At 70.0% G+C, this 57,671-nt stretch carries 54 protein-coding genes (2 of these 54 running past the window's edge); 20 read left to right on the plus strand and 34 right to left on the minus strand.

What is annotated here, in order from left to right:
• The 5 genes from HUN08_RS09430 to secA2 all read right to left on the minus strand — a co-directional run.
• On the minus strand, positions 1-380 hold the 5' portion of the coding sequence (locus tag HUN08_RS09430) for a MerR family transcriptional regulator (protein ID WP_124246467.1). 289 nt of this gene lie to the left of the window's left edge; only the first 380 of its 669 coding nucleotides appear in the window; it begins with the start codon at positions 378-380; its stop codon lies off the left edge, out of view.
• 38 nt (positions 381-418) lie between these two features.
• Positions 419-871 (minus strand): glycogen accumulation regulator GarA, encoded by a 453-nt coding sequence (gene garA / locus HUN08_RS09435; protein ID WP_124246635.1) that lies wholly within the window; start codon positions 869-871, stop codon positions 419-421.
• Positions 872-1,092: 221 nt separating this feature from the next.
• Positions 1,093-1,494, minus strand: coding sequence for a glycine cleavage system protein GcvH (gene gcvH, locus HUN08_RS09440; protein WP_124246468.1), 402 nt, complete (start codon positions 1,492-1,494; stop codon positions 1,093-1,095).
• Positions 1,487-2,143 carry a CDP-alcohol phosphatidyltransferase family protein gene (locus HUN08_RS09445; protein WP_124246636.1) on the minus strand — a complete coding sequence of 219 codons (657 nt, stop codon included), beginning with the start codon at positions 2,141-2,143 and terminating at the stop codon, positions 1,487-1,489. Before HUN08_RS09445 ends, gcvH begins: the two co-directional genes overlap by 8 nt.
• Positions 2,144-2,180: 37 nt before the next feature.
• Positions 2,181-4,553, minus strand: coding sequence for an accessory Sec system translocase SecA2 (gene secA2 / locus HUN08_RS09450; RefSeq protein WP_124246469.1), 2,373 nt, complete (start codon positions 4,551-4,553; stop codon positions 2,181-2,183).
• Between the two features lie 128 nt (positions 4,554-4,681).
• On the opposite strand from secA2, the gene HUN08_RS09455 reads away from it, so the two are divergent.
• Positions 4,682-5,110: an META domain-containing protein gene (locus HUN08_RS09455; RefSeq protein ID WP_124246470.1), complete on the plus strand. Its 429-nt coding sequence runs from the start codon at positions 4,682-4,684 to the stop codon at positions 5,108-5,110.
• A gap of 54 nt (positions 5,111-5,164) precedes the next feature.
• A complete protein-coding gene (locus tag HUN08_RS09460; protein ID WP_124246471.1) occupies positions 5,165-6,451 on the plus strand; it encodes a polysaccharide pyruvyl transferase family protein in 1,287 nt (428 codons plus the stop codon).
• Between the two features lie 172 nt (positions 6,452-6,623).
• Here the strand turns inward: HUN08_RS09460 and HUN08_RS09465 are convergent, their stop codons facing one another.
• The 9 genes from HUN08_RS09465 to HUN08_RS09505 are packed head-to-tail and all read right to left on the minus strand — an operon-like array spanning position 6,624 to position 14,199.
• Positions 6,624-7,421, minus strand: coding sequence for an ABC transporter ATP-binding protein (locus tag HUN08_RS09465; protein ID WP_124246472.1), 798 nt, complete (start codon positions 7,419-7,421; stop codon positions 6,624-6,626).
• Positions 7,412-7,861 carry a lipoprotein LpqH gene (locus tag HUN08_RS09470; RefSeq protein ID WP_301546655.1) on the minus strand — a complete coding sequence of 150 codons (450 nt, stop codon included), beginning with the start codon at positions 7,859-7,861 and terminating at the stop codon, positions 7,412-7,414. Before HUN08_RS09470 ends, HUN08_RS09465 begins: the two co-directional genes overlap by 10 nt.
• Before the next feature lie 9 nt (positions 7,862-7,870).
• Entirely contained in the window at positions 7,871-8,224 is a 354-nt protein-coding gene (locus HUN08_RS09475; RefSeq protein WP_124246473.1) for a metal-sulfur cluster assembly factor, read from the minus strand.
• Positions 8,221-8,700 (minus strand): Fe-S cluster assembly sulfur transfer protein SufU, encoded by a 480-nt coding sequence (gene sufU / locus HUN08_RS09480; protein ID WP_124246474.1) that lies wholly within the window; start codon positions 8,698-8,700, stop codon positions 8,221-8,223. The genes HUN08_RS09475 and sufU overlap by 4 nt, the downstream gene beginning before the upstream one ends.
• A 3-nt stretch (positions 8,701-8,703) precedes the next feature.
• Positions 8,704-9,987, minus strand: a complete 1,284-nt coding sequence (locus HUN08_RS09485) for a cysteine desulfurase (RefSeq protein WP_124246475.1) — start codon at positions 9,985-9,987, stop codon at positions 8,704-8,706.
• Between the two features lie 13 nt (positions 9,988-10,000).
• Positions 10,001-10,771 (minus strand): Fe-S cluster assembly ATPase SufC, encoded by a 771-nt coding sequence (sufC, locus tag HUN08_RS09490; protein ID WP_124246476.1) that lies wholly within the window; start codon positions 10,769-10,771, stop codon positions 10,001-10,003.
• A 55-nt stretch (positions 10,772-10,826) separates the two neighbouring features.
• Complete coding sequence (gene sufD, locus HUN08_RS09495; RefSeq protein WP_124246477.1) at positions 10,827-12,014, minus strand: Fe-S cluster assembly protein SufD; 1,188 nt, start codon at positions 12,012-12,014, stop codon at positions 10,827-10,829.
• Positions 12,014-13,456: a Fe-S cluster assembly protein SufB gene (gene sufB, locus HUN08_RS09500; protein ID WP_124246478.1), complete on the minus strand. Its 1,443-nt coding sequence runs from the start codon at positions 13,454-13,456 to the stop codon at positions 12,014-12,016. The genes sufD and sufB overlap by 1 nt, the downstream gene beginning before the upstream one ends.
• Complete coding sequence (locus tag HUN08_RS09505; protein ID WP_124246638.1) at positions 13,453-14,199, minus strand: metalloregulator ArsR/SmtB family transcription factor; 747 nt, start codon at positions 14,197-14,199, stop codon at positions 13,453-13,455. Before HUN08_RS09505 ends, sufB begins: the two co-directional genes overlap by 4 nt.
• Before the next feature lie 111 nt (positions 14,200-14,310).
• Between HUN08_RS09505 and mptB the strand changes: the two genes are divergently transcribed.
• The 3 genes from mptB to HUN08_RS09520 are packed head-to-tail and all read left to right on the plus strand — an operon-like array spanning position 14,311 to position 17,847.
• Entirely contained in the window at positions 14,311-16,095 is a 1,785-nt protein-coding gene (gene mptB, locus HUN08_RS09510) for a polyprenol phosphomannose-dependent alpha 1,6 mannosyltransferase MptB (protein ID WP_124246479.1), read from the plus strand.
• 1 nt (position 16,096) lies between these two features.
• A complete protein-coding gene (locus HUN08_RS09515) occupies positions 16,097-17,059 on the plus strand; it encodes an ABC transporter ATP-binding protein (RefSeq protein ID WP_124246480.1) in 963 nt (320 codons plus the stop codon).
• The gene (locus HUN08_RS09520) at positions 17,056-17,847 is read left to right on the plus strand and encodes an ABC transporter permease (RefSeq protein ID WP_124246481.1); all 792 of its coding nucleotides are present in this window, start codon (positions 17,056-17,058) and stop codon (positions 17,845-17,847) included. The genes HUN08_RS09515 and HUN08_RS09520 overlap by 4 nt, the downstream gene beginning before the upstream one ends.
• A gap of 33 nt (positions 17,848-17,880) precedes the next feature.
• Here the strand turns inward: HUN08_RS09520 and HUN08_RS09525 are convergent, their stop codons facing one another.
• Both HUN08_RS09525 and HUN08_RS09530 read right to left on the minus strand, forming a co-directional pair.
• The gene (locus tag HUN08_RS09525; RefSeq protein WP_124246482.1) at positions 17,881-18,876 is read right to left on the minus strand and encodes a heme A synthase; all 996 of its coding nucleotides are present in this window, start codon (positions 18,874-18,876) and stop codon (positions 17,881-17,883) included.
• Between the two features lie 39 nt (positions 18,877-18,915).
• On the minus strand, positions 18,916-19,290 hold the full coding sequence (locus HUN08_RS09530; RefSeq protein WP_124246483.1) for a hypothetical protein: 375 nt from the start codon (positions 19,288-19,290) through the stop codon (positions 18,916-18,918).
• A 44-nt stretch (positions 19,291-19,334) separates the two neighbouring features.
• Between HUN08_RS09530 and HUN08_RS09535 the strand changes: the two genes are divergently transcribed.
• Positions 19,335-20,300, plus strand: a complete 966-nt coding sequence (locus HUN08_RS09535) for a quinone oxidoreductase (RefSeq protein WP_124246484.1) — start codon at positions 19,335-19,337, stop codon at positions 20,298-20,300.
• Between the two features lie 82 nt (positions 20,301-20,382).
• On the opposite strand, the gene HUN08_RS09540 is transcribed toward HUN08_RS09535, so the two are convergent.
• Positions 20,383-21,315 carry a heme o synthase gene (locus tag HUN08_RS09540; protein ID WP_301546984.1) on the minus strand — a complete coding sequence of 311 codons (933 nt, stop codon included), beginning with the start codon at positions 21,313-21,315 and terminating at the stop codon, positions 20,383-20,385.
• A 985-nt stretch (positions 21,316-22,300) separates the two neighbouring features.
• Between HUN08_RS09540 and tkt the strand changes: the two genes are divergently transcribed.
• From tkt to HUN08_RS09585, 9 genes are all read left to right on the plus strand, one after another.
• A complete protein-coding gene (gene tkt / locus HUN08_RS09545; RefSeq protein ID WP_124246485.1) occupies positions 22,301-24,388 on the plus strand; it encodes a transketolase in 2,088 nt (695 codons plus the stop codon).
• A gap of 34 nt (positions 24,389-24,422) precedes the next feature.
• Positions 24,423-25,538: a transaldolase gene (gene tal / locus HUN08_RS09550; protein ID WP_124246486.1), complete on the plus strand. Its 1,116-nt coding sequence runs from the start codon at positions 24,423-24,425 to the stop codon at positions 25,536-25,538.
• A 3-nt stretch (positions 25,539-25,541) separates the two neighbouring features.
• Positions 25,542-27,086, plus strand: a complete 1,545-nt coding sequence (gene zwf / locus HUN08_RS09555) for a glucose-6-phosphate dehydrogenase (RefSeq protein ID WP_124246487.1) — start codon at positions 25,542-25,544, stop codon at positions 27,084-27,086.
• Positions 27,087-27,129: 43 nt separating this feature from the next.
• Positions 27,130-28,038 (plus strand): glucose-6-phosphate dehydrogenase assembly protein OpcA, encoded by a 909-nt coding sequence (locus HUN08_RS09560; protein ID WP_124246488.1) that lies wholly within the window; start codon positions 27,130-27,132, stop codon positions 28,036-28,038.
• 4 nt (positions 28,039-28,042) lie between these two features.
• Positions 28,043-28,798 carry a 6-phosphogluconolactonase gene (pgl, locus tag HUN08_RS09565; protein ID WP_124246489.1) on the plus strand — a complete coding sequence of 252 codons (756 nt, stop codon included), beginning with the start codon at positions 28,043-28,045 and terminating at the stop codon, positions 28,796-28,798.
• Positions 28,799-28,880: 82 nt separating this feature from the next.
• The gene (locus HUN08_RS09570; RefSeq protein ID WP_124246490.1) at positions 28,881-30,524 is read left to right on the plus strand and encodes a long-chain fatty acid--CoA ligase; all 1,644 of its coding nucleotides are present in this window, start codon (positions 28,881-28,883) and stop codon (positions 30,522-30,524) included.
• A 122-nt stretch (positions 30,525-30,646) separates the two neighbouring features.
• A complete protein-coding gene (locus HUN08_RS09575; RefSeq protein ID WP_124246491.1) occupies positions 30,647-30,859 on the plus strand; it encodes a heavy-metal-associated domain-containing protein in 213 nt (70 codons plus the stop codon).
• Between the two features lie 11 nt (positions 30,860-30,870).
• The gene (locus tag HUN08_RS09580) at positions 30,871-31,818 is read left to right on the plus strand and encodes a heavy-metal-associated domain-containing protein (RefSeq protein WP_124246492.1); all 948 of its coding nucleotides are present in this window, start codon (positions 30,871-30,873) and stop codon (positions 31,816-31,818) included.
• Between the two features lie 24 nt (positions 31,819-31,842).
• On the plus strand, positions 31,843-34,101 hold the full coding sequence (locus HUN08_RS09585) for a cation-translocating P-type ATPase (protein ID WP_124246493.1): 2,259 nt from the start codon (positions 31,843-31,845) through the stop codon (positions 34,099-34,101).
• A 21-nt stretch (positions 34,102-34,122) separates the two neighbouring features.
• Here HUN08_RS09585 and HUN08_RS09590 read toward each other — a convergent pair whose 3' ends face one another.
• From HUN08_RS09590 to HUN08_RS09600, 3 genes are read right to left on the minus strand one after another with little or no spacing between them, the layout of a single operon-like run.
• A complete protein-coding gene (locus HUN08_RS09590; protein WP_124246494.1) occupies positions 34,123-35,199 on the minus strand; it encodes an LLM class flavin-dependent oxidoreductase in 1,077 nt (358 codons plus the stop codon).
• Between the two features lie 11 nt (positions 35,200-35,210).
• Entirely contained in the window at positions 35,211-35,990 is a 780-nt protein-coding gene (locus HUN08_RS09595) for a hypothetical protein (RefSeq protein ID WP_124246495.1), read from the minus strand.
• Entirely contained in the window at positions 35,987-36,643 is a 657-nt protein-coding gene (locus HUN08_RS09600; RefSeq protein ID WP_124246496.1) for a PaaI family thioesterase, read from the minus strand. The genes HUN08_RS09595 and HUN08_RS09600 overlap by 4 nt, the downstream gene beginning before the upstream one ends.
• Positions 36,644-36,757: 114 nt before the next feature.
• On the opposite strand from HUN08_RS09600, the gene HUN08_RS09605 reads away from it, so the two are divergent.
• The gene (locus HUN08_RS09605) at positions 36,758-37,588 is read left to right on the plus strand and encodes a crotonase/enoyl-CoA hydratase family protein (RefSeq protein WP_124246497.1); all 831 of its coding nucleotides are present in this window, start codon (positions 36,758-36,760) and stop codon (positions 37,586-37,588) included.
• A gap of 2 nt (positions 37,589-37,590) precedes the next feature.
• Positions 37,591-38,535, plus strand: coding sequence for an N-acetylglucosamine kinase (locus tag HUN08_RS09610; protein ID WP_124246498.1), 945 nt, complete (start codon positions 37,591-37,593; stop codon positions 38,533-38,535).
• Between the two features lie 3 nt (positions 38,536-38,538).
• Here the strand turns inward: HUN08_RS09610 and htpG are convergent, their stop codons facing one another.
• Complete coding sequence (gene htpG, locus HUN08_RS09615) at positions 38,539-40,530, minus strand: molecular chaperone HtpG (protein ID WP_124246499.1); 1,992 nt, start codon at positions 40,528-40,530, stop codon at positions 38,539-38,541.
• Positions 40,531-40,635: 105 nt separating this feature from the next.
• Between htpG and HUN08_RS09620 the strand changes: the two genes are divergently transcribed.
• Entirely contained in the window at positions 40,636-41,418 is a 783-nt protein-coding gene (locus HUN08_RS09620) for a PIG-L family deacetylase (protein ID WP_124246500.1), read from the plus strand.
• Here HUN08_RS09620 and HUN08_RS09625 read toward each other — a convergent pair.
• Positions 41,353-42,651 carry an MFS transporter gene (locus HUN08_RS09625; protein ID WP_301546656.1) on the minus strand — a complete coding sequence of 433 codons (1,299 nt, stop codon included), beginning with the start codon at positions 42,649-42,651 and terminating at the stop codon, positions 41,353-41,355. The genes HUN08_RS09620 and HUN08_RS09625 overlap by 66 nt on opposite strands.
• A gap of 64 nt (positions 42,652-42,715) precedes the next feature.
• Here HUN08_RS09625 and HUN08_RS09630 point away from each other — a divergent pair, with 64 nt between their 5' ends.
• Positions 42,716-43,645, plus strand: a complete 930-nt coding sequence (locus HUN08_RS09630; protein ID WP_124246641.1) for a 5'-3' exonuclease — start codon at positions 42,716-42,718, stop codon at positions 43,643-43,645.
• A gap of 37 nt (positions 43,646-43,682) precedes the next feature.
• Here HUN08_RS09630 and HUN08_RS09635 read toward each other — a convergent pair whose 3' ends face one another.
• The 4 genes from HUN08_RS09635 to tatA all read right to left on the minus strand — a co-directional run bounded on the left by HUN08_RS09635 (position 43,683) and on the right by tatA (position 48,522).
• Positions 43,683-44,381, minus strand: a complete 699-nt coding sequence (locus tag HUN08_RS09635; RefSeq protein WP_124246501.1) for a DUF4333 domain-containing protein — start codon at positions 44,379-44,381, stop codon at positions 43,683-43,685.
• Between the two features lie 73 nt (positions 44,382-44,454).
• The gene (locus HUN08_RS09640) at positions 44,455-47,289 is read right to left on the minus strand and encodes an RNA helicase (protein WP_124246502.1); all 2,835 of its coding nucleotides are present in this window, start codon (positions 47,287-47,289) and stop codon (positions 44,455-44,457) included.
• 3 nt (positions 47,290-47,292) lie between these two features.
• On the minus strand, positions 47,293-48,264 hold the full coding sequence (tatC, locus tag HUN08_RS09645) for a twin-arginine translocase subunit TatC (protein WP_124246503.1): 972 nt from the start codon (positions 48,262-48,264) through the stop codon (positions 47,293-47,295).
• A 9-nt stretch (positions 48,265-48,273) separates the two neighbouring features.
• Positions 48,274-48,522 (minus strand): Sec-independent protein translocase subunit TatA, encoded by a 249-nt coding sequence (gene tatA, locus HUN08_RS09650; protein WP_124246504.1) that lies wholly within the window; start codon positions 48,520-48,522, stop codon positions 48,274-48,276.
• Between the two features lie 97 nt (positions 48,523-48,619).
• On the opposite strand from tatA, the gene HUN08_RS09655 reads away from it, so the two are divergent.
• A complete protein-coding gene (locus HUN08_RS09655) occupies positions 48,620-49,420 on the plus strand; it encodes a polysaccharide deacetylase family protein (protein WP_124246505.1) in 801 nt (266 codons plus the stop codon).
• An 8-nt stretch (positions 49,421-49,428) separates the two neighbouring features.
• Here HUN08_RS09655 and HUN08_RS09660 read toward each other — a convergent pair whose 3' ends face one another.
• The 8 genes from HUN08_RS09660 to arc form a co-directional block, all read right to left on the minus strand.
• The gene (locus HUN08_RS09660; protein WP_124246506.1) at positions 49,429-50,466 is read right to left on the minus strand and encodes a YafY family protein; all 1,038 of its coding nucleotides are present in this window, start codon (positions 50,464-50,466) and stop codon (positions 49,429-49,431) included.
• Complete coding sequence (locus HUN08_RS09665; RefSeq protein WP_124246507.1) at positions 50,466-51,482, minus strand: YafY family protein; 1,017 nt, start codon at positions 51,480-51,482, stop codon at positions 50,466-50,468. The genes HUN08_RS09660 and HUN08_RS09665 overlap by 1 nt, the downstream gene beginning before the upstream one ends.
• Before the next feature lie 16 nt (positions 51,483-51,498).
• A complete protein-coding gene (gene pafA / locus HUN08_RS09670) occupies positions 51,499-52,857 on the minus strand; it encodes a Pup--protein ligase (RefSeq protein WP_124246508.1) in 1,359 nt (452 codons plus the stop codon).
• A 3-nt stretch (positions 52,858-52,860) separates the two neighbouring features.
• Complete coding sequence (gene prcA / locus HUN08_RS09675) at positions 52,861-53,682, minus strand: proteasome subunit alpha (RefSeq protein ID WP_124246509.1); 822 nt, start codon at positions 53,680-53,682, stop codon at positions 52,861-52,863.
• On the minus strand, positions 53,679-54,530 hold the full coding sequence (gene prcB / locus HUN08_RS09680; protein WP_124246510.1) for a proteasome subunit beta: 852 nt from the start codon (positions 54,528-54,530) through the stop codon (positions 53,679-53,681). The genes prcA and prcB overlap by 4 nt, the downstream gene beginning before the upstream one ends.
• A complete protein-coding gene (locus HUN08_RS09685) occupies positions 54,527-54,718 on the minus strand; it encodes a ubiquitin-like protein Pup (protein ID WP_124246511.1) in 192 nt (63 codons plus the stop codon). Before HUN08_RS09685 ends, prcB begins: the two co-directional genes overlap by 4 nt.
• A gap of 99 nt (positions 54,719-54,817) precedes the next feature.
• Entirely contained in the window at positions 54,818-56,320 is a 1,503-nt protein-coding gene (gene dop, locus HUN08_RS09690) for a depupylase/deamidase Dop (protein WP_124246512.1), read from the minus strand.
• A gap of 44 nt (positions 56,321-56,364) precedes the next feature.
• On the minus strand, positions 56,365-57,671 hold the 3' portion of the coding sequence (gene arc / locus HUN08_RS09695; protein WP_301546985.1) for a proteasome ATPase. Its footprint extends 379 nt past the window's final position; the window shows 1,307 of its 1,686 coding nt (coding positions 380-1,686); its start codon lies beyond the right edge, outside the window; it ends in the stop codon at positions 56,365-56,367.

The raw sequence follows: 57,671 nt of genomic DNA on the forward strand, positions 1-57,671 counted from the left end.
CCGTTGCGCATGAGCTCGGTGATGAACCCGCTGTCGGCACCGGTACGCTCGATCAGCTCCTCGCGCGGGATCCGGCCCCCGCGCGCCCCGAAATCGGTGGCCGGAGCCACGCTCCCGCGGGCCGCCGACAACATGGTCACGCCGGATTCGCCGTCCATCGAGTCGATCTGCTCGCGGATGACCTTGAGCGGCAGATAGCGGTCGCGCTGAGCCGTCAGTACGAATCGCAGGCGCTGATAGTCCGCCTCGCTGAAACGCCGATACCCCGACGGTGCCCGTTCCGGTGTGACGAGCCCCTCGGATTCGAGGAATCGAATCTTCGAGATGGTGACGTCGGGAAAGTCGTCGCGCAGCCGTGCCAGAACCGCACCGATCGACATGGTGGGTTCATCGCGCTCCCGCGGCTCGGGCGCCCCGGTCACGAGCTAGCGGCGTCCCGCGGACCGGACAGGAACACCAGTCGGAATTTACCGATCTGGACCTCGTCGCCGTTGCCCAGAGTCGCCACGTCGACCGGCTCGCGGTTGACGTAGGTGCCGTTCAAACTGCCGACGTCGACCACCTGGAAATCGCCGTCCCCGGTGCGGAACTCGGCGTGCCGACGGCTGACGGTCACGTCGTCGAGGAAGATGTCGCTGTCGGGATGGCGCCCCGCGGACGTGGTGGCCTGGTCGAGGAGGAAGCGTGAGCCGGCGTTGGGGCCGCGCTTGACCACGAGCAGCGCCGTACCAGGAGCCAGCCGCTCGACGCCGAGGTCGGCCGGCTCCGCGCCGGACGCGCCCGATGCGTCGAGTTCCTTGATGATCTCCTCGCGAAACACCGAGGTCGTCTCCACCGGTGCCTCAAAGCCGTTGTCGTTGTCGCTCACCACTTCTCCTGTCGTCTTCCCCATCGTCGGCACACGAGGACACCATCGTCACCCATGCGCCGCGAATCAATTGCTCGCAGAAAATATCCGTTACCGATCCGGTGCCCCAAACCACCGCGACAAGCTAGTCCAAGCATAGCGGTGCGGCGCCGATCGCACGCCGTTCGTCGGCCCCCGGAGACGGGCCTTGCCCAAGTCGTTATCAACCGCCGGGGGGCGGATGCCTATCCGGCGATCTGGCTCCCGTAGGCCGCCGCGTCGAGCAGTCCGGCCAACAGGTCGTCCGCGGTGCCCGAGGCCACCCGCAGCTCCGCCAGCCATCCCGCGCCGTACGCGTCGGAGTTCACCAGGTCCGGCGAGGCCTCCAGCGCGTCGTTCACCGCGACGACCTCGCCGTCGAGGGGGCTGTAGATGTCCGAGACGCTCTTGGTGGACTCGACCTCGGCGAACGAGTCGCCACTGGTCACCGAGTCGCCGGCGCCGGGCAGCTGCACGAACACCACGTCGCCGAGCTGATCCTGCGCGTAGTCGGTGATCCCGACCCGCACGGTCGTCTCGTCGACCTTGCGCACCCACTCGTGATCCGCGGTGTAGCGCAGGTCGTCGGGAACAGTCGTTTCAGCCACTTGCCATCCCTTCGTCGGCGATAACGGTATCCGGTGCGCCGCGATTGTGCGCGCCCGGGGTCTTTCCCGCCCGCATCAGCAGCACCATCTGGTACCAGTACAGCGCCAATGTCCACAGGTAGAGCGCGACGCCCCAGATGAGCAGCGCCCACCCGAACGGCAGCGCGGCCCGGCCGAGCCAGGAATCGAGCTGGCCGATCAGGATCCACGGGAAGGCGCTCATCAACGCGAAGGTGGCCGCCTTCCCGACGTAGAGCGTCGGGAGCGCGACGACCCCGCGCTTGCGCAACAGCGGGACCTGCAGCGCCAGCAGCAGGTCGCGCGCGACGATGACCGCGATGATCCACCACGGGATGAAACCGCGGACGCCGAACGCCAGCGGGATCACCACGATGTAGATCCGGTCGGCGAGGGGGTCGAGCAGCGCGCCGAGCGAGGACGACTGGTCGAGCAGCCGCGCCAACTTGCCGTCGAGCCAGTCGGAGAAGCCCGAGGCCAGCAAGATGACGATGGCCCACCCGTCGGCCTTCGCCACGAGCAGGACGTAGAGGAATACCGGGACCAGCGCCAGCCGCAGCACGCTCAGCGCGTTGGGCACCGTGACGACCCGCTCGCCGGCGCGGTCCCCCGCCGATTCTTCCCCCGACACCTGGTCGCCCACCGTCTCGTCCCCGGACATCGGCGGCCTAGCGGAAGACGCCGATGATGCCCTGCAGCATCTTCGCGCCGCCCGAGGAGAAGAGGTTGTCGTGGACCATGTAGGTCCAGGTCGACGTGGAGCGGTGCCGGCCGGCCGAATCCAGGTCCACGCCGGCGTTGGTGATCGTGGCCTCGCGGAAGGTCTTGCGCGCCGCCTCGACCGCCTCGTTGGGGAGTTTGGTGAACTCGGCGAGGATCAGCCGGTGGAACTCGTCGAGCGGCGACTCGCGGCCGATCGCCCGCAGGTGGATGCTCGAGCGGACGTCGGAGACGAAGGCGAGGTGGTCGCTCCACGCCCGGTCGAGGTGGTAGAGCATGATCTCGCGCGCGGCCTGCTCCAGCACCTCCTTGTCGACCTTCTCGGTGACCGGGCCGAAGTCGGCGGTGTCGGGCGCGTCGTCGGCGTCCTCGTCATCCGCGGGTGCCGGCAGACGGCCGGCGAGCAGGCTCTCGTACCGCACCGGCTCGAGTTCGGCCAGGCTGGTGAGGGCCTCGTCCGTGCTCAGCAACTCCATCCGGCGCCCGACGATGATGTCGCGCTGCTGGTTGACCAGCTTGTTGTAGCGCCAAGTGTTCGAGTGCAGCTCCAACATGACGCCCTCGGCGACGCGCTGGGCCTGCTCGATGAGTTCGTTGCCGCGCGCGCCCATCGAACCGTCCGGCTCCGAGGACTCCGGGTCCCGTTTGAAGGAGAGGTTGCGCGTGACCAGCGGGTCTTCCAGTGACGAGAAGAAGACCGAGGTGCCGGGATCGCCCTGGCGCCCGGCACGGCCGCGCAGCTGGTTGTCGAGGCGCTCGGTGTCGTAGCGCCCGGTGCCCACGACGCACAGGCCACCGAGCTCGGCGATCTCGTCGTGTTCCTCGGTGGTCGCATCCGGCCCGCCGAGGCGGATGTCGGTGCCGCGGCCGGCCATCTGGGTGGACACGGTCACCGCGTCGCGCTTGCCGGCGTCGGCGATGATCGCCGCCTCCTGCGCGTCGTTCTTGGCGTTGAGGACCACGCAGCCGACGCCCGCCTTCTCCAGGAAGTACGCGAGCTCCTCGGACTCGGCGACGTCGTGGGTGCCGATCAGGATCGGCTGGCCGGTCTCGTGGACCTCCTTGAGGTATTCCACGAGTGCCTCTACCTTGTTGGCCTTGCTGTCGAAGACCCGGTCGGGCATGTCGACGCGGATGTTCTCGGTATTCGGCGGGATCTGCGAGACGAAGAGGTCGTAGAACTGGCGGAACTGCTCGCCCGCGGCGAGCGCCGTTCCGGTCATGCCGCAGACCTTGGGATAGCGCCCGATGAGTGCCTGGACGGTGATCGTGTCGATCACCTCGCCGGAGTCGGTCTGGTCCAGCTTCTCCTTCAACTCGACGGCGGCCTGGACGCCGTCCGGCCAGCGCTGCAACTGTGCGACGCGACCGCGCGAGGAGTTGATCAACTTCACCTCGCCGTCGCGCACGATGTAGTGCACGTCGCGTTCGAGCAGGTAGTAGGCGTACAGCGCGATGTTCGTGTGGACCAGCGTGGTGCCGACGTGGGCCTCGCTGTAGAGGTCGACGCCCAACTCGTCCTCGACGAAGGAGGCGCCCTCGTCGGTGAGGCTGATGTTGCGCCCCTCGGTGTCGATCTCGTAGTGCTTGTTCTTCATCCGCGACACGACGTCGGCGATCGCGGCGTCGGCGACCTCGCCGGTGGCCGACCCGGCGAGGATCAGCGGCACGAGCGCCTCGTCGACGAGGACGGAGTCCGCCTCGTCGATGATCGCGACATCCGGCTTGGGCGCGATGAGGTCGGCCTCCCGGACGGCCAACTGGTCGCGCAGCACGTCGAATCCGATCTCGTTGACCGAGCCGTAGACGACGTCGGAGTCGTAGGCGGCGCGACGGTCGGCGGCCGTCGACGACTCGGCGATCGCCCCGACGCTCACGCCGAACATGTCGAACAGCGGCTTCATCCACTCCGCATCGCGGTTGGCCAGGTAGTCGTTGACGGAGATGACGTGCACCTTGTGGCCGATGAGTACGTGGCCGATGGCCGCGATCGCCCCGGACAGCGTCTTGCCCTCGCCGGTGGCCATCTCGACGACGTCCCCCTCGAGCATGCGCAGCGAGCCCTGCAGCTGGACGTCGTAGGGCCGCAGCTGCAGCGAGCGGTCGGCCGCCTCCCGCACCAGGGCGAGGAACTTGGCGCGATCGACCAGGTCGGTGGCGATCTCCAGTTCCCGGGCGGCACCCGCGAACTCGTCGTCGTCGAGTCCGGCGGCCCAGTCGTCGTGCGCGGCCGCCTTCTCGATCAGCGCGACCGACTTCGACTGGTTGCGTCCGCTCTGGGCGCCGAGGATTCGCCACATCGTGTTGGAAAGCTTGCCCACCGGGTAATCCGTCTCCTGTGTAGATGGCGTTCACGCCGATCGCGTCAGCGCGATCGCGTCACGCCCAACGGTAGCGCACCACCGTGATCGGGTGACCGATTGCGGGCGCCGACGGTAGCGTTGACGACATGAACGCTCACTCGTCGACCGGCGCCGCCGCTCTGCTCGCCGCCGCCGCTCTGGGAAGTCTGCTCGTCACGGCCCCAGCCCAAGCCGTTCCGGGACTGAGCGGCCGCGCCTTCACCTCCACCTCGGTGAGCCCGGGCGCGATTCCCGGCGGCGGCCCGCTGAAGATCCGGTTCCTCGACAAGGACCGGGTCGGGCTCACCGCCGGCTGCAACCAGATGACCGGGATCGCCACCGCGCAGGGCGGTCGGCTGCACTTCACGCGTCTGGCCTCGACGATGATGATGTGCCCGCCGCCGCGCGACAAAGCAGATGCCTGGGTGCAGGCCTTCACCGCGAAGGCGCCGAACTACCAGCTGACCGGCAAGACCCTCACCTTGCGCACACCGACCACGACGGTCGTCCTCACCGAGGTCCAGGCGGCGCGCTGAGCCGACCGTCGCGCTGACCGCCGTCGAGCCGCGGCGTCGGTAGCATTGCCCGCTATGACCTCCCCGCGCGTCACCACCCGCATCGCCCGTGCCGCCCGCCGCGAGGAGATCGTGTACCTCGTCGCCCCCTCGGGCTACCCGAACTACGGCGACGAGCTCATCGCCTACATCTGGCTCGCCCACCTGCGGCGCACCCGGCCGCGGGCCACCGTCGTGCTCGACTGCCACACCCCCGGCCAGGCTTCGCTGCTGCTGCGCCACGCGAATCCGCGCGCGGTGTTCACCGACACGCTGTGGCGCCTGGCCGATCACGCGCGTGCCGTCGTCGACGGCGAGGTGGACGACGAGGCCGTCGACGCCTCCCGCCCCTGGGAGTGGGTGGCGCAGGCCGCCAGCCGGCTCGGGGTATCGCCCGGCCTCGGTGAGGGCGTCGACACGCTGCTGCACGCCTCCTCGCTGCACCTGCTCGGCGGCGGGTACGTCAACCAGCAGTGGCCGCACCATCTCGGGTTGCTCGCGGCGATGTCGGCCGTCGGCGCGCAGACCGGTGCCGACGTCGTCGCCACCGGCCAGGGCCTGCTGCCGCTGATGACCGACCCGGAGTGGTCGGCGCTGCTCGACGCGATCAAGGGCTTCGACGTGTTCGACGTCCGCGACGCCGCCTCGCGCACCGCCCTCGCCGACCACGTCGACGCCGGCTCGCTGGTGCACAGCGGCGACGACGTGTGGCTCGACCCGCCGCGCCGCGACTGGGGCGATCGCCTCGTCGACCAGGTGCGCAAACGACGCGGCGGCGCGGCGCTGCCCGACGACGGGGTGGTCCTCTGCGTCCAGTCCGACCTCGTGGACGATTTCTCCTACGACGGCGACGCCGGGATCGACGCATTGGCCGAGTTCGCCGCCGCCACCCTGGAACACTGGGCGGTGCCCGCCGAGCACGTGACGGTGGTCGAGGCGATGCCGGGGCGCGACTACACGGTCGTCAAGCACCTTGGCGACCGGCTCGCCGCCGCCCGGGTGATCCCCTTCCTCTCGGTGTGGCACGACGGCCTGCCCATCGGTCGCGGGCAGACGTGGCTGACCACCCGGTTCCACCCGCATCTGATCGCCGCCGCCGCCGGCGACAGCGGGGTCGCGATCATCACCAAGCCGGACTACTACGCGACCAAACACCAATCGCTGGTCGATTGCGGATCACGCTGGACCATCGCCGACGGGAGTGCCCTGCCGGCCCGCCCGCACGCCGGTGGCTTCTCCCCCGATGACCGCGAGCGCAACGTCGCGGCCAAGCGCGAATTGGCGGCGCGGATCTACCCGCCCCGCCGACTCCCCCGTCGCTGAACCACGGCCCGTTGGCCGAGTGGGCACCTCAACCCCGCCGAGTGGGCACCCAATTGCTATCGACTGGGCACCTCGCCAAGACCTCGCGGCGTACCGAACTGCCCACTCGGCGGGATCCGGGTGCCCACTCGGCGGGGTTGGAGTGCCCACTCGGCGGGGTCGGGGTGCCCGGTCAGCGGGCGGCGCGGGCGGCGAAGCGCTTGCCGACGCGGGAGACCTCGATGGGATGGTGGAAGGCGTCGCTGACCGTCCGGGTCGTCAATGCCTGGTCCACCGGCCCCGCGGCGGTGATCGCGCCGCGGGAGACCAGCACCGCGTGCGTCGTGGTCTCCGGCAGCTCTTCGAGATGATGGGTGACCAGCACCGACGTCATCCCCGGATCCGCCGCGGCCAGCCGGTCCATCGTCGCAAGGTACTGCTCGCGGGCCGCGACGTCGAGGCCCGTGGTCGGCTCGTCGAGCAGCAGCAGCCGCGGCTGCGCGATCAACGCGCGGGCGATCAACGCCCGACCGCGCTCGCCCTGCGACATCGACTGCCACACCGAGTCCCGGTGCTCGACCAGACCCACCTCGTCGAGCCGCGCGTCGGCGCGCCCGACCTCGTCGGCGGTCGGCTCCCAGCGCATCGGCAGGTCGATCGTGCCGGTGATCCCGGTGAGCACCACCTCGCGCGCGGTCAGCGGCGAGGACAGCCGGTGGCGCGGGTCGACGTGCCCGATCTGTTTGCGCAGCTGCGCCGTGTCGACCCGGCCCAGTCGTTGTCCGAGCACGTCGACCGTGCCGGAGGTCGGATGGGTGCGCGCGGCGCAGAAGCCGAGCAGGGTGCTCTTGCCTGCTCCGTTGGGGCCGAGCATCGCCCAGTGTTCCCCTTCGCCGACCAGCAGGTCGACGCCGCGCAGGATGTCGGTGCCGTCGCGCCGAAAGGTGACGTCGCGCAGTTCGAGCACGGGCGCGCCCGGCGTCACGGGCATCGGACGGTGAGGTGGAATCGTCGCTTCGTCGGGTTCGTCGGGTCGGCCCGGTTGATCCCGGTCGCCTCACCGCGAATCGTGTAGGTCTCGCCGGATTTCGTCACGGTGCCCTGGCCCTCGCCGACGCCCTGGGCGAACCCCATGGTCACCCCGTCGACGTCACCGAGTCCGACGGAGAGGACCTCGGGGCGCTCCGCGTCGGTGACGACAGCGGCGACCCCGGAATTCGGCCGGTCGGCCCCGACGCCGATGTAGCGCTTGCCGTCCTCGGTCCGGCAGGTGACCCGGTTCTTGGGCAGGTCGAGCGGCTTCCCGTCGACGGTGATCGTGGCGTCGCCGCCGACGGTCGGGGCATCATCCTTCGAGCCGCAGGCGGCCGTGCCGAGCACGAACAGTCCCGCAGCGACGGCGATGGTCGCCGCCCTGTGCATTCTTCCCATAGCCGAAGACTAGACGGTGAAGCCGAGCGCCCGGAGTTGCTCCCGGCCGTCGTCGGTGATCTTCTCCGGACCCCACGGCGGCAGCCAGACCCAGTTGATCTCCAGGTCGGTGCACAGCCCGCTGGAGACGAGCGCGGCGCGGGCCTGGTCCTCGATGACGTCCTGCAGCGGGCAGGCCGCCGACGTCAGCGTCATGTCGAGTTTCGCGATCGCCTCGTCGGTGACGGTCATGTCGTAGACGAGGCCGAGGTCGACGACGTTGATCCCCAACTCCGGGTCGACGACGTCGCGCATCGCCTCTTCGACGTCGTCGAGCTGCGGCAACGACGTGGTCGGTTCGCTCTGGGGCGCGGTGTCGGTCATGTCAATTCCTCTTCTCGGGTCGTCGTCTCGGGAGCGTCGGCCACCGCCTGGCTCAACGCGTCCTTGAACGCCATCCATCCCAGCAGCGCGCACTTGACGCGCGCTGGGTATTTGCTCACCCCGGCAAAGGCGATGCCGTCGCCGATCAGCTCGTCGTCGCCGGGGTCGGTTCCGCGCGATGTCATCATCGTGGAGAACGAGTCCAGGATGCGCATCGCCTCGTCGACCGGCAGGCCAACCAACTGGTCGTACAGCACCGACGTCGACGCCTGTGAGATCGAACACCCCTGGCCGTCGTAGGAGACGTCGGCGATCGTCGAGCCGTCCGGCGAGAGGGTCACGCGCAGGGTCACCTCGTCGCCGCACGTCGGGTTCACGTGGTGCACTTGTGCGCCGTAGGGCTCGCGCAGGCCGCGCCCGTGCGGGTGCTTGTAGTGGTCCAGGATGACGTCCTGGTACATCTGCTCCATGCGCACGGGTCAGCGGCTCCCGAAAAACTCTTGCGCCCGGCTGATCGCGGCGGCGAGCCGGTCGACCTCGTCGAGCGTGTTGTAGGCGGCGAAAGAGGCGCGTGCCGAGGCCGCGATGCCGAAGCGGCGGTGCAACGGCCACGCGCAGTGGTGGCCGACGCGGATGGCGACACCCTCGTCGTCGAGGATCTGACCGAGGTCGTGCGCGTGCACCCCGTCGACGACGAAGGAGACCGCGCCGCCACGGGCGACCGGCTCGGTCGGCCCGATGATGCGCAGCCCGTCGATGTCGCCGAGGGCCCTGAGCGCTGCCGCGGTGAGCTCGTGTTCGTGGGCGGCGACGGCATCCATGCCCAGCGCTTCCAGATACTCGACGGCGGCACCCAGGCCCACGGCCTGCGACGTCATCGGGACACCCGCCTCGAACCGCTGCGGCGGCGGCGCATAGGTCGACGCCTCCATCGTCACCGTCTCGATCATCGAGCCGCCGGTGAGGAAGGGGGGCAGCTGCTCCAGGAGCGCCGCGCGCCCGTACAGCACGCCGACGCCGGAGGGGCCGAACATCTTGTGGCCGGAGAAGGCGGCGAAGTCCGCGTCGAGGGCGCGGAAGTCGACGGGCATATGCGGCACCGACTGGCAGGCGTCCAGGACCACCAGTGCGCCGACCGCATGCGCGCGGCGGACCAGTTCGTCCACGTCGGCGACGGCACCGGTGACGTTCGACTGGTGGGTGAAGGCGACGATCTTCACGCTGTCGTCGAGTTCCAGCGAATCGAGGTCGATCCGCCCGTCGTCGGTGACCCCGTACCAGCGCAGTGTCGCGCCGGTCCGGCGGCACACCTCCTGCCACGGCACGAGATTGGCGTGGTGTTCGAGCTCGGTGATCACGACGGTGTCGCCGGGGCCGAGCGGCTTGCCGCCGAGGACGGCGGCCGACCGGTCGTCGGACAGCGCGTAGGCCACCACGTTCAGCGCCTCGGTCGCGTTCTTGGTGAACACGATCTCGTCCGGGCCGACGCCGACGAAGCGGGCGATCACCTCGCGCGCGTGCTCGTAGGCGTCGGTGGCCTCCTCGGCCAACTGGTGTGCGCCGCGGTGGACGGCGGCGTTGTGGTTGAGCAGGAAGTCGCGCTCCGCGTCGAGGACCGGCAACGGCCGCTGCGACGTGGCACCCGAGTCCAGGTAGGCCAGGGGCTTCCCGTCGCGGACCGACCGCGCGAGGATCGGGAAGTCCGCGCGCACGCCGACGATGTCGAGCGGCGAGGTCGGGAGGTTTTCCTGGGCGATGCTCACGGCCGGCCCCCTGTTACTTGGCCGACGCGCCGGTGAATCGCACGTAGCCGTTGGTCTCCAGCTCGTCGGCGAGCTCGGGGCCACCCGATTCGACGACCCGGCCGTCGACGAAGACGTGGACGAAGTCCGGCTTGATGTAGCGCAGGATCCGCGTGTAGTGCGTGATGAGCAGGATGCCGCCGTCTTCCTCTGCCTTGTAGCGGTTGACGCCCTCGGAGACGATCCGCAGCGCGTCGACGTCGAGGCCGGAGTCCGTCTCGTCGAGCACGGCGATCTTCGGCTTCAACAGGTCGAGCTGCAGAATCTCGTGACGCTTCTTCTCACCGCCGGAGAAGCCCTCGTTGACGCTGCGCTCGGCGAAGGCCGGATCGATCTCGAGGTCGGCCATCGCCTCCTTGGTCTCCTTGACCCAGTGCCGCAGCTTCGGTGCCTCGCCGCGCATCGCGGTCGCCGCGGTGCGCAGGAAGTTCGACATCGAGACGCCGGGCACCTCGACGGGGTACTGCATCGCCAGGAAGATCCCCGCCCGGGCGCGCTCGTCGACGGTCATCTCCAGCACGTCCTCGCCGTCCAGGGTGATCGTCCCGCTGGTCACCTCGTACTTCGGGTGTCCGGCGATCGCGTAGGACAGCGTCGACTTGCCGGAGCCGTTGGGGCCCATGATGGCGTGGGTCTCCCCCGACTTCACGGTGAGGTCGACGCCCTTGAGGATCTCGATGGGCTCGGCGTCGGGGTCGGTGGTGGCGACACGCACGTGCAGGTCGCGGATTTCCAGGGTGGTCACTGTCGGTTTCCTCGGGATTCTCTCGTCAAAGGGGAGCGGGATGCGGGGGTGGCGCTCAGGCGCCGCCGACCGCCAATTCGGCCTCGACGGCCTCGGTCAGGCGTTCGCGCAGGGCGGGCACCGGGATCTTCGCGATGACCTCGCCGAAGAAACCGCGGACCACCAGGCGCCGGGCGGCGTCCTCGGGGATACCGCGCGCCATCAGGTAGAAGAGCTGCTCGTCGTCGAAGCGGCCCGTCGCACTCGCGTGGCCCGCCCCGACGATCTCGCCGGTCTCGATCTCCAGGTTCGGCACCGAGTCGGCGCGCGCGCCGTCGGTGAGCACCAGGTTGCGGTTGAGCTCGTAGGTGTCGGTGCCCTCGGCCTCCGGGCGGATCAGCACGTCGCCGATCCACACCGTGTGCGCCTCGTGGCCGTGGCCCAGCGCCGGATCGCCCTGCAGGGCGCCCTTGTAGGTCACGTGGGAGCGGCAGTGCGGCTGCGAGTGGTCGACGAGCAGCCGCTGCTCGAGATGCTGTCCGGCGTCGGCGAAGTACAGTCCCCACATCTCGGCGTCGCCGCCCGGGCCGCTGTAGCGCACGCGCGGCGAGAGCCGCACCAGGTTGCCGCCGAGCGACACCGCGAAGTGCCGGAGCACCGCGTCCCGTCCCACCAATGCGTGGTGCGCCGCGACGTGGACCGCGTCGTCGGCCCATTCGTGCAGGTTGACGACGGTCAGATTCGCACCGTCGCCGAGGACGAATTCGACGTTCTCCGCGTAGGTGCCGCTGCCGCGCTGGTCGATGACGACCGTCGCCTTGGCGAACCGCTCCACCCGGATCTGGATGTGGCCGTAGGCGGTTTCGTCGACGCCGGGCCCGGTGACGGTCACGGCGATCGGATCGTCCACGACGGTCTCCGGGGCGACGGTCACGATGGTGGCCTGCGGGAACGACGAGAACGCCTGTGCCGCAACCCGGTCGAACGGTGCGCCGCCCTCACCGAGGCGCTCGTCGCCGCGGGTCACCGTGTCGACGGTGACTCCCGCGGGCAGGGTCGAGCCGGTACCGGCGACCTCCACGGCGGCGACCCCGGTCGCCGGCGCCGATCCGTTGTGCAGACCGCGCAGACGGCGGAACGGGGTGAACCGCCACGCCTCCTCGCGCTGGCTCGGCACCTCGAAGGCGTCCACGTCGAAGGAGGTGAACAGCTCGCCCTTGTTGTCGACGACCGCGGTCGCGACGGGCAACGTCGGGTCCGCCATCAGCCGACCGATCCTTCCATCTGCAGCTCGATGAGCCGGTTCAGTTCCAGTGCGTACTCCATGGGCAGTTCCTTGGCGATCGGCTCGACGAAGCCGCGCACGACCATGGCCATCGCCTCGTCCTCGGTCAGACCGCGGCTCATCAGGTAGAACAGCTGGTCGTCGGAGACCTTGGAGACCGTCGCCTCGTGACCCATCGTCACGTCGTCCTCGCGGATGTCGACGTACGGGTAGGTGTCGCTGCGGCTGATCTGGTCGACGAGCAGCGCGTCGCACTTCACCGTCGACCGGCTGCCGTGAGCGCCCGGGTTGATCTTGATCAGACCGCGGTAGGACGACCGGCCGCCGCCGCGCGCCACCGACTTGGAGACGATGTTGCTCGACGTGTTGGGCGCGAGGTGCACCATCTTGGAACCCGTGTCCTGGTGCTGTCCGGCACCGGCGAAGGCGACGGAGAGGACCTCGCCCTTCGCGTGCTCACCGGTCAGCCAGACGGCCGGGTATTTCATGGTCACCTTGGAGCCGATGTTGCCGTCGATCCACTCCATCGTCGCCCCCGCCTCGGCCTTGGCCCGCTTGGTGACGAGGTTGTAGACGTTGTTCGACCAGTTCTGGATGGTCGTGTAGCGGCAGCGGCCGCCCTTCTTGACGATGATCTCGACGACCGCGGAGTGCAGCGAGTCGGACTTGTAGATCGGCGCCGTGCAGCCCTCGACGTAGTGGACGTAGGCGTCCTCGTCGACGATGATCAGCGTCCGCTCGAACTGACCCATGTTCTCGGTGTTGATCCGGAAGTAGGCCTGCAGCGGGATGTCGACGCGGACGCCGGGCGGGACGTAGATGAAGGATCCGCCGGACCAGACCGCGGTGTTGAGCGCGGAGAACTTGTTGTCGCCGGCCGGGATCACCGAGCCGAAGTATTCGCGGAACAGCTCCGGGTGCTCCTTCAGCCCGCTGTCGGTGTCGAGGAAGATGACACCCTTCTCCTCCAGGTCCTCGCGGATCTGGTGGTAGACGACCTCCGACTCGTACTGCGCCGCGACACCGGCGACGAGGCGCTGCTTCTCCGCCTCCGGGATGCCGAGCTTGTCGTAGGTGTTGCGGATGTCCTCGGGGAGGTCCTCCCAGGACTCGGCCTGCTTCTCGGTGGACCGGACGAAGTACTTGATGTTGTCGAAGTCGATCTCGTCGAGATCGGCGCCCCAGTGCGGCATCGGCTTGCGGTCGAAGATGCGCAGCGCCTTGAGACGGGCCTCGAGCATCCACTCCGGCTCGTTCTTCTTCGACGAGATGTCCTCGACGACCGCCTCGGAGAGGCCGCGGCGGGCCGCGGCGCCGGCCTCGTCGGAATCCGCCCAGCCGTATCCGTACTGGCCCAGCGAGGCGATCGTCTCCTCCTGGGTCAGCGGCGCGGCTTGTGGTGTCGGCTCGGTGAGCGTCATCGGTGGCCTTCCTTCTTCCTCGGCGCGGGCTGTGCGCCGATCACTGTGGCTGTCGGTGTGGTCGGGTTCGGGAGCGGGATGTGCGTCGTACACACGCAGTCGCCGTTGGCGATCGTCGCGAGGCGCTGCACATGGGTGCCAAGGAGCTCGGTGAAACGTTGGGTCTCGGCCTCGCAGAGTTCGGGGAACTCCGCGGCGACGTGCGCCACCGGGCAGTGGTGCTGGCAGATCTGGATACCGCTGCCCACCTCCCGCGTGTTGGCGGCGTAGCCGGCGCCGGTCAGCGCGGCGGCGATCTGTTCGACGGTGGCGGGCACCTCGGCCGGTCCGCTCGCCGCGCCGACGTTCTCGGTCACGCGCGCGATCCGATCGTGGGCGAATGCGGTCACCGCTTCTTCGCCCGCGGCATCCCGCAGGGCGCGCAGCGCCGCGCTGGCGAGGTCGTCATAGGCGTGCGACAGCTTGCCCCGGCCGGCGGCGGTCAACTGGAACCACTTGGCCGGTCGTCCCCGGCCGCGGACCCCGCCGCCGAAACCCTGATCGGTCTGCGCGGTCTCGACCTCGGCCGTTGCCAACAGCGCGTCCAGGTGCCGACGGATACCCGCCGGACTGATCCCCAGGCGTTGCGCGATGTCACCGGCGGTGAGGGGACCGTCCGCGCCGAGCAATTCCACCACCGCGTGACGCGTGTGACCGTCGGCGCTGCCGCCGTCGGCGCGCCCGTTTCGACGGGGGGTGGTCATGCTTTTCACAACACAAGTGTGACGTAATTTCTTCCGCCCCCACAAGCAAGGGTCGCCTTACCCTTCGCCGGTCGCCAATCCGGTCCACGGACGGGACTAGAGTCATCTTCCGTGGTTTCCTCCGTGCTCGACTACCTCGGCCTCTCCCGGCGCCCCAAGCCGATCGCCGCACGGCGGCGCGACGGGGCCGGTCCCGAGCCCGACTTCGGCGCCACCGTGGCCGTATTACACGCGGACGAACCCGAAGTCGGCCCGCTCAACGCCGAAGAAGACAGGCGTCTGCACCGCATCAAGATCTTCGGCGCCACCGGGTCGATCCTGCTCCTGATCGGATCGCTGGGCACGGGAGCCATCCCGGTCAGCCAGAACCCGGTCGCCGGCATGCGCCTGCTGTCGCTGCCCTCCCGGATGTTCGGCACCGCCCTGACCCTGTCCATCAGCGGCACCCTCATGCTTGTGGTGGCCTGGCTACTCATCGGACGATTCGCCGTCGGGCGGCTGTCGGTCGAGGTGTTCCACGGGAGCACCCCCGCGCGTCGGATGACCCGGCGCCAGGCCGACCACACCCTGCTGCTGTGGATCGCGCCCATCATCATCGCCCCGCCGCTGCTGTCCAAGGACGTCTACTCCTACCTCGCGCAGAGCGCCATCGCCTACATCGGCAAGGACCCGTACACGGTCAGCCCGCTCAACGGACTGCCCCCCGACCACCCGCTGTACGAACTGGCCGGATCGGTGCCCAACATCTGGAAGGACACCCCGGCCCCCTACGGCCCGCTGTTCTTGTGGCTCGGCGAGCACATCACCGCGATCGCCGGCGACAACATCACCCTCGGCATCTTCCTGCACCGGATGCTGGCACTGGTCGGCGTCGCGATGATCGTGTGGGCGCTGCCGCGCCTGGCGCACCGGTGCGGCGTCTCCCCGATCGCCGCGCTGTGGCTCGGCGCCATGAATCCGCTGGTCATCCTGCACCTGGTCGGCGGTATCCACAACGAGTCGCTGATGCTCGGCATGATGCTCGTCGGCCTCGAATTGGGCTTGGCCGCGGTCGACTCGGCGAGATCGTTGCACCTGCCGGGTCGCCCCTGGCTGCCGTCGGGCACCGGATGGCTGTTGATCGCGGGTGCCGGGGTCATCGCGATGTCGTCGATGATCAAGGCGACCTCGATCATCGCCCTCGGTTTCCTCGGTATCGCGTTGGCCCGACGGTGGGGCGCCACCCTGCCGTCGTTGCGACACACCTCGTGGCGCCACTGGTGGGCCAGGTCCAGGGACAGCGTGGTCGCGCTGGCGAAGGCCGCGGGCGTCATGGGAGTCGTCGCCGCCGTCGTCATCGTGGGCATCTGCACCGGCACCGGGCTGGGCTTCGGCTGGACCGGGACGCTCTCGACCGGCGACATCGTCCGGTCGTGGATGTCGATGCCGACGGCGCTCTCGGTCGGCGCCGGCCGCGGCGGCCTCTGGCTCGGGCTCGGCGACCACACGCAGGCGATCCTGGAGATCGTGCGCCCGCTGGCTCAACTGATCGCCGCCGCCTTCATCGTCCGCTGGCTGCTCGCCGCCCTCGGCGGCCGCATCCACCCGATCGGCGCCCTGGGCATCTCGATGGCGACGATCGTCGTGTTCTCCCCCTTCACCCAGGCCTGGTACCTGCTGTGGGCCGTCATCCCGCTGGCCGCCTGGGCGTCGGACCGATGGTTCCGCATCGGTGCCATCGCCTCGTCGGCGCTCATCGCCACCGTGGTGATGCCGACCAGCTCCAACACCACCGGCATCGTCGTCGCCCAGGGCCTGCTGGCGGCGATCATGACCGCGGCCATCCTCACCGCACTCTTCTTCGAGGAACGGCCCAGGTGGCTGCCCTCCCTGGGTCGCTCCGGAACGGGCGAATAGGGTGACAAGGGTGTCCGACTCCCCCACCCCAGACGAAACCCATGCGGTATCGGTCACCGGACTGCACAAGGCATACGGCTCGCACGCGGCCGTCGACGGATTGGACCTGACGCTGCGGCGCGGCACCGTCCTCGCCCTCCTCGGCCCCAACGGGGCCGGCAAGACGACCACCGTCGAGATCTGCGAGGGATTCGCCGCGCCGGATGCGGGCACCGTCCGCGTACTGGGACTCGATCCGCACGCCGACAACGACGCGCTGCGCGCCAGAATCGGCGTGATGCTGCAGGGCGGCGGCGCCTATCCGGGCGCGCGGGCCGCGGAGATGCTGCGGTTGTGCGCCTCCTACAGCGCCAATCCTCTCGACACCGACTGGCTGCTCGACGTGCTGGGCCTGACCACCGTCGCCGACACGTCCTTCCGCCGGTTGTCCGGGGGCCAGCAGCAGCGCCTGTCGCTGGCCTGCGCCATCGTCGGGCGACCCGAACTCGTCTTCCTCGACGAGCCGACCGCCGGCCTCGACGCCCACGCGCGGATCGTCGTGTGGGACCTCATCTCGGCACTGCGCGCCGACGGCGTGAGCGTGCTGCTGACCACCCACATGCTCGACGAGGCCGAGCGCCTCGCCGACGACATCGTCATCATCGACCGCGGCAAGGTGGTCGCCGCGGGCACACCGGCGGAACTGACGTCGCGCAATGCCGGCGGTATCCACTTCAGCGCGGCCGCCGACCTGCCGATCGCCGACATCGCGGCGGCCGTCTCCGCGGCGGCCGAGTCGGACCTCACCGGCAGCCAGACCGCGACCGGCGACTACGCGATCAACGGACCGGTGTCCCCGGCCGCCATCGCCGCACTCGCACGGTGGTGCGAGCAGCACGACGTGCTGATCACGTCGCTGACCGTCGACAGCGTCAGCCTGCAAGACGTGTTCCTGAACCTGACCGGACGGGAGGTCCGAGCATGACCTCGTCCACGCCCTTCCCGGCGGGTGCCTTCACCCCCGATCCGCGGCCCGCGTCGGTGCCGGCCATGCTGCTGGCGCAGGCCTCCCTCGAACTGCGGCTGCTCCTGCGCAACGGCGAGCAGCTGCTGCTCACCATGTTCATCCCCGTCACCCTCCTCGTCGGACTGTGCGCGGTTCCCCTCTCGGTGGACGCGGGCGACTCGGCGGCCGCACGCGCACACACCTTCCTGCCGGTGATCCTGGCCGTCGCGATCATGTCGACCGCCTTCACCGGACAGGCCATTGCGGTGGGATTCGACCGCCGTTACGGCGCGCTGAAGCGCCTCGGGGCCACCGCCATCCCCCGCTGGGGCATCATCGCCGGCAAGTCCCTGGCGGTTCTCGTCGTCGTCGTGATGCAGATGGTGCTGCTCAGCGCGATTGCCGCCGCATTCGGGTGGCGCCCCAACGCCTCCGGCATGGGTTACGCGGCGGCCGCCATCGTCCTCGGGACCGTCATGTTCGCCGCCCTGGGCCTGGCGCTGGGCGGGACCGGCAAGGCCGAGGTCGTGCTCGCCGTCGCCAACCTGGTGTGGTTCGTCCTCGCGGGGCTCGCCAGCCTCGTCGTCCTGGGGTCACGGGTGCCGGATGCGGCTCGCTCGGTCGCGAAGGGCACGCCGGCCGGGGCACTCGCCGACGCACTGCGCTGCGCCGGCGACGGGCGGTTGGCGGTCGTCTCCTTCATCGTTCTCGCGGTCTGGGCGGCGGCCGGGGTCACGGCCGCGGTCAAGTGGTTCAAGTTCGACTAGCCGAATCCGCCCCTGCGCCGAGGTCTGCTGTCGCTATGCCGCAGTAGGGCTCGGCACAGCGGCCCGCTCGGCCTCGACGCGCGGACGCATCACCTGATACAGGATCGCCGTCTCGGCGACCACCGAGCAGGCCCCGGCGACGTGGAGGACCACGAGCAGCGCCGGGACGTGGGTGAAGTACTGCACGACGCCGATCAGCGACTGCGCCGCCGCGACGAGGAACACGATGCGCAGGCGGCGGGCGACCACGGCGTCGTCGCTGCCCCGACGGATCAGCAGTGCGGCCGCGACGAGTAGCGCGACGAAGACGACGACCAGCAGCCCGTGGACGAGCGAGAGCACCGGAATGCTGACGTGGAGGCGGTCGATCGCCTCCTTCTTGGTGCGGTCACCCGCGTGGGGACCGGCACCGGTGACGGTGACGCCCGCGGCCAAGGCCAGGGACAGCGCGACGATCGCGGCAGCTACCAGACGGCGCGCCGTCGGTGGCGCGGCGTCGACGCGCACACCGTCGTCGGGTTGGCCGACCTTGACGTAGAGGACGGCGGCCAGCCACACCATGGCGGCGGAGACGAGCAGGTGCGCGCCCACGACCCACCACCGCAGACCGGTCAGCACCGTGATGCCGCCCAGTACACCTTGGAACAGGGTCGACGCCGGGAGGATCCAGGCGTAGACGAGGATCTCCCGACGGCGTCGCGCCCGGCTGACGGCCAGCACGATCGCCGCGGCGGTCGTGATCACGATCCACACCGCGATCTGGCGGTTGCCGAACTCGATCGCCTGGTGCCACCACGGCACCTCCGAGGACGGGACGGGCACCAGCGACTCGTCGGAGCACTTGGGCCACGTCGGGCAGCCCAGCCCGGAGCCGGTCACGCGGACCACCGAACCGGTCACCGCGATCAGGGCCTGCGCCAACAGCGCGGCCAGCGCGATGCGTCGCTGGGCGGTGATTCCGGGTAGGGGCAACAGGTCTACGACGCGGTACCACGCGCGGACGATCGGATTGGCGGCCACGGAGGTCATACTACGCAGCGTCGTAGCACGGCTGGTCGGCGGTGGCGATCAGTCGAGGATCGCGGAGTTGCGCGCCTTCGGGAACCGGTGCTGGTGTGCCACCCAGCCGGCCATCTTCCGCCAATGCGACGGCTTCACCGTCGCACTCGACACCAGCTCGCGGTTCCACTCGTCGGCCAACGTCAGCCCGTCGACGGCTTCCACCACCGCTTTGGCCGTCGCCTCGTCGGCGACCACGCGATCTCCGAGGATGCCGCTGTCACCGCCGACGAGGGTGATGCGCACCCCGGCGTCGCCGACCGGCTGCAGCACCGCGGTGGCCGATCCGCCCTGTTTGGCCACATATCGACGGATGGAGCCCACGACCTCGCCGGGGGTTCGCACGGTCGCGTCAGCGGCTTTTTCGACGGTGTCCTCGCTCATGGGTCTAGATAGTACTGGCTGCGCCCCGGTGTAGAACTGGGGACATGCATGCGATTGTCGTCACCGAGCACGGCGGACCCGACGTCCTGGAGTGGCGCGAGCAACCCGATCCGCGACCCGGCCCAGGCCAGGTCCTCGTCGACCTCCGCGCGGCGGGGGTGAACTTCATCGACACCTATTTGCGCCGTGGCCTGTATCCGAGCAACCCGCCCTACATCCCCGGCTCTGAGGGTGCCGGGACCGTGGCCGCGCTCGGGGACGGGGTCACCGAACTCGCCGTCGGCGACCGGGTCGCCTGGTGCGACTCCCCGGCCTCCTACGCCGAGCTGGTCGTCGTCGACGCGGCTCGCGCGGTGCGGATACCGGACTCGATTTCCGACGACGTGGCCGCGACGATGCTGGTCCAGGGCCTGACGGCCGACTACCTGCTCGACGGTGCCGCGCACCCACGCCGCGGCGACACGGTGCTCGTGCATGCCGGTGCCGGCGGCGTCGGCTTGATCCTGACCCAGCTCGCCGTCGCCGCCGGCCTCACGGTCATCACCACCGTGTCCTCGGACGAGAAGGCGGCGCTCTCGCGCGAGGCGGGCGCCGCGCACGTGCTGCGCTACGGTCCCGACCTCGCCGCGCGCGTGCGCGACCTGACCGACGGCCGCGGTGTCGACGTCGCCTACGACGGGGTCGGTGCCGACACCTTCGAGGCGAGCCTTGCGGCCACCGCGATCCGCGGCACAGTCGTGCTGTTCGGCGCGGCCAGCGGACCGGTGCCGCCCTTCGACCTGCAGCGCCTCAACGCCGCCGGATCGCTCTCGGTGACGCGCCCGACGTTGGCGCACTTCATCGCCGACCAGGCCGAGTTCGACGAGCGCGCCAAAAGGTTCGTCGCGGCCGTTGCCGACGGGACCGTGACCATCCGCGTCGGGGCGCGCTTACCCCTCCGCGACGCCGCAGACGCGCATCGGGCGCTGGAATCACGGGGAACGACGGGGTCGATCGCGCTGATCGCCTAGTTCCTCCCGCACGAATCCGCATGTCCCGATGAAGTTTCGTCGGGAAATGCGGATTTCTGCGGGAGGAGGCTCGCGCCCCCGGTCAGGAGAAGTACGACGCGATGGTCGGCAGGTTGAAGACCGCGTCGATCGCCAGGCCGCAGAACAGGGCGGCCAGGTATTCGTTGGATTGCAGGAAGACCTTGAGCGGCACGACTTCCTTGCCCTGCCGGGTCTCCCGGTAGAGCTTCCACACGCGTTGCGCGAACCAGGCGCCGGCCAGGATCGCGATCGCGGCGTACACGGCCCCGGCCTTGGGGATGAGGACGAACGACGTCGCCACGGTGGCCAGCGTGTAGATCACCATCTGCCTGGTGACCTGCTCCTCGGTGGCCACCACCGGCAGCATCGGCACGCCTGCCGCCTCGTAGTCCTCGCGGTAGCGCATGGCCAGCGCCCAGGTGTGCGGCGGCGTCCAGAAGAAGATCACCAGGAACAACATCACCGGTTGCCAGTCCAGATGTCCGGTCACCGCGGCCCAGCCCACCAGGGTCGGCATGCAACCGGCGGCACCGCCCCACACGACGTTCTGCGAGGTGCGGCGCTTGAGGATCAACGTGTAGACGCCGACGTAGAAGGCGATGGTGATCATCACCAACACGGCGGCCAGCAGATTCGCGAACTGCCACAGGACGACGAAGGACGCGATGCCCAGGAGGATGCCGAACACCAGGGCGGCCCGGGGCGTGACGGCGTGGCGGGCCAACGGACGCCGCTGCGTGCGCCGCATCTTCTGGTCGATGTCCGCGTCGGCGACCATGTTGAGCGTGTTCGCGCTGGCCGCGCCGAGCCAGCCGCCGATCAGCGTCGCGACGACCAGGCCGAAGTGCACGTGACTGCGGTCGGCCTGCAGCATCACCGGGATGGTCGCGACGAGGAGGAGTTCGATGACGCGGGGCTTGGTCAGCGCAACGTAGGCGCCGAGCACGTCGCGGACCCGCCCGGCGAGCGACTTCTCCGGCGAGTGACCGGCCACCGGGCTGTCGACGCCCGCGCGTTCACTGCTCAACACATCACTCCGCTTGTCCGACTACCTGCTGCCTGCTGGCGATCCGCTCGCCGGGCCGAAAGGCCCGGGGCCGCACTACTACGGAGTGTAGACCCGGAGTCCCCGCGCCAAGGAATCGCCCGTATCGCGATCAGTTCGAGCGACGCGCCGAACATGGGAGTCTTCCTCCCCGTCTTCTTTATGGGCTACTCGGTTTCTTCGCCTTGCTGATACTCGGCGCGTACATCGCCACCCCTGACGAGGCACCTGCCGGCGCGAAGTATGTGTTGGTGGGACTACTTGTCGGAATCGCCGCGTGTTGGGGGCTGCTGAGAGTGTCTCGCCGGCGCGGTGCGGTCAGCATCAGCGCGCCGGGTCTGGCCATTGCGGCTGTCGCCTGCCTCGTTGTCTTCGTCGGTGGGCTCGTCGTCTTCAGCCTGGTGTCGCACTACGTTCATGTCCCCCGACCCATCGGACGAGCAGCGGTCTTGGCTTGGATACTCACCGGCCCAGCTGCGACCGGAACCGTCCTACGGGTGACAGCGGCGCGGACCCATCTGTTCTCCGCGAATGGGCATGGAGTGACGGTCCGGAACCGCCGACTCCCCTGGCCCACCATCTCAACCGTTGTCGTCGCGCCCGGCCGAAACCCCGGAACCGCAGAGTTGGGTGTCGCCGTCAACCGCCTGATACCCGATCCGTTGCCGCTGCTACCAGGCGAGAACCTCTCGGATCTTCCCTACCGGGTCGTCGTTCCCGCTGGCAGAGTCGACATGGAACAGCTCCGACGAATGGTCGAACAATCGGGGCAGCCCGGGGTCCTCCTCGTCGAGCGCACCTACGCGGGCAACGTCGTGCGCGGCACCTCACGCCCGACCAACTCGCCCTACCCTCCCTACCCGCGCTGATCCGGGGGTTGTCGGACTAGGCTGGTGGCAACCCCGTCACGCCCATTTCAGGAGAACGCACCACCGTGGTCCACGCCGACGAGATCGCCCTGCTCACCAAGCCCGCCCACCCCGCCGACTGGACCGAGTTGGACACGAGGGCGGTCGACACCGCGCGCCTGCTCGCCGCCGACGCCGTGCAGAAATGCGGCAGCGGGCATCCGGGCACCGCCATGAGCCTCGCGCCGCTGGCCTACACCCTGTTCCAGCGGACGCTGCGCCACGACCCGGCCGACCCGCAGTGGGTGGGCCGCGATCGATTCGTCCTCTCCTGCGGGCACAGCAGCCTGACGCTCTACGTCCAGCTCTTCCTCGGCGGCTTCGGTCTCGAACTCGCGGACCTCGAAGCGCTGCGCACGTGGGGATCGCTGACCCCGGGCCACCCCGAGTACCGCCACACCAAGGGCGTCGAGATCACGACCGGCCCGCTGGGCCAGGGCCTGGCCTCCGCGGTGGGCATGAGCATGGCCTCGCGCTACGAGCGCGGCCTCTTCGATCCCGACGCGGCACCGGGAACCAGCCCGTTCGACCACTTCATCTACGTGATCGCCTCCGACGGCGACATCGAGGAGGGCGTCACCAGCGAGGCGAGCTCGTTGGCCGGCACCCAGCAGCTGGGCAACCTGATCGTCTTCTACGACGACAACCAGATCTCCATCGAGGACGACACCGAGATCGCCCTCACCGAGGACGTCGCCAAACGCTACGAGGCCTACGGGTGGCACGTGCAGACCGTCGACGGCGGTGAGAACGTCACCGGCATCGAGGCGGCCATCGCCGCGGCCAAGGCGGTCACCGACAAGCCGTCGATCATCCTGCTGCGCACCGTGATCGGCTACCCGGCCCCGGACAAGATGAACACCGGCGCGGCCCACGGCGCGGCGCTCGGTGCCGACGAGGTGGCCAAGACCAAGGAGATCCTCGGCTTCGACCCCGCCGTCGACTTCGCGGTCGCCGACGCCGTCCTCGACCACACCCGCGGGCTCGTGCGGCGCGGTGCCGACGCCCACGCCGCCTGGAACGACGCCTTCGACGCCTGGGCGAAGGGCGCACCCGAGCGCAGAGCGCTGTTCGACCGCCTGCAGGCCCACGAGCTGCCCGACGGGTGGCGCGACGCGCTGCCCACCTGGGCGGCGGGCGAATCGGTGGCCACCCGGTCGGCCTCCGGCAAGGTGCTCGGCGCGCTCGGCCCGGTGCTGCCGGAGCTGTGGGGCGGCTCGGCCGACCTGGCCGGCTCGAACAACACGACGATCGCCGGTGCGAAATCCTTCGGCCCCACGTCGATCTCGACGGGTACCTGGAGCGCCGAGCCCTACGGCCGCACGCTGCACTTCGGCATCCGCGAGCACGCGATGGGCTCGATCCTGTCCGGAGTCGTCCTGCACGGTCCGACGCGAGCCTACGGGGGCACGTTCCTGCAGTTCGCCGACTACATGCGCCCGGCCGTGCGCCTGGCCGCGTTGATGGAGATCGATCCGATCTACGTGTGGACCCACGACTCCATCGGCCTGGGCGAGGACGGCCCCACCCATCAGCCGATCGAGCACCTGGCCGCGCTGCGCGCGATCCCCCACCTCGATGTGATCCGCCCGGCCGACGCCAACGAGACCGCCCACGCCTGGGCGCACGTCCTCACCCGCCGCAACAACCCGGCCGGGCTCGCGCTGACCCGTCAGAACGTGCCGGTCCTCGAGGGCACGTCGGCGCAGGGCGTCCAGGCGGGCGGCTACACGCTCATCGACGCGAAGAGCGGCTCCCCCGACGTCGTGCTCATCGGCACCGGCTCGGAGGTCCAGCTCGCCGTGGCCGCCCGCGACGCCCTTGCCGAGGCCGGGATCGACGCCCGCGTCGTCTCGATGCCGTGCATGGAATGGTTCGACGCGCAGCCGCAGGAGTACCGCGATTCGGTGCTCCCCCCGCAGGTCAAGGCCCGGGTGGCGGTGGAAGCGGGGATCGCGATGCCGTGGTACCGCCTGGTCGGCGACGCCGGCGAGATCGTGTCGATCGAGCACTACGGCGCCTCGGCCGGCTACGAGGTCCTCTACGAGAAGTTCGGGGTGACCGCGGAGGCGGTCACCGAAGCGGCCAAGCGTTCGGTGGCGAAGGCGAAGTAACGCGGGCGCGACGCGAGAAAACGAAGGAGTGACCATGAGCACCAACGAGCGCTTGGCGCAGCTGAGCGAGGCCGGTGTATCGGTCTGGCTTGACGATCTCTCGCGCGATCTGCTGCGCAGCGGTCGTCTGGCCGAGCTGATCGCGACGCGGTCGGTGGTCGGCGTGACGACCAACCCCTCGATCTTCCAGGCCGCGCTCTCGAAGGGCGACAGCTACGCCGATCAGGTGGCCGCACTCGCCGCTTCCGGGGCCGACGTCGACGCCGCGATCCGGACCATCACCACCGACGACGTGCGGGACGCCTGCGACGTGTTCGCACCGGTCTTCGCCGAGTCCGACGGGGTCGACGGCCGGGTGTCGATCGAGGTGGATCCCCGCCTCGCGCACGACACCGACGGCACGGTGGCCCAGGCGATCGAGCTGTGGCAGGCGGTCGACCGGCCGAATCTGCTCATCAAGATCCCGGCGACTCGTGCCGGTCTGCCGGCGATCACCCGGGTCCTCGCCGAGGGCATCAGCGTGAACGTGACGCTGATCTTCTCCGGGGAGCGATACGGCGAGGTGATCGAGGCCTACCTCGCCGGCCTCGACGCCGCGCTGGCCGCCGGTCGCGACATCGCCGACCTGCATTCGGTGGCCTCCTTCTTCGTCTCCCGCGTCGACACCGAGGTGGACAAGCGACTCGAGGCCATCGGCACCGAGGAGGCCCTCGCGTTGCGCGGCAAGGCCGCATTGGCCAATGCGCGCCTGGCCTACGCCCGTTACCTGGAGGTGTTCACCAAGGAGGTGCGCTTCCCCGATCTCGCCGGACACGGGGCTCGCCCGCAGCGGGCGCTGTGGGCGTCGACGGGGACCAAGAATCCCGATTACCCCGACACCCTGTACGTCTCCGAACTCGTCGCCCCCGACACGGTCAACACCATGCCGGGCAAGACGATGGAGGCCTTCGCCGACCACGGCTGGGTCGACGCCTCCTCGATCATCGGGCAGGAGGCCGCGGCGCGCGAGGTGATGGCCCGGGTGGCGGCGGTCGGCGTCGACCTCGACGACGTCTTCGCCCAACTGGAGACCGAGGGCGTCGCCAAGTTCATCGACGCCTGGAACGAACTGCTCGCCGCCACCTCCGACCAGCTCAAGACCAAGGCCTGACGCGTGTCGCCCGCCCGCTCCGGCCGTCGGCCGGCCAACCCGCTGCGCGACGACCACGACAAGCGGCTGCCCCGGATCGCCGGCCCCTGCAGCATGGTCATCTTCGGCGTCACCGGCGACCTGGCCCGCCGCAAACTGATGCCGGCGATCTACGACCTGGCCAACCGAGGTCTGCTGCCCACCGGATTCGCCCTGGTCGGCTTCGCGCGGCGCGACTGGGTCGACGAGGACTTCGCGCAGATCGTGCACGACGCGGTCCGGGAGAACTCCCGCACCCCGTTCCGCGAAGAGGTGTGGCGCGAGTTGGCCAAGGGGTTCCGCTTCGTGCAGGGGACGTTCGACGACGACGATGCCTTCACCCGGCTCTCGGACACGCTCGCCGCCCTCGACGCCGAACGCGGGACCGACGGCAACCACGCCTTCTACCTGTCGATCCCGCCCAACGCCTTCCCCGTCGTCTGCGACCAGCTCAAACGGTCCGGGTTGGCCGCACCCCGCGACGGAAGGTGGCGGCGCGTCGTCATCGAGAAGCCCTTCGGCCACGACCTGGCCAGCGCCCGCAAGCTCAACGCGGTGGTCAACAGCGTGTTCCCCGAGCAGTCGGTGTTCCGCATCGACCACTATCTCGGCAAGGAGACAGTCCAGAACATCCTGGCGCTGCGATTCGCCAACCAGCTCTTCGACCCGGTCTGGAGCGCCCACTACATCGACCACGTGCAGATCACGATGGCCGAGGACATCGGGCTGGGCGGGCGCGCCGGTTACTACGACGGCATCGGCGCGGCCCGCGACGTCATCCAGAACCACCTCCTGCAGCTGTTGGCGCTGGTGGCGATGGAGGAACCGGTCTCCTTCGCCCCGGCCGAACTGCAGGCGGAGAAGATCAAAGTCCTCTCGGCGACGCGCAACATCCTGCCGATCGCCGAGAATTCGGCGCGCGGCCAGTACGGGCCGGGCTGGCAGGGCAACGAGAAGGTCTGCGGACTCCTCGAAGAGGAGGGCTTCTCCAAAGAGTCGACCACCGAGACCTACGCCGCGATCGCCCTGGAGGTCGACACCCGGCGATGGGCCGGCGTCCCCTTCTACCTGCGCACCGGCAAGCGATTGGGGCGGCGCGTCACCGAGATCGCCCTCGTCTTCAAGCGCGCACCCCATCTGCCGTTCGACTCGACCATGACGGCGGAACTCGGCCAGAACGCCCTGGTCATCCGCGTCCAGCCCGACGAGGGGGTGACCCTGCGCTTCGGTTCCAAGGTTCCCGGCTCGTCGATGGAGGTCCGCGACGTGAACATGGACTTCAGCTACGGCGAGGCGTTCACCGAATCCTCGCCGGAGGCGTATGAACGCCTCATCCTCGACGTCCTGCTCGGCGAACCCTCGCTGTTCCCGGTGAACGAGGAGGTCGAGTTGTCGTGGCACATCCTCGACCCCGTTCTCGACGACTGGGCCCGCAAGGGCAAGCCGGAGACCTACGAATCGGGCACCTGGGGGCCGCACAGCGCCGACGAGATGATGACCCGGACCGGCCGTTCCTGGCGGCGCCCATGAGCGGGTTCACCGGATCCAACGACGGCGGTAGCGAGGTGGCGCAGTGATCAAGACCCTGGAAGACACCTCGACCACCGAGGTCTCCAAGCAGTTGGTGCGGATGCGCGACACCGGCGGGGCGCTGACCCTGGGCCGCGTCCTGACGTTGATCGTCAAGACCGAGCCGGGGGACGACACCGAGGCGGCGATCCGCGCGGCCAACGAGGCGAGTCGCGAACATCCGTGTCGCGTCATCGTCGCCGCGGCCGCGGACCGGCGCCGCAAGGCGCGCCTCGACGCGGAGATCCGCGTCGGCGGGGACGCCGGGGCATCCGAGGTCGTCGTCCTGCACCTCTTCGGCGACCTGGGGGCGCACGCCCACTCGGTGGTGACGCCGTTCCTGCTGCCCGACACCCCGATCGTCACCTGGTGGCCGGGCACCGCGCCGAAGAACCCCGCCAAGGACCGCCTCGGCGCACTCGCCCAGCGGCGGATTCTGGACGGGACCAACCGGTTCGACGCCCAGGGGGTCTTGGCCGCGCGCCTGCGCAGCTACTCCCCCGGCGACACCGACCTGGCCTGGGCGCAGATCACGCCCTGGCGCGCCCTGCTGGCCGCCGCCTTCGACCGGGTCCCGGCGCGCAAGCCGACCTCGGTGCGCGTCGCCGGCCCCGGCCCGTCGGTCGGCCTGGACCTGCTCGCCGGTTGGCTCGCCGAATGCCTGCGGGTGCCGACCGAGCGGCTCACCGGCGACCTGGGCGTCGAGGTCGACTGCGCCGACGGCCTGCTCTCGCTGACCGCCGAGGCCCGCGACACCCTCGTCCGCGATCCCGGCCGGCCCGACGCGCGGACGCCGTGGCGCGAGCGCACCACCGGTGAATGCCTGGCCGAGGAACTGCGCCGGCTGGACCCGGACGAGACGTACGCCCGCGCCCTGCACGGCACGAAACGACTCCTACACACCACGAGGTGACCCGATGCCCGTCCCCCCGTCGCAAGCCGCTCCGCGCACCGAGATCCATGACACGCGCGACGAGGTGATCACCGCCGTCGCCGACCGGCTGATCGGGGTGGTCGCCGACGCGCAGCGCGAACGCGGCATCGCCCGCGTGGTGCTGACCGGGGGCAGCAACGGGATCGCCCTGCTGGAGGCACTCGTCGGGCGCGCCGACGAGATCGACTTCGCCGCGTTGCACCTGTACTTCGGGGACGAGCGGTTCGTCCCCGCGGCCGATCCGGACCGCAACGCCGGCCAGGCCCGCGCGGCGCTCCTCGACGACCCCGACGCCGCCGGCGCCTCGGTCTTCGAGGTGGCCGCGTCGGACGGCGAATTCGGCGACGACATCGACGCCGCGGCCCGGGCCTACGCCGGGGTCGTCGACGCGTTGCCCCCCGGCGCGGACGGCGGCGTCTTCGACGTGCACCTGCTCGGGATGGGCGGCGAGGGCCACATCAACTCGATCTTCCCGCACTCGGCGGCGGTCGCCGAGCAGCAGGCGTCGGTCGTCGCGGTGACCGATTCGCCGAAGCCGCCGCCGCGCCGGGTCACCCTCACCCTGCCCGCGGTGAACGGTTCGCGACACGTCTGGTTCCTCGTGTCCGGTACCGACAAGGCGCAGGCGGTCGCCGCCGGGGTGCGCGGGGCCGACCCGGCCGACTGGCCGTGCGCCGGCGCCCACGGACTGCTCGACACCACCTGGTTCCTCGATCGGACCGCGGCGTCTGACCTGTAGGGATGTCGCCGCGCGGGGGTCCCCCTCCCCGGTCCCGAACCGCGATGTAAGTTGGGTCACACACGACTAGGGAGGCGCTCCAGTGATCGAATCGACCATGCAAACCGGTGAACTGACCATCGCTCGGCTGGTGGAATACAGTCGGCGAACCTTCCCCGAGGCGGGCGTCACCACCTGGACCGGCACCGAGCTGCGCCCGATCACCTTTGCCGAGCTGGGCGACCAGTCCGCGCAGCTGGCCCACGCGCTCGCGAAGCTCGGCGTGAAGCGCGGCGACCGGGTCGCGACCTTCATGTGGAACAACAACGAGCACCAGGTCGCCTACGGCGCGATCCCCGGCATGGGGGCCGTGCTGCACACACTCAACCTGCGCCTGTCACCGGAGCAGGCCGTCTTCATCATCAAGCACGCCGAGGACCGGATCATCCTGGTCGACGCGTCGATCGCGCCCATGCTCGCGGCCTATGTGAAGAACACCCCGAACGTCGAACACGTCATCGTGACCAATGGCCCGGCGAGCGCTTTCGAGGCCCCCGAGGGTGTCACCGTCCACGCCTACGACGAGCTGATCGCCGGGGAGCCGACCGTCTACGACTGGCCGGAACTCGACGAGAAGGACGCCGCGGTGATGTGCTACACCTCGGGTACCACCGGGGACCCCAAGGGCGTCGTCTACAGCCACCGCAGCATCTGGCTGCACTCGATGCAGGTCTGTTCCAGCTCGGGTATGGGACTGGGCAACGGGGACTCGGTGCTGGCGATCGTCCCGATGTTCCACGTCATGTCCTGGGGCCTGCCGTTCGCGGCGATGATGTCGGGTATCTCGCTGATCATGCCCGATCGCTTCCTGCAGCCCGAGCCGCTGCTGGCGATCATGGCGGCCGCCAAGCCGACCTTCGCCGCCGCGGTCCCGACCATCTGGCAGGGCGTGGCCGCCCAGCTGAACGCCGCCCCCCAGGACATCAGCCACCTGCGCGAGGTGGTCGTCGGCGGCGCCGCGGTCCCGCCCGCCATGATGAAGCAGTTCGACGATTTCGGCGTCCGCATCGTGCACGCCTGGGGCATGACCGAGACGTCGCCGCTCGGCTCGGTCGCGCGCCCGCCGTTCGGCGTCGACGAGGGCGATGCCGAATTCGCGTACCGCGTCAGCCAGGGCCGTTTCCCCGCCTCGGTGCAGGCCCGCCTGATCGGTGACGACGGTCAGGAACTGCCGTGGGACGGCCAGGCGGCCGGCGAACTGGAGGTCCGTGGACCGTGGATCACCGGCGCCTACTATTCGCCCGAGGGCCCCGTCGCCGACGACTCGAAGTTCCACGACGGCTGGCTGCGCACCGGCGACGTCGCGACGATCAGCCCGGACGGGTTCATGACCATCGTCGACCGCACGAAGGATCTCATCAAGACCGGCGGCGAGTGGATCTCGTCGGTGGAGCTCGAGAACACGATCATGTCGAACCCGGCGGTCACCGAGGCCGCGGTCGTGGCGGTGCCGGATGAGAAATGGGATGAGCGGCCGTTCGTGCTGGCCGTCGTGGGCGACGAGGCGAATGCCGATCCCGCCAAGTTGCGCGCCCATCTCGCCGACCTGGTCCCACGCTGGCAGCTGCCCGAGCGCTGGGCCTTCGTCGCCGAGGTGCCCAAGACCTCGGTCGGCAAATTCGACAAGAAGAAGATCCGCGGCGACTACGCCGACAAGGTCTACGAGGTTCTCGAAGTCCGGGACTGAGGACGGCGCCCGCAACGTGTCCGAGGTCACCCGGGACCGCCTTGCGAGATACCCCCTAGGGGTATAGTTTCGGTGGTGGAGACCCGGCCGCTTGGCCGGTCCACGACACCGAGGAGGCTGTGATGACCACGGCGGAGTATCGAGTCAGCGGAATGACCTGCGGACACTGCGAGATGTCGGTGCGCGAAGAGGTCGGCGAGATCCCGGGTGTCACCGGCGTCGACGTCAGCGCCGCGACCGGCGACCTGACCGTCACCGCGACCGGTGCGATCGACGACGCGGCCGTGCTGGCCGCCGTCGCCGAAGCCGGTTACACCGCGGCTCCCGCCGCCTGAGGGCCGTTCCCATGACGACCCCAACGCGCCTCGGCCTGTTCGCACTCGGCATGGCCGCCGTCTTCGGCGTCGCCCTGCTCGTCGGCCGCTACCTCGTCCCCGATCAGAGCGACCGCGCCGCCACCCCCGCGGACCACTCCGCCCACTCCGGCGGACACGCCGGAATGGGCGGCGACGATCACGCCGGACACGGCGGGACCGCCGCCGTCGCCGGCACGAGTCGCAGCGCCGACGGTTACGCGCTCACCGCGGTCGGCTCTCCCACCGCCGTGGGTGCGCCGGGCGAGTTGAGATTCACCGTCGCCGCTCCCGACGGCAAACCGCTGACCCGGTTCACCCCGGCGCACGAGAAGGAGCTGCACCTGATCGTGGTGCGCACCGACGGCGCGCATTTCTTCCACCTGCACCCGACCCGTGCCGCCGACGGCACCTGGAGCATTCCGTGGCAGGCTCCCGCCGCGGGCACCTACCGGGTCATCACCGACTTCGTCCCGGGTGATCGCGACGGCGACACCCCGGTCGTCCTGGGAACCGACGTCGAAATCGGCGGCACTTTCACCCCCGTGGCCCCCGAGCCGCGTCGGACAGACACCGTCGACGGCTTCACCGCGACGCTCGACGGGGATCTGAAGCCGGGTGCCGCGCAGAATCTGACCATCACCGTGCGCCACGGCGAACACCCGGTCACCCTGCAGCCCTATCTGGGCGCCCGCGGCCACCTCGTCGCACTGCGCACCGGCGACCTCGCCTATACGCACGTCCACCCGGTCGACGGCGACACGCACGGCGACGGCGGCGGACACGGGGACCACATGGCCCACGAGGAGCATGCCGGTGGCGGCGCCGGAACCGTCGCCTTCAGCGCACAACCGCCGTCGTCGGGGCGCTACCTGCTGTATTTCGACTTCCAGATCGACGGCGTCGTGCGGACCGCGACATTCGTCGTCGACACCGAGTAACCACCGAGGGAGAGGACGGTCGCGATGACCACCGCGCCGGACACCACGAACCCCGACATCACCGTCGACCTGGCGATCGGCGGGATGACCTGCGCCTCCTGCGCCAACCGGATCGAGCGCAAACTGGGCAAGCTCGACGGCGTGACCGCCGAGGTCAACTACGCCACCGAATCGGCACACGTCACCGCCCCGGCCGACGTCGATCCGCAGACGTTGATCGCCGCGGTCGAGAGCGCCGGCTATACGGCGACACTCCCGCAGCCGCCCCGCGAGGACGGTGAGACGACCGACCCCGCGGAGGCCGCCGCCGACGCGGAACTGCGCGGTCTGCGCAACCGGCTGATCGGCGCGGTGGCCCTCTCGGTACCGGTGATCGCACTCGCGATGGTGCCGTCGTGGCAGTTCACCTACTGGCAGTGGGCCAGCCTGACCCTGGCCGCCCCCGTCGTCGTGTGGGCCGGGTGGCCGTTCCACCGCGCCGCCTGGATCAACCTGCGCCACGGTGCCGCGACGATGGACACCCTCGTCTCGATGGGCACGATCGCGGCCTTCGCCTGGTCGCTGTACGCACTGTTCTTCGGTTCCGCGGGCGAACCCGGCCTGCGGCACCCGTTCTCACTCACCATCGCGCGCGGCGACGCCACCTCGCACATCTACCTGGAGGCCGCCGCCGGCGTCATCATGTTCGTCCTGGCCGGGCGCTACTTCGAGAAACGCGCCAAGCGGGAGGCCGGCGCCGCCCTGCGCGCGTTGTTGGACCTGGGCGCGAAGGACGTCGCGGTCATGCGCGGCGGAACCGAGCAGCGCATCCCGGTCTCCGACCTGCGCGTCGGCGACGAATTCGTCGTCCGCCCCGGCGAGAAGATCGCCACCGACGGCGTGGTCCTCAGCGGCACGTCGGCCGTCGACGAATCGATGCTGACCGGGGAGTCCGTGCCGGTCGAGGTCGGCCCGGAGTCCGCGGTGACCGGGGCGACCGTGAACGCGGGCGGTCGACTGGTGGTGCGCGCCACCCGCGTCGGCGACGAGACCACCCTGGCCACGATGGCGCGCCTGGTCACCCAGGCCCAGTCGGGCAAGGCGCCGGTGGCGCGCCTGGCCGACCGGATCGCCGGGGTCTTCGTTCCGATCGTCATCGCCGTCGCCGTCGCGACCCTCGGCGTCTGGCTGGGCGCCGGGGCGGGCGCGACCGCCGCGTTCACCGCTGCCGTCGCGGTGCTCATCATCGCCTGCCCGTGCGCCCTGGGACTCGCGACCCCGACGGCGCTGCTCGTCGGAACCGGCCGCGGCGCACAACTGGGCATCGTGATCAAGGGGCCGGAGACCCTCGAGTCCACCCGGCGCGTCGACACCATCGTCATGGACAAGACCGGCACCGTCACCACCGGGCGGATGGCGTTGGCCGACGTGGTGCCCGCCGACGGTGTCGACCGGAACGAGCTGCTGCGCATCGCCGGTGCCGTGGAGAGCGCCTCCGAGCACCCGATCGCGGCGGCCATCGCGCGGGGCGCCCGTGCCGAGGTCGGCGAGTTGCCCGCGCCCGAGGGATTCGCCAACCTCGCCGGAAGCGGCGTCCAGGGGGTCGTCGACGGGAAGGCCGTCGTCGTCGGCCGACCGTCGTTGCTCGCCGACTGGTCGATCCCGCTGCCCGACCCGCTCGCCGCGACCTTCGCCGCCGCGCAGGAGCGCGGTCACACCGTCGTGGCCGTCGGGATCGACGGGCGCGCGGCCGGGTTGCTCGGCGTGGCCGACACGGTGAAACCCACCAGCGCCCAAGCGGTGCACGATCTGCGGGGGCTCGGCCTCACGCCGATTCTGTTGACCGGCGACAACGAGGCGGTCGCACGGACCGTCGGCACCGAGGTCGGGATCGACGAGGTCATCGCCGGCGTCATGCCGTCGGACAAGGTCGATCGCATCGCCGCCCTGCAGCAACAGGGACGCGTGGTCGCGATGGTCGGCGACGGGGTCAACGACGCGGCCGCCCTCGCCCGGGCCGATCTGGGCATGGCGATGGGCGCGGGCACCGACGCGGCCATCGAGGCATCCGACATCACCCTCGTCAACGACGACCTGCGCGGGGCGGCCACCGCGATCCGGCTGTCGCGGGCCACGCTGCGGACCATCAAGTCGAATCTGTTCTGGGCGTTCTGCTACAACGTGGCGGCGATCCCACTGGCCGCGCTGGGCTTGCTCAATCCGATGCTGGCCGGTGCGGCGATGGCCTTCTCCAGCGTCTTCGTCGTCGGGAACAGCCTGCGGCTGCGCCGCTTCCGCGGGTGAGCCCGCCAGCGGACACCTGGATCAGGAGCCGAGCAACTCGCGCACCCGCGGGATGACGCGGGTGCCGTACAGCTCGATGCTTCGCATCAGCGTCGCGTGGCCCATCGGGCCGGAGGCGTATTTGAAGTCGAAGCGGGTGAGGCCGAGTCGCTTCGCCGTCTCGGCGATGCGCGCGGCCACGGTATCCGGCGAGCCGACGTACTGCGATCCGGTGCGCGTCTCGGCGATCAGCTGGTCCTTTGTCGTCGCGGGCCATCCGCGTTCGCGGCCGATGCGGTCGTGCATGGCTCGATAGTGCGGCCAATACTCGTCGAGCGCCTGCTCGTCGGTGTCGGCGACGTGCCCGGGCGAATGGGCACCCAACGGCATCGCCGCCGTCTGACCGGTCTGGTCCGCCAGCTGGACCTGTGCCCGCCGATAGAGGTCCACGTAGGGGACGAACCGATCCGGGGCGCCGCCGATGATCGCGAGCATCATCGGGATCTGGTGGGTGACCGAACGCACCACCGACTCCGGGCTGCCGCCGACGCCGATCCACGCGGCGAGGTGCCCGGACTCCGTCCGCGGATAGACCCGCTGTTCGTGCAACGTGCTGCGATGCCGGCCCGACCAAGTCACCGGCTGCTCGGTGCGCAGCCGGGCGAACAGGTCCAGCTTCTCCTCGAACAGCATCTCGTAGTCGTCGAGGTCGAAACCGAAGAGCGGGAAGGACTCGGTGAACGAGCCGCGCCCCAGGATCACCTCGGCCCGGCCCCGGGAAACCGCGTCGAGGGTGGCGAACCGTTCGTAGACGCGGATCGGGTCGTCGGAGCTGAGCACGGTGACCGCGGTGCCCAGGCGGATCCGGCCGGTCTGTCCCGCGATCGCGGCGAGCACGATGTCGGGAGCGCTGATCGCGAAGTCGTCGCGGTGATGCTCCCCCAGACCGATCGAGTAGACGCCGAGTTCGTCGGCCAGCACCGCCTGCGCGACGACGTCGCGGATCACCTGCGACGCGGATTTGCGCTTCCCGTCCTCGTCGACGGTCATATCACCGAAGGTGTCCAGGCCCAGCTCGATGTCCGGACCGGCGGTCAACGCCGGGTCAAATTCGGTCATGGTCCACCAACCTACCCGGGTCGGCCCCGATCGTGACCGATGACGATCGTCGGGACCACGAGCCCGGCGCCGCGGATGGTGAAGACCCGGGTACCCGGCTTGCGCCCGTCGCGAATCGGGCTGAGGTCCGCACCGCCGTCGGCGAGCCGCGCATGCGAGGCGTCGATGTCGCCAGAGGTCCAGGCCAGCCCCCACAGGGCAAGGCCCGCCCCCGCCGAGCTGATCAGCACCTCCAGGATCGTGCCCGCACCGCGGAGGAACAGTTGGTGGACCTCGCCCTGGTCCGGCACGCCCAGCCGCTGCTCGAGCCGGAAATCGAAGCCGAAGCCGGCACCGAAACACGCCAGTGCAGCGTCGCGGGAGTCGCCGTGCATCACGACGTGGTCCAGGCCCGTCACGTCGTCGACCGCACCGTCGGTCGACAACGGTTCGACCGCGGGGGCGTCGACCACCCCGATCGGCAGGTCGGCGGCGGCACCGGCTCGCGTGGTGCCGATCAGATCCGCGGGCGTTACCGCGCACGAGCGCCGGCCGAGCAGCTTCACGGCGCTCTCGAACACATCCGGGGCCTGCGGGTCGACGAGATCAGCAGCCGGGACGAGCAGGCGCGGTTGGTCGGCGCCGGGACGCACGACGACCCGGGTCGAACCGATCTGCCACTGTCGGCCCGCCGCATCCGCCGGGAGCGGCGACCCGCCACCGAGCAGCGACTCGTAGGCCACCACCGCCGCATCGGGATCCGACGCCGGGATCACCACCGCCGAGCGGATCGAACCGGGTCGGGCGCTCACTGCGGCCGACCGAGTTTCTCGCCCAGCTCCCGGACCTCGCGGGGCAGCACGAAGATGCCCTCGGCCTCGGCGCACACCCCGTCGGCGGTCTCCACCTGTCCGACCGCGAACGTCTTCACGCCCTCGACCCTATCGACACGGGCGTGTACGCGCAGCGGACCCAGCCGGGTGCCCCTCCGATAGCGCACGGTGAGGGTGCCGGTCATCCCCGGCACGCCCGCGTGATCGGCCGCCGAACCCAGTACCTGGTCGAGGAGCAGCGCCACGATTCCGCCGTGCACCAGGCCGGGCGGCCCCTCGTAGGCCGGTCCGATGGTCGCCTCCGCACTCGCCACGCCGTCGACGTGCCGCACGTGCAGGGGCGGCGCGATCGGGTTGCGCAGGCCGACCACCGCATTGCCCCACGAGCGCCGCGAACCGTCGGCGTTCCATTTGACCCCGAACGGCCGCGGCATGCGTTCCCGGTTCAGCAGTTCCGTCGCCGCGGTGACCAGCTCCAACGCCCTGGCTATCTCGGCCGGATCGGCATCGGTCATCACCGTCGCATCGATCAGAGACCGCACCGAATCCGTCAACGGACCCAGGACCTCCGCGTCGCGGGCGACCTCCGCCGCCGTCTTGACCTCCGCCTCGTGACCGTCGAACACCGACATCGCACCCACCTTCCGCCATTTCTAGAACACGTTACAACTTGGTCCGATCGACGACGGCCGGTACGTGCCGGGTTCCGCCGGGCGGCACCGCCTGGCCGGGTAGCGTTGTCCGACATGAACGCAGTCTCGGATTGGAAAGCCTTCGACGTCGCGATCGCGGACGGAATCGCCGAAGTAACCCTGATCGGCCCGGGCAAGGGCAATGCGATGGGTCCGGATTTCTGGAGTGAACTCGTACCGCTGTTCGGGGCCCTCGACGCCGACCCCGCGGTGCGCGCGGTCATCATCACCGGATCGGGCAAACACTTCTCCTTCGGCCTGGACCTGGCCGCGATGGCGGGTTCCTTCGGCACCGTGATGGCCGACGGCGCGAAAGCCGGTCCGCGCACCGAATTCCACGACATGATCAAGCGGATGCAGGCAGGCATCAACGCCGTCGCCGACTGCCGCAAACCCGTGATCACGGCCGTGTCCGGCTGGTGCATCGGTGGCGGCGTCGACCTGATCACCGCCGCCGACATCCGCTACGCCAGCGCCGACGCCAAGTTCTCGGTTCGCGAGGTCCGGGTCGCCATCGTCGCCGACATGGGATCGCTGGCCCGCCTCGGCCCGATCGTCGGCGACGGCCACCTGCGGGAACTCGCCCTCACCGGCAAGGACATCGACGCCGCACGCGCCGAGAAGATCGGCCTGGTCAACGAGGTGTTCGACGATGCCGACGCACTCCTCGCCGGCGCCCGCGCCGCGGCCCGCGAGATCGCCGAGCTGCCCCCGCTGGTGGTGCAGGGCACCAAGACCGTGCTCGACCACTCCCGGCGCGCCCAGGTCGAGGACTCACTGCGCTACGTCGCGGCGTGGAACTCGGCCTTCCTGCCCAGCGAAGACCTCACCGAGGCGATCACCGCGGTCTTCGAGAAGCGCCCGCCGAAGTTCCAGGGGAAGTAGCGGTGTCCGAGACGGGTGCCGCCGCGCGGCCGCGGATCGCGATCGATTGCGGCCAGACCGGTGCGCGGGTGCGGATCACCGAACCCGGCGGCGCCGAGCCCACGGTCGTCGAACTCGCCGGTGTCCGCACCGATCATCCGGTCGTCCCACAGGTCGCCGAGATCGCCGAGCACGCGCTCAACGGCGTGACGCTGCCCGGCTCGGAACTCGCCGCCGGGGTGTCCGGGCTGACCCCCGGGGCCACCCGTCCCGACGAACTCCTCGTCGCCTGCGCCGCCCTCGGCGTCTCCCGCGTCGCGCTGGCCCACGACTCGGTCACCTCCTTCCTCGCAGCCAATCGACTCGAGCCGGGCGCCGTCGTGGCGGCCGGCACCGGGGTCGTGACCCTCGGCGTCGGTTCCGCCACCGCCAAGGTCGACGGGTGGGGCATGTTCGGCGACGCGGGCAGCGGGTATTGGATCGGCCGCGCCGGCGTCGACGCCGCCCTGCGCGCCTTCGACGGTCGCGGTCCGGCGACCACGTTGACCGGTCTCGCGCAGGCCGAGTTCGGCCCGCTCCCCGAGATCTACATGGTGGTGCAGGGCGATCCGCTGCGCGTGCGCCGCACCGCGGGCTTCGCCAGGGTCGTGGCGTCGGCGGCCGACGCCGGGGACGCCGAGGCGGGGCGCATCATCGATGCCGCCGCCGCCGAGTTGGCCGTCTCGGTGGGCGCGGCACTGCGCGGGGCCGGCTGGCAGCCGGGCGGGGCCTGGCGGGTCAGCTGGATGGGCAAGGTGCTGACCACCAATCCGCGGCTCCAGACACGGTTCCGGGAACTCGTCACCGCGGCCCACCCCGGCGTCACCACCGGCGACCCCTACGGCATCCCGCTCGACGGGGCGTCGCTGCTGCTGGACCTACCCGACGGGCATCCGATCGCCCGCCTGGTCGCCTACGCCGGCCGCTGAACGCTATCCGCCGAGCTGGGCGGCCAAGTGGTCGGCCAGCGTCTTGGCGAAGGCCGCCGGATCGTCGAGTTCACCGCCCTCGGCGAGCAGCGCCATCCCGTAGAGCAGCTTTGCGGTCGGGACGAGCGCGTCGCGGGCCGCCTCGTCGGCCACCGCGGTCCGCAGACCGGTCACCAGCGGATGCTTCGGGTTCAACTCGAGCGCGCGCTTGACATGCGGGACCGGCTGGCCCGAGGCCCGGTACAGCTTCTCCAGCTGCGGCGACATCGAATGCGCGTCGCCGACCAGGCAGGCAGCCGAGTCGGTGAGGCGCGAGGACAGCCTGGCCTCGGTGATGTCGGCGTCGAGACTCGTCCCCAACCACTCGAGCAGCCCGGCGAACTCCTCGCCCTGCTTTTCCAGTTCCTCGGCGGCCGCGGCCTTCGCCTCGTCGCTCTCGTCGGCGTCGAGGTCGACGCTGCCCTTGGCGATCGAGACGAACGCGTGGCCGTCGAACTCCCCGACCATGTCCACCCACATCTCGTCGACCGGGTCGGACAGCGTCAGCACCTCGATCCCCTTGGCCGCGAAGGCCTCCATATGCGGGGAGTTGCGGATCTGCTGCTGTGATTCCCCGGTCATGTAGTAGATCGCGTCCTGGCCCGGCTTGGCCCGTCCCACGTACTCGGCCAGCGACGTCAACGCCTCGCCGTCGGCCTCCGGATCGCCGGAGGCGTGGGTCGAGGTGAAGGCGCTCGCCTTGAGGATCGCCTCCTTGTTGTCGGGGTCGTTGACCAACCCCTCCTTGAAGACGCGGCCGAAGTTCAGCCAGAACGAGCGGTAATCCTCCGGGCGCGACGACCGCAGGTCGGCGACGGTGGAGACCACCTTCTTGGTCAGGCGGCGGCGGATCGCCCGGATCTGGCGGTCCTGTTGCAGGATTTCGCGGGACACGTTCAACGAGAGGTCGGCGGCATCGACGACACCGGTCACGAAGCGCAGGTATTCCGGCAGCAGGTCGGCGTCGTCCATGATGAACACGCGCTTGACGTACAGGTGGATGCCGCCGCGGTGCTGCGGCATGAACATGTCGAACGGCGGCTGGGTGGGCAGGAACAGCAGCGCCTCGTACTCGAAGGTGCCCTCGGCCTTGACCGTCATGACCTCGAGCGGGGTGTCCCACGCGTGGCTCACGTGCCGGTAGAACTCGGCATACTCCTCGTCGGAGACCTCGTCGCGCGAGCGCGCCCAGAGCGCCTTGCCGGAGTTCAGGGTGTCCCATTCCACGTCGGGCGCCGCGGTGCCCTCGGCTTGCGCCTCGGCCTCGGCGTCCTCGTCGACGGCCAGCGGCGCCGCCATCTGGATCGGCCAACTGATGAAGTCCGAGTAGCGCTTCACCAGCGAGCGTAGCTGCGCCGGGTCGGCGTAGTCGTGCAGGTGGTCCTCCGCGTCGGCCGGCTTGAGCGTCAGCGTGACGCTGGTGCCCTGCGGGGCGTCGTCCACGGTCTCCAGCGTGTAGGTGCCGTCACCGCTCGACTCCCACTTGGTGCCGGTCTCCTCCCCGGCCTTGCGGGTGACGAGGGTGACCTTGTCGGCGACCATGAACGTCGAGTAGAAGCCGATGCCGAACTGTCCGATCAGCGCATCGGAGGCGGCCGCGTCCTTCGCCTCGGCCAGCTTGCGCCGCAGTTCACCGGTGCCGGAGCGGGCGAGCGTGCCGATGAGGTCGACCACCTCCTCCCGCGACATCCCGATGCCGTTGTCGGCGACGACCAGGGTGCGCTCGTCCCCCTGGACCGACGGGGCCAGCGTGATCCGGAGATTCGCGGTGTCGACGTCGAGATCCTTGTCGCGCAACGACTCCAACCGCAGCTTGTCCAGGGCGTCGGACGAGTTGGAGATCAGCTCGCGCAGGAAGCTGTCCTTGTTGGAGTACACCGAGTGCACCATCAGGTCGAGCAATTGGCGCGTCTCCGCCTGGAATTCGCGGGTCTCCGACTGGTGTGCTGCTGCCATCGCGGCCGACTCTCCTCTCACGTCTGCGGGGTGTTTCGCGGCACATTCTATGCAACCCCGAGTGAGCGCGAGCGGTCGGCTTCTGCTCCCACCTATGCTGGTGCAATGCCGTTGCCGCCGCCCCCGCGTGTGCTGTGCGTCCAAGCCCATCCCGACGACGAGACCATCTGGACCGGCGGCACCATGGCCCGGCTGCGCGCCGAGGGGGCCGAGGTCGACGTGGTGACGACGACGTGGGCCGCCGGTGCGCCCCGCCACGGCGAACTCGTCGACGCGCTGCGGACCCTCGGACTCCCCCGCGACCCCATCATGCTCGGCTACGCCGACGGCGGGGTCCCCGACTCGTCACCGCGACCCGCCCTCGTCGACGCCCCGTTCGACGAGGAGGTGGCCGCGCTGACCGGCCACGTCCGCGCGCTGCGACCCGACATCATCCTCACCACCGACGCCTTCGGCATCTACGGCCATCCCGATCACATCCACACCCATCGCCTGGCGCTGGCGGCCGCCGAGGCCGCCGCCGAACCGCTGCTGTACCCGGATGCGGGAGATCCGTGGCAGGTCTCCTCGGCCTACCTCGTCACCGTGAGCCGATCCCGTGCCCGGCGCGCCTGGGAACGCGTCATGTCCGCGCGCGATCAGCGGGCGGCGATCCCGCCCGCGGCCGAGATCGGCTCGCCGGACTCGCGGATCGACCTCGTGGTCGACGTCCACGCCGTGCTGGACCGGAAGTGGTCCGCGTTGCAGGCGCATCGCACCGAGTTCGCCCGGAGCCGGACGCTGCGGGCGATCCGGGACCTCGACGAGCAGACCCGGGCCGACCTACTCGGGTGGGAGTGCTACCTGCGCCGCGACCTGGTCCGCGGGGGACGCGACCTGCTGCTCTGACTCCGGCGGCGGCGCGGCGCCCCGGACCCGCAACCGCACGACGCCGACCACGACGGCGATCGTCACCACCTGCAGTAACGCCCCGCCCCACAGCGGCGCGCGCGGACCCAGGACCTGCGCGAACCAGCCCATCAGCGGTGCACCGAGCGGGGTGCCGCCCATCATCACCATCGCGTAGAGCGCCATCACCCGTCCGCGGAGCATCGGATCGGTGGTGGTCTGCACGAACATGTTGGTGGCCGTCATGGTGAGCAGCCCGGCCAGCCCGACGAGGGGCAGGAGGACCAGGTAGGCCGGATAGTCGGGCATGAAGCCGAGGATTCCGAGCAGCAGGGCGAAGACCAGCGAGGCGCCCACCACGTAGCGCAGCGGCGGGGCCTGCGCGCGCCGGGCAGCGATGAGCGCGCCGGCCAACGACCCGATGCCCATGACCGAGCCGGCCAATCCGTAGGACTCGGCGCCCAACTTGAACTCGTTGCTCACCATCACCGCGTTGGTCAGCTGGAAGTTCAGGGCGAAGGTGCCGACGGCGAACCCGACGCCGAGGGCGATCAGGAGTTCCGGGCGCGCCGCGACATAGCGGAACCCTTCGCGCACCTGCCCTTTGGCCCGCGTCACCCGCTCCGGCCGTTCCAGTTCGTCGGTGTCGAGCAGCGCCAGGGCGACGAGCATGGCGACATAGCTCAGCGCATTGGTCAGGATCGCCCAGCCGCTGCCCCAGGCGGCGATGATGAGACCGGCCACCCCTGGGCCGATCAGCCTGGCCGCGTTGAAGGAGGCGCTGTTGAGGCCGATGGCGTTGGTCAGGTTGTCCCGTCCGGCCACCTCGGTGACGAAGGCCTGGCGGGCGGGCACGTCGACGGCCGATCCGATGCCGAAGACGAAGGCGATGAGATACACGTGCCACGTCTGCGCGACCCCGCTCACCGCCAGCAGTCCGAGCACCAGGGAGGAGACGGCCATCCACGACTGCGTCAACGCCAGCAGCAGCCGCTTGTCCATCCGGTCGGCGAGAAGCCCACCGGCCGGCGAGAGCACCAGCGCTGGAAGGAACTGCAGCGCGGTGGTGACGCCGATCGCGACGGCCGAGTGGTGCGAGAGTTCCAGCACCAGCCAGTCCTGCGCGACGCGCTGAATCCAGGTGCCGATGTTGGAGATCACGGCGCCGGTGAAGTAGATGCGGTAGTTACGGTGCGAGAGCGAAGCGAACATCTTCGATTCCCAACGCGCCATCCTTCCAACCTACTCGTGTCCGGTTCGCCCACCCCGTGCCAGACTGTGACGCATGGCCCCCCTGATGCTGCTCGACGGTGCAAGCCTGTGGTTCCGCTCCTTCTACGCGATCCCGGAGAAGGTCACCTCGCCCGACGGACGGCCGGTCAACGCGGTGCGCGGATTCCTCGACACCATCGCCGCTCTGGTGACCAAGCATCAGCCGGCCCGGCTCGTGGTCTGTCTCGACCTCGACTGGCGCCCGACCTTCCGGACCGACGCGATCCCCTCCTACAAGGCGCACCGCGTCGCGCAGGAGCACGACGGGGTCAGCGTCGAGGAAGTGCCCGACACCCTGACCCCGCAGGTCGACATGATTCTGACGGCGCTGCGCTGTGCGGGAATCGCGACGGCGGGCGCACCCGGGTGTGAGGCAGACGACGTCATCGGGACGCTGGCCGCCGACGAGGCGGTCGACCCGGTTCTCGTGGTCAGCGGCGACCGCGACCTGTTGCAGGTCGTCGCCGACGACCCGGTCGACGTCCGCGTCCTCTACGTCGGCCAGGGGCTGGCGAAGGCCACGATCCTCGGACCGGCGGAGGTCGCGCAGCGATACGGGGTGACGCAGACGCGCGCGGGTGCCGACTACGCCGAGATGTCCATGCTGCGCGGCGACCCGTCCGACGGACTTCCCGGCGTGCCCGGGATCGGCGAGAAGACCGCCGCCAAGCTCATCGTCGAATACGGCGGCCTCGACGCGCTGGAAGCGGCGGCCACCGATCCGCGGTCCGCGCTGCGGCCACGTGTGCGGACCGCACTGGTGGATTCCGCGGACTACCTGGCCGCCGCCCGGACCGTGGTATTCGTCAAGACCGATGCCGACCTCGTCGAGGCCGACGACGACCTGCTGCCGGCGCATCCCGCCGACGAGCAGGGGCTGACGCGGCTGGCCGCCGAACTGGGCGTCGAATCAGCCGTGGGACGTCTGGGAGACGCACTGGGATGGGGCCGCTGACCGCGTCTCCGCTGCCCCGCGACACTCGAGCGACCGGTCAGTCGTGCGGTGCGCCGACTTCGAAGCCGCCCTTGTTGTCCAGGAAGGTGATCGGCACCGTCTGGCGCCGACCGTCGATGTTCACCGTGCAGTTGAAGGTCGAACCCTTCTTGACCGGTGTGGCGGCTGGGCAGCTGACATTGGCGACGTCTTTGACCTGGTAGTCGGTGCTCAGAATCTGGCGGACACCGCGTTCGGCCCCGGACTGCGTCAGCTTCTTGGGCGCCCACCCGGGCGCCACGAAGGCGGTGAACAGCACGATCGCGCCGAGCACCACGACGCCGAGGACCGAGAACAGGGCCACTTTCAGGCCGTTCGACTTCTTGGCACCGGGCACCGCCCCGGGGAACGGTTGCCCGTACGGCGCGGCCTGGCCGAACTGCTGCGCCTGCTGGCCGTAGGCCTGGGCCGGCTGCGCGAACTGCTGCCCGGGCTGACCGTAGGACTGGGCCGGCTGCGGTTGGCCGAACTGCCCGCCGGCCGGATACTGCTGACCCGGCTGGACCGCGCCGGCCGGGTACTGGGCGCCGGGGTACTGGGGCTGGCCGAATTGGGCGGGGGCCTGCGGATCCGGTTGCACCGGCAACGAGCCGGTCGCCGGCTGGCTCGGGGCGGCCGGTGACGACACGACCTGCGTGATCTCTTCACTCGGGTCGGTATTCGCGCTGCCCGGGGTGGGCTGCTGCGGCTCGGTCATAGATTCCTCCCTTATCGACGACGCGCGCGCCCCGGTCACGACCGGTGGCGCAGGATTGCAACGCTACCCCACGTCACCCGATCTCGACGGCGACCACACCCCGACGGATCGCCCGAATGGCGGCGATCGCCGTCGCGGCGACCCGCTCGCCGCTCCCGGCGCACCCGGCGATCTGGTCGAGCAGGTCGATGACCTGTCGGTTCCACCGCACGAAATCACCGGGCGAGAGCAGTTGGCCCGCCTCCCCCGCCGCCATCAACGATTCGGCCAACGACCGACCCGACGCCCACATGGCGGCGGCCACCGAGAACCCGGTGTCCGGCTCCCTGGTGGGGGTGACGCCGTGGCGCAGCTCGACCTCGACGACGTCGCGCCAAATCCGCGCGGTATCGGCCAGCGCGCCGCGCAATGCCGCCGATCCGGGCATCCGGTCGGTTGGCGACGCCGAATCCCGCCGCGACGTGTACACCAGGCTCGCGACGACGGCCGCCAGCTCGGCCGCCGACAAGCCGTCCCACACACCCTCCCGCAGACATTCGCTGACGAGCAGGTCGCTCTCGCTGTAGATCGAGCGCAGACGCATGCCGGCATCGGTCACCGAGTCGCCCTCCTGCGCCAGATACCCCAGTTCGAGCAGCACCGCGACGACCTTGTCGAAGGTGACGCTCAATTCCGACGTCCGCTCGTCGATCTCGGATTCCAGCCCCCGCACCTCCCGCAGCAGCCGGTTGCGGCGCTGCGCCAACCGGGTCAGCTCCTCGACGTCGTCGGCGGTGTGGGCCGGATGCGCGCGCAACCGGGACCGCAGATCCCGCAGCTGGGCGTCGTCGGCGGCCGTGGCACGCTTGCGCTGCTTGCCCTTGGGCAGCGTCACCCCGGTCGCCCGCAGGGCCGACGCCAGGTCGCGGCGCCCGCGCCCGGTGCGGCGGTCGATGTGTTTGGCCAGCCGCATGTTCCCGAGCACCTCGGGGCCGTTGAGGAAGTCGCGGGCGCCGACCCGGCCGCACCACCCGTCCTGGGTGAGGACCATCGGTTTGGGGTCGACGACGTCCTGGGCGGCTTCCACGACGACGGCCACCCCGCGGTGCTTGTTGCCGTAGAGGCCGATGATCTGTCCGCGCTTGAGGGCGGCGAGGTCTTCGGCGATGTCCACCTGCGCGTCCGTGCGCCTCGACTGCGCCAACTCCCGCTCGCGGCGCCGGATGTCCTCGCGCAGTTCCATGTAGCCGACGAATCCGCGGTACAGGTCCTCCGAGTCGCCGTCCCCGTCGTCGATGCCGCGCTGTTGCGCCGCACGCGCCAACTCGCCGTCGACCTTGCGCAGCTCGTGGCGCAGCCCGTCGAGTTTGCGGGCGCGTCCCACCACCGAGCGGTCGGCTTGGAATTGCGCGAACGACCGCAGCAGCAGCTCCCGCGACCCGGCGCGGCCGAGTCGGTCGATCAGGTTGACCGCCATGTTGTATTCGGGTGAGAAGGAGCTGCGCAGGGCGAAGGTGCGCGCACCGGCCAATCCGGCCACCTCGGCGACCCGGATCTGCGGCGTCCACACGACGACCGCGTGGCCCTCGGTGTCGATCCCGCGGCGCCCGGCCCGACCGGTCAGCTGGGTGAACTCGCCCGGGGTGAGGTCGACATGTGCCTCGCCGTTGTATTTGACCAGGCGCTCCAACACGACCGAGCGCGCCGGCATGTTGATGCCCAGCGCCAGGGTCTCGGTGGCGAAGACGACGCGGACCAGACCGCGCACGAACAGCTCCTCGACGGCGTGCCGGAACACCGGGAGCAGCCCGGCGTGGTGGGCCGCGAATCCCCGGCTGATCCCCAGCCGCCACTGGTCGGCCCCGATCACGTCGGCGTCGACCGGCGAGAGTTCGGCCAGGTGGCGGTCGACGATCTCCAGCGCCTCGGCGCGCTGCTCCTCGTCGAGCAGGTTGATGCCCGAGCGCACGCATTGGGCGAGGGCTCCGTCGCATCCGGCGCGGGAGAAGATGAAATCGATGGCGGGCAGCAACCCCTCGCGGTCGAGCCGGGTCACCATGTCGGGCCGCGACACCGGCCGGGTTCCGGCCTGTCGGCCGCCCTCGCCCCGGCCCCGCCCCGCGCGTCCGGCACCGCCCCGGCCCCGACCGCGCCTCGGTCCGCGATCGTCGCCGTCCTCACGCCGGCTCGCCGACGCCAGGTCGCGGTGGGCGATATAGCGTGTCAGCTCGGGATTGACCCGTGGCTTGCCCGCACCGACCGACGCCGGGTCGTACAGGTCGAACAGCCTGTTCCCGACCAACATGTGCTGCCACAGCGGCACCGGGCGGATCTCGTCGACGATGACCGTGGTGTCGCCGCGGACGGTCTGGATCCACGCGCCGAACTCCTCCGAGTTGGACACGGTGGCCGAGAGGCTGACCACCCGCACCGACGGGTCGAGGTGCAGGATGACCTCCTCCCAGACGGCCCCGCGGAAGCGGTCGGCCAGGAAGTGGACTTCGTCCATGACGACGTAGGACAGTCCCAGCAACGCGCTCGACCCGGCGTAGATCATGTTGCGCACGACCTCGGTGGTCATCACCACGACCGGCGCGTCCGGGTTGATCGAGCTGTCGCCGGTCAACAGGCCGACGTTTCCTGCGCCGTGTACCGCGACCAGGTCGTGGAATTTCTGGTTGCTCAACGCCTTGATCGGCGTCGTGTAGAAGCACTTGGTCCCGGTGGCCAGCGCGAGATGTACCGCGAATTCACCGACGATGGTCTTGCCCGCGCCGGTGGGCGCGCAGACGAGCACGCCGTGGCCGGCGGCGAGTGCCGTGCAGGCGCGGCGCTGGAAATCGTCGAGGGCGAAGTCGAGCCCGGCCGCGAAGTCGGTCAACGCGGATTCCGGTGCGAAGGCGGTGGGGGAACCCGATTCGGTGGTCATCGCCTACAGGATGTCATCGAAGTTCCGCGCGTCGCGAGTCGATTCCCGGGCGGTGCCCGCGCCAGCGGCGGCCGATGCGGCGAGCGGCGCGGCATCGGGGCGCGGGCTCGGCGGCGGCAGCGGACTGGCCGTCCCGGCCGCGACCTCCGCCGCGGCGCGGCGCCGGGCCCGGCGTTTGTCGTTGAACCGGGAGATCTGGATCGCGCACTCGAGCAGCACGGTGAGCGCCACCGCGAGGGCCGTCATCGTGAACGGGTCCGACCCGGGGGTGATCATGGCGGCGAAGACGAACATCCCGAACACCAGGCCTCGCCGCCATTTCCGCAGCCGCTCATAGGTGAGGATGCCGGTCAGGTTGAGCGCCACCAACAGCACCGGCAGTTCGAAGCTGAGCCCGAAGATGATCAACAGGTCGATCACGAACGAGAAATACTTGCTGCCGTCCAATGCGGTGGTCTGCACGTCGCTGCCGACGCTCAGCAGGAACTTGAAGGCCTTGGACACCACCATGTAGGCCAGCAGCGCGCCCGCGAAGAACAGCAGGCTGGCCGGGATGACGAAGGCCGCGGCATAGCGGCGCTCGTTCTTGTGCAGCGCCGGGGTGATGAACCGCCACAGCTCGAAGAGCCACACCGGTGCGGCCAGCACGATTCCGGCGGTGAGCCCCACCTTCAGTCGCAGCATGAACTGGTCGAACGGCCCGGTGGCCAGCAGTCGGCATTGGCCGTCCGGCGAGAAGGAGGCGCGCAGGTTGTCCGGCAGGCTGCAGTAGGGGCCGCGCAGCAGCTCGCCGAGGGATTCCAGCCGCCATACCCCGTGCGAATACCAGATGAAGCCGATGATGGTCGTCAGCGCGATCGCCAGCAGGGCGACGATCAGGCGGCTGCGCAGCTCGCGCAGGTGGTCCACCAAAGACATGGTGCCGTCGGGATTGACCTTGCTACGGCGCTGCCGAGGGTCGAGGGGGATGCGCACCGGGGAGGATCAGGCCGTCTTCTTCTCCGAGGAGGGGTCCGCGGCGCTATCCGCGGCCTTCTCGGCCGGCGGCAGTTCGCGCTGCGCCTTCTCGGCGGGCTCGTCGTCGCCGTCGTGGCTCATCTCGCGCATCTCGCTCTTGAACACGCGCAGCGACTGGCCCAGTCCGCGGGCCGCGGCGGGAAGTTTGCCCGCGCCGAACAGAACCAGGAACACGATCAAGACGATGATGAGGTGCGTCGGCGTTAGGCCCCACATGACAAACTCCTCGAAGCAGTAAGAGACTCGTAGGTCAGTCTACGCGACACGTGGCGCCGAACCGGTCCGCGCCGTCCGTGCCGCTACGATCTGACGAATGCATCGACGAAATCTGTTGCGCGCGGGCGTCGGCCTGGCCGCCGCCGGGGCCCTCGGCGTTGGGCTGCGCCCGGCCGCGGAGGCGACGGCCGGCGACCACCGGCGATACGGCTCCCCGACCCGGTGGGGGATGTCGATGCCGGGGATCGTCTCCTCCTTTCGTCCGAGCGGACGCGAGGTGGCCCTGACCTTCGACGCCTGTTCCGGAGCCTGCGACATGGCCGTCCTGGACGTCCTCGCACGCCACCGCGTCCCGGCGACACTGTTCCTCAACGGCCACTGGATCGATGCCAACCGGCAGATGACCCGACGACTGGCCGCCGATCCGCTCTTCGACATAGGCAACCACGGCACCCGTCACGTACCCCTATCGGTCACCGGGCGCAGCGCATACGGAATCGCCGGCACCCGCTCCCCCGGGGAGGCGCGCGACGAGGTGGTCCGCAACCACGAGAAGATCGCCCGGATCACCGGTCGCCCGCCCCGCTGGTTCCGCACCGGCACCGCCCACTACGACGACGTCGGCGTGCAGATCGTCCACGACGCAGGCGAGACACCGGTCGGATTCACCGTGAACGGCGACGCCGGTGCGACCGCCCGCCCGGCGACCATCGAGGTCGCCCTCGCCGCTGCCCGCCCGGGTTCGATCGTCCTGGACCACATGAATCATCCGGGGTCCGGCATCGACGCCGCACTGACCGAGGCGCTGCCGCGGATGCTGGCGCAGGGGTGGCGGTTCGTCACCCTGGACGAAGCCCTCGGAACAGGTCCGCTGCCGGTGGCGCTGCCCCGCTGGTAACGGGTTCCCTAGCGGTAGCGGGCGCGGGCGGCCGCGGCGCGTTCGCGCACCCGGGCCGCGATCTCCGGCTCGTCGACGATGCGGATGGCGCCGCCGAAGCCCAGCACGAACCGCACCAGCCATTCCGGCGATCCGTAGCGGATCCGTGCCCGGACCGGCCCCGATTCCTCCCCGGGCGATCCGGCCGGATCCCCGACCGGATCGATCAGATAGTTCTCGATCACCCACAGGACGTCGCGGTCGATCTCGACCTCCGCCGACGGCAGGTCCTGCCCCTCCCAGCCCTCCGGCCCGGTCGTCGCGGCGATCCCGGCGGGCGGTGCCGACGGCTCGTCGAGCCGCTCCGCCGCCTCGATCCGGTCGAACCGGAACAGGCGGGTGTCCTCCGACCGCCGGCACCACGCCTGCAGGTAGGCGTGCCCGTCGATCAGGCGCACCTGGATCGGGTCGACGACGCGCTCGCTGACCGAGTCCCGCGAGGGGGTGTAGTAGCGCAGGCGCAGCGCACGGCGACCGCGCAGCGCGGCGTGGACCTCGTCGTCGGGAGTGACACCACCCGAGTCCTCGGCTCCGCGCGCGTCGGTGTCGCCGGCGCGCGCCTCCGCTTCTCGCCGTGCTCGGCGCTCGAGTTCCTCGCCCCGCGCGCGCAACCCCATCTTCTTGGGCCGGACCGGCACCGCCATCGCGGCTTCGATCTTGGCCATCGCGCCGCGGGTGGCGTCGCCGTCCACCCCGCGGATGTCGGCGAGGGTGGCCAGCGCCGTCTGCAGCAGGGCCGCCTCGGCGCCGGTCAGGCGCAGCGGGCGATCCATCCCCGCGGTGAACTCGACGCGCACGTGACCGGAGTCGTATTGCACGTCGATCAGGTCCTCGAAGCCGCCGCTGCGGTGGCCGCAGACGAACAGCTGCTCGATGTCCTTGGTCAGCTGTGCCGGAGTGATCCCCAGCTCGGCGGCGGCCTCGTCGAGTCCGATTCCCTGCCGCGCCGTCAGATAGGGAACCATCGCCAGCAGCCGCGAGAACCGCGAGACCGATCCGCCGGCCATCAGAGCGCCGCCATCGCGTCGAGTGCGGCGACGACCCGCCCGCGCAGCGACTCCGGTTCGAGGACCACCGCATCGGGCCCGGCGCTGCAAATGGTGCGGACCAGCGCCGAGGTCGAGTCGAACTCGATGACCAGTTCGTCCCCGGGGGCGCCGTCGAATTCCGCCGGTGCGGAATCCGATGCCAACCGGCGCAGCCCGGCGGCACGATCGGCCGCCACCCACACCCGGGCGCGTACCGAATCCTCCCGGAACGCCTGGTCCACCGACTCGGCCACCAGCGCGCGCAATTCCCCGGGCGCGGTGTCGGCGGTGAACGCCCCGGCCTTGCCGACCTGCGTCACCGCCGTGATGCGCGACAACCGGAAGGTGCGCCGCTCGTCGCGATCGCGATCCCGGCCGACTACATACCACCGGCCGCGATGGGTGACGACACCCCACGGCTCCAGTCGCCGCACCGTGGCCGTCGTACCGGGGCGCTGGAAGGTCATCTCCACCGCGCGGCGCGCGGTGCTCGCCTCCAGGAGTTCGCGCAGTACCAGCTCGTCGCCGGAACCGCGTCCGGCGGTGGCACCGGTGACATCCCACTCCTGGTCGGCCGAGACGTCGATCCCCGCGGCACGCAGCTTGAGCGCGGCACTCTGGGCGATGGCGGCGACCTCCGAGCTGTCCCACAGCGCGGTGGCCAGTGCCACCGCCGCACCCTCCGCGGGCTCCAGGTGGATGTCGGGCAGCTCGTAGCGCTCCCGGTCGATGCGGTAGCCGTCCTCGTTCTCCCCGAATCCCGACGTCGGTCCGGTGATCAGCGGGATGCCCAGGTCGCGCAGGTCGGCCTTGTCGCGCTCGAACATGCGGAAGAAGGCGTCGTCGGTGCTGTCGTTCTCGTAGTAGCCGCCCACGTTGCGCCGGATGTATTCGGCGGACACGTATTGGTTGGTCGACAGCAGGCAGATCACCAGGTTGAGCTGCCGCTCGACCTTCTCGCGTTTGCGCGCGGGTTTCGGAGCGGGTTTCGGCACGGATCCAGCGTAAGGGTCACATCGACGCGATCAGGCGATCGACGCGCTCGTCCACCGACCGGAACGGGTCCTTGCAAAGGACGGTCCGCTGCGCCTGGTCGTTGAGCTTGAGATGCACCCAGTCGACGGTGAAGTCACGGCCCGCCGCCTGGGCGGCGCTGATGAACTCGCCGCGCAGCTTGGCCCGCGTGGTCTGCGGGGGCAGGTGGACCGCGGCGTCGATCTCCTCGTCGGTGGTCACTCGCGAGATCAGCCCCTTGCGCGTCAGCAGGTCGGCGATGCCGCGGCCGGGCAGGATGTCGTGATAGGCCAGGTCGAGCTGGGCGATCTTCGGGTCGCCGAGATCGGTGTCGAGGCGGTCCAGATACCGGTTGAACAGCTTGCGCTTGATGACCCAGTCGATCTCGGTGTCGACCTTCGAGAAATCGTCGCTCTCCACCGCGTCCAGAATGCGGCCCCACAGGTCGACGACGCGATCCAGCATCTCGTCGGGGCCGCGCTTGGCCATATGGTCCACGGCCCGCGCGTGGTATTCGCGCTGGATGTCGAGGGCACTGGCCTCGCGCCCGCCGGCCAGCCGCACGGTGCGCCGCCCGGTGGGGTCGTGGCTGATCTCGCGGATCGCCCGAATCGGGTTGTCCAGGGCGAAGTCGCGGAAGCTGACCCCGGCCTCGATCATCTCCAACACCAGCAGGGCGGAACCGACCTTGAGCATCGTGGTCGGCTCGGCCATATTCGAATCGCCGACGATGACGTGCAGGCGCCGATACTTCTCGGCGTCGGCGTGGGGCTCGTCGCGGGTATTGATGATCGGCCGCGACCGCGTCGTCGCGCTCGACACGCCCTCCCAGATGTGTTCGGCGCGCTGGGAGAGGCAGAACTGCGCCGAACTCGGCGCGGCGAGCACCTTGCCCGCACCGCAGATCAGCTGGCGCGTCACCAGGAAGGGCAACAGCACGTCGGAGATCCGGGAGAACTCGCCGGACCGGACGACGAGGAAGTTCTCGTGGCAGCCGTAGGAGTTGCCCGCCGAGTCGGTGTTGTTCTTGAACAGATAGATGTCGCCGCCGATCCCCTCGTCGGCCAACCTGTTCTGCGCGTCGAGCAGCAGGTCGACCAGAATCCGCTCACCGGCCCGGTCGTGGGTGATGAGGGTGCGCAGGTCGTCGCACTCGGCGGTGGCGTACTCGGGGTGGGAGCCGACGTCGAGATAGAGCCGCGAGCCGTTGTCGAGGAAGACGTTCGACGAGCGGCCCCACGACACCACCCGGCGGAACAGGTAGCGTGCCACTTCGTCCGGGCTCAGCCGCCGATGCCCGCGGAAGGTGCAGGTCACCCCGAACTCGGTCTCGATCCCCATGATCCGGCGCTGCATCGCTCAGGCCTTCCCGCTCGTCTCGCCCGTGCCGCCGCCGGACCTGCCGCCCTTGTCCCCGCCGTCGAGCAGACCGGCGACCTCCTCGTGCCCGAGGCGCCGGAAGGCCCGGCGCGGCCGGGTCCGGTCGAGTACCGCGACCTCCAGCTCGCCCGCGGTCAGCTCGCGCGGCGACGGTGCCGGGGTCTCACCGGAACCGCCGTTGGACCCGTTGCCGCGGGCCGCACCGGTGTCGGCGGCCGGAGGTGCCACGGGGTTGGCCAAGGCCACGACGGCCAGTCGCAGCGCCGCGGTCAGGTCGAGGCCCGGCTCGAATGATTCGCCCAGCGTCGCGGTGATCGCATCGGTGTGCCCGCCCATCACCAGGAACCGGGTCTCGTCGACGACGGACCCGTCATAGCCGATGCGGTACAGCTGCGACGGCGTGTCCCTCCCCGGCTTGGCGACCTCGGCGACGCACAGCTCGACCTCGTACGGCTTGGGCTGCTCGGTGAACACCGTGCCCAACGTCGTCGCATACGCGTTGGCCAGGGAGAGTCCGCTGACGTCGGCGCGGTCGTAGCTGTAGCCGCGCAGATCCGCCAACTGGATGCCGGCGCGGCGCAGGCTCTCGAATTCGTTGTATTTGCCGACGGCCGCGAACCCGATCCGGTCGTAGATCTCCGACACCTTGCGCAGCGTGTTCGACGGGTTCTCCGCGACGAACAGCACGCCGTCGGCGTAGGTCAGGGTGACGACGCTGCGGCCCCGCGCGATGCCCTTGCGCGCCAGCTCGGAGCGGTCGCGCATGATCTGCTCGGCACTGGCGTAATACGGGAAGGTCATCGCTGCTCCCCCGTCTCGCCGCTCTCGCGCCGGTCGGCCGCGTAGCGCTCCTCACGACCGGCCACGATGCCGGCGGCCGCAGCCTCGATCAGCGGCTCTGGCACCTCGCTGGCACCGTCGGGACCGACCGTCACCGCGGTCGGGAAGATCTTGCGCACCGGGTCCGGCCCGGCTGTGGCCGAGTCGTCGTCGGCGGCGTCGTAGAGCGCCTCCACCGCGATCGCCAATGCTTCCTCGGCGCTCAAATCGCCCCGGTAGAGCTTCTTGAGCGAGGACTTGGCGAACACCGAGCCGGAGCCGATCGCCTGGTAGCCGCCGAATTCCTCGTGGCGGTCCCCGGCCATGTCGAAGGAGAAGATCCGACCGCGTGCGGTCGGGGCGGCGTCGGAATCGAATCCGACGAGCAGCGGGATCGCGGCGAGGCCCTGCATGGCCGCCCCCAGGTTGCCCCGCACCATCGCCGCCATCCGCGACACCTTGCCGTCGAGGGTGAGGGAGACGCCCTCGATCTTCTCGTAGTGTTCGAGTTCCACGGCGAACAGGCGGACCATCTCCACGGCAATCCCCGCGGTACCCGCGATACCCGCGGCGGAATAGTCGTCGGTGATGAACACCTTCTGGATGTCGCGGGTGGCGATCATGTTGCCCATCGTGGCCCGCCGATCACCGGCGATCACCACGCCGCCGGCATAGGCGACGGCGACGATCGTCGTGCCGTGCGGAACCGAGTCGGCCGCGCCCGGTGTCACGCCGTGCCGCTCGATGCGACGACCGGGCAGCAGCTCGGGCGCGTGGCCGGCAAGGTAATCGGTGAACGAGGAGATGTCCGGGCCGTGGGACCGACTCACTGGCCGCCCTTCTGCACGTAGGCGCGCACGAAGTCCTCGGCGTTCTCCTCCAACACGTCGTCGATCTCGTCGAGCAGATCGTCGGTGTCTTCGGCGAGCTTCTCGCGGCGCTCCTGACCGGCCGAGCCGTCGGGACCGAGGTCGCCGTCGTCGCCGCCCCCGCCGGATCGTTTCTGTTCCTGCGCCATGCCGCCTCCATTCACATCGGCCCCGCTCGCTGGCGCTCCCGGCGGCCGGATCACACGAATCAGGTTCCACCCTATCCGAACCTGCCCGTTGCCTCCCGGCTACTTCGCGGTCAATTGGTCCACCAGTTCGGCGGCCGAGTTGACCGAGTCGAGCAGCTCGCCGACGTGGGAACGGCTGCCGCGCAACGGTTCCAGCGTCGGAATCCGGATGAGGGAATCCCCGCCCAGGTCGAAGATGACCGAATCCCAGCTGGCCGCGGCGATGTCGGCGCCGAAGCGGCGCAGGCACTCGCCCCGGAAGTAGGCCCGGGTGTCCGGCGGCGGCGAGGTGACCGCCGCCATCACCTGTGCCTCGTCGACGAGGCGTTTCATCGAACCGCGGGCGACGAGGCGGTTGTACAGGCCCTTGTCCAGGCGCACGTCGCTGTACTGCAGGTCGATGAGCGCCAGCCGCGGTGCGGACCAGCCGAGGCCCTCGCGCTGGCGGAATCCTTCGAGCAGCCGCAGCTTCGCCGGCCAGTCGAGGATGCCGGCGCATTCCATCGGGTCGCGCTCCAACCGGTCCAGCACGTCGGCCCAGGTGGTGAGCACCCGGGCGGCCGACTCGTCGTCGGAGTGGTGCAGGTCGTGGAAGGCCTGGCACCGCGCGAGGTATTCGCGCTGGATCGCCAGGCCGGTCATCTCGCGGCCGTCGGCGAGGGCGACCGTGGCCGCCAGCGTCGGGTCGTGGCTGATGGCGTGGACGGCGGCGACCGGGCGCGCGAGTTCGAGGTCGGAGAGGTCGACCCCCGCCTCGATGAGGTCGAGCACCAGCGAGGTCGTCCCGACCTTGAGATAGGTCGCGGTTTCGGCGAGGTTGGCGTCGCCGATGATGACGTGCAGCCGGCGGTAGCGCTCGGGGTCGGAGTGCGGCTCGTCGCGGGTGTTGATGATGCCGCGCTTGAGGGTGGTCTCCAGGCCCACCTCGACCTCGATGTAGTCGGCGCGCTGGGAGAGCTGGAACCCGGCCTCGTCACCGGATTGGCCGATTCCGACGCGACCCGATCCGCAGAACACCTGGCGCGACGCGAAGAACGGCGTCAGCCCGGTGACGACGTCGCTGAACGGCGTGTCGCGGCTCATCAGATAGTTCTCGTGGGTCCCGTAGGAGGCGCCCTTGCCGTCGATGTTGTTCTTGTACAGCTGTAGGCGCGGGGCACCGGGGACGCTCGCCGCGTGGCGGGCGGCGGCCTCCATGACGCGCTCCCCCGCCTTGTCCCAGATCACCGCGTCCATCGGATCGGTGACCTCGGGCGCGGAGTACTCCGGATGCGCGTGGTCGACGTAGAGCCGCGCACCGTTGGTCAGGATCATGTTCGCCGCACCGATCTCGTCGGCGTCGATGATCGGCGCCGGACCGCTGCTGCGCCCGAGGTCGAAGCCGCGGGCGTCGCGCATCGGCGACTCCACCTCGTAATCCCAGCGGGTGCGCTTGGCCCGCGGGACGCCGGCGGCAGCCGCGTACGCGAGAACCGCCTGGGTGGAGGTCATGATCGGGTTCGCCGACGGATCCCCCGGTGCGGAAATCCCGTATTCGACCTCGACCCCGATGATTCGCTGCATGGGGCCAGCCTAGTAACCGCCGCCGCGAACGGTGGCGGCGGGCATTAGAGGTACTGCCCGGTCGACGTCTCGGTGTCGATCGCCCGGCTCGCCCCGGCACTCTTGCCGGTGACCAAGGTGCGGATGTACACGATCCGCTCGCCCTTCTTGCCCGAGATCCGCGCCCAGTCGTCGGGGTTGGTGGTGTTGGGCAGGTCCTCGTTCTCGGCGAACTCGTCGAGGATCGAATCCAGCAGGTGGCCGATCCGCAACCCGGGCTGACCCGACTCCAACTGCGCCTTGATGGCGTACTTCTTCGCCCGGTCGACGACGTTCTGGATCATCGCACCCGAGTTGAAGTCCTTGAAGTACATGACTTCCTTGTCACCGTTGGCATAGGTGACCTCGAGGAATCGGTTGTCCTCGCTCTCGGCGTACATCCGGTCGACGACCCGCTCGATCATCGCCCGCACGCAGGCCGCGCGGTCGCCGTCGAACTCGGCCACGTCGTCGGGGTGGATCGGCAGGTCCTCGGTGAGGTACTTGCTGAAGATGTCGATGGCCGACTCCGCGTCGGGCCGCTCGATCTTGATCTTCACGTCCAGGCGGCCGGGCCGCAGGATGGCCGGGTCGATCATGTCCTCGCGGTTGGAGGCGCCGATGACGATGACGTTCTCCAGACCCTCCACCCCGTCGATCTCGCTGAGCAGCTGCGGGACCACGGTCGTCTCCACGTCGGAGGACACGCCCGAGCCGCGGGTGCGGAAGATCGAGTCCATCTCGTCGAAGAAGACGATGACCGGCGTGCCCTCGGAGGCCTTTTCGCGCGCCCGCTGGAAGATCAGCCGGATGTGGCGCTCGGTCTCGCCGACGAACTTGTTCAGCAGTTCCGGGCCCTTGATGTTGAGGAAGTACGACTTGGCCTCGTGGGCGTCGTCGCCGCGCGCCTCGGCCATCTTGCGGGCCAGGGAGTTGGCGACGGCCTTGGCGATCAGCGTCTTGCCACAACCGGGGGGACCGTAGAGCAGCACACCCTTGGGCGGCCGCAACGAATACTCCTTGAACAGCTCCTTGTGCAGGAACGGCAACTCCACGGCGTCGCGGATCTGCTCGATCTGACGTCCCAGCCCGCCGATGTCGGAGTAGTCGACGTCGGGGACCTCCTCCAGCACCAGATCCTCGACCTCGGCCTTGGGGATGCGCTCGAAGGCGACGCCGGCCTTGTTGTCGATCAGCAGCGAATCACCCGGGCGCAGCTTGCGCCGCCGCTCGTCGGGGTCGTCGGTCGGGCGCAGCGGCTCGGCGAGCACGATGACCCGCTCCTCGTCGGCATGTCCGACGACGAGTGCGCGCTCCCCGTCGGCGAGCACCT

Source organism: Gordonia sp. X0973, assembly GCF_013348785.1.
GTDB lineage: Bacteria > Actinomycetota > Actinomycetes > Mycobacteriales > Mycobacteriaceae > Gordonia.

Bases quoted from the DNA above. Each gene is read 5' to 3' on its own strand.
- HUN08_RS09455 (WP_124246470.1), top strand. From the start codon at position 4,682: ATGAACGCTCACTCGTCGACCGGCGCCGCCGCTCTGCTCGCCGCCGCC.
- HUN08_RS09460 (WP_124246471.1), top strand. From the start codon at position 5,165: ATGACCTCCCCGCGCGTCACCACCCGCATCGCCCGTGCCGCCCGCCGC.
- HUN08_RS09465 (WP_124246472.1), bottom strand. From the start codon at position 7,421: ATGCCCGTGACGCCGGGCGCGCCCGTGCTCGAACTGCGCGACGTCACC.
- HUN08_RS09470 (WP_301546655.1), bottom strand. From the start codon at position 7,861: ATGGGAAGAATGCACAGGGCGGCGACCATCGCCGTCGCTGCGGGACTG.
- HUN08_RS09475 (WP_124246473.1), bottom strand. From the start codon at position 8,224: ATGACCGACACCGCGCCCCAGAGCGAACCGACCACGTCGTTGCCGCAG.
- sufD (WP_124246477.1), bottom strand. From the start codon at position 12,014: ATGGCGGACCCGACGTTGCCCGTCGCGACCGCGGTCGTCGACAACAAG.
- sufB (WP_124246478.1), bottom strand. From the start codon at position 13,456: ATGACGCTCACCGAGCCGACACCACAAGCCGCGCCGCTGACCCAGGAG.
- HUN08_RS09505 (WP_124246638.1), bottom strand. From the start codon at position 14,199: ATGACCACCCCCCGTCGAAACGGGCGCGCCGACGGCGGCAGCGCCGAC.
- HUN08_RS09520 (WP_124246481.1), top strand. From the start codon at position 17,056: ATGACCTCGTCCACGCCCTTCCCGGCGGGTGCCTTCACCCCCGATCCG.
- HUN08_RS09525 (WP_124246482.1), bottom strand. From the start codon at position 18,876: ATGACCTCCGTGGCCGCCAATCCGATCGTCCGCGCGTGGTACCGCGTC.
- HUN08_RS09530 (WP_124246483.1), bottom strand. From the start codon at position 19,290: ATGAGCGAGGACACCGTCGAAAAAGCCGCTGACGCGACCGTGCGAACC.
- HUN08_RS09535 (WP_124246484.1), top strand. From the start codon at position 19,335: ATGCATGCGATTGTCGTCACCGAGCACGGCGGACCCGACGTCCTGGAG.
- tal (WP_124246486.1), top strand. From the start codon at position 24,423: ATGAGCACCAACGAGCGCTTGGCGCAGCTGAGCGAGGCCGGTGTATCG.
- pgl (WP_124246489.1), top strand. From the start codon at position 28,043: ATGCCCGTCCCCCCGTCGCAAGCCGCTCCGCGCACCGAGATCCATGAC.
- HUN08_RS09575 (WP_124246491.1), top strand. From the start codon at position 30,647: ATGACCACGGCGGAGTATCGAGTCAGCGGAATGACCTGCGGACACTGC.
- HUN08_RS09580 (WP_124246492.1), top strand. From the start codon at position 30,871: ATGACGACCCCAACGCGCCTCGGCCTGTTCGCACTCGGCATGGCCGCC.
- HUN08_RS09585 (WP_124246493.1), top strand. From the start codon at position 31,843: ATGACCACCGCGCCGGACACCACGAACCCCGACATCACCGTCGACCTG.
- HUN08_RS09590 (WP_124246494.1), bottom strand. From the start codon at position 35,199: ATGACCGAATTTGACCCGGCGTTGACCGCCGGTCCGGACATCGAGCTG.
- HUN08_RS09600 (WP_124246496.1), bottom strand. From the start codon at position 36,643: ATGTCGGTGTTCGACGGTCACGAGGCGGAGGTCAAGACGGCGGCGGAG.
- HUN08_RS09605 (WP_124246497.1), top strand. From the start codon at position 36,758: ATGAACGCAGTCTCGGATTGGAAAGCCTTCGACGTCGCGATCGCGGAC.
- htpG (WP_124246499.1), bottom strand. From the start codon at position 40,530: ATGGCAGCAGCACACCAGTCGGAGACCCGCGAATTCCAGGCGGAGACG.
- HUN08_RS09620 (WP_124246500.1), top strand. From the start codon at position 40,636: ATGCCGTTGCCGCCGCCCCCGCGTGTGCTGTGCGTCCAAGCCCATCCC.
- HUN08_RS09625 (WP_301546656.1), bottom strand. From the start codon at position 42,651: ATGGCGCGTTGGGAATCGAAGATGTTCGCTTCGCTCTCGCACCGTAAC.
- HUN08_RS09630 (WP_124246641.1), top strand. From the start codon at position 42,716: ATGCTGCTCGACGGTGCAAGCCTGTGGTTCCGCTCCTTCTACGCGATC.
- HUN08_RS09635 (WP_124246501.1), bottom strand. From the start codon at position 44,381: ATGACCGAGCCGCAGCAGCCCACCCCGGGCAGCGCGAATACCGACCCG.
- HUN08_RS09640 (WP_124246502.1), bottom strand. From the start codon at position 47,289: ATGACCACCGAATCGGGTTCCCCCACCGCCTTCGCACCGGAATCCGCG.
- tatA (WP_124246504.1), bottom strand. From the start codon at position 48,522: ATGTGGGGCCTAACGCCGACGCACCTCATCATCGTCTTGATCGTGTTC.
- HUN08_RS09655 (WP_124246505.1), top strand. From the start codon at position 48,620: ATGCATCGACGAAATCTGTTGCGCGCGGGCGTCGGCCTGGCCGCCGCC.
- HUN08_RS09660 (WP_124246506.1), bottom strand. From the start codon at position 50,466: ATGGCCGGCGGATCGGTCTCGCGGTTCTCGCGGCTGCTGGCGATGGTT.
- pafA (WP_124246508.1), bottom strand. From the start codon at position 52,857: ATGCAGCGCCGGATCATGGGGATCGAGACCGAGTTCGGGGTGACCTGC.
- prcA (WP_124246509.1), bottom strand. From the start codon at position 53,682: ATGACCTTCCCGTATTACGCCAGTGCCGAGCAGATCATGCGCGACCGC.
- HUN08_RS09685 (WP_124246511.1), bottom strand. From the start codon at position 54,718: ATGGCGCAGGAACAGAAACGATCCGGCGGGGGCGGCGACGACGGCGAC.
- dop (WP_124246512.1), bottom strand. From the start codon at position 56,320: ATGCAGCGAATCATCGGGGTCGAGGTCGAATACGGGATTTCCGCACCG.